The sequence below is a fragment of the Kitasatospora sp. NPDC058492 genome (genome assembly GCF_042720685.1).
In the GTDB taxonomy this organism is placed as follows: domain Bacteria; phylum Actinomycetota; class Actinomycetes; order Streptomycetales; family Streptomycetaceae; genus Kitasatospora.
This window is the reverse complement of sequence record NZ_JBHXMU010000053.1, coordinates 1-57,671: the sequence shown is the minus strand read 5'-3', so window position 1 is coordinate 57,671 and position 57,671 is coordinate 1. Positions and strand designations below refer to the sequence as shown.

11 protein-coding genes and 2 pseudogenes (1 of these 13 running past the window's edge) are annotated in these 57,671 nt (G+C 74.3%); 5 read left to right on the top strand and 8 right to left on the bottom strand.

Annotated features, from left to right (window positions below; genetic code table 11):
- From ACFWPI_RS29200 to ACFWPI_RS29185, 4 genes are all read right to left on the bottom strand, one after another.
- Positions 1 to 17,014, bottom strand: the 5' portion of a protein-coding gene (locus tag ACFWPI_RS29200) for a non-ribosomal peptide synthase/polyketide synthase (RefSeq protein ID WP_380377008.1). 3,122 nt of this gene lie to the left of the window's left edge; the window shows 17,014 of its 20,136 coding nt (coding positions 1–17,014); its start codon is at positions 17,012 to 17,014; its stop codon lies beyond the left edge, outside the window.
- A gap of 23 nt (positions 17,015 to 17,037) precedes the next feature.
- Positions 17,038 to 35,913 carry a non-ribosomal peptide synthase/polyketide synthase gene (locus ACFWPI_RS29195; protein WP_380377011.1) on the bottom strand — a complete coding sequence of 6,292 codons (18,876 nt, stop codon included), beginning with the start codon at positions 35,911 to 35,913 and terminating at the stop codon, positions 17,038 to 17,040.
- Between the two features lie 169 nt (positions 35,914 to 36,082).
- Positions 36,083 to 37,441: a serine hydrolase domain-containing protein gene (locus tag ACFWPI_RS29190; RefSeq protein ID WP_380377013.1), complete on the bottom strand. Its 1,359-nt coding sequence runs from the start codon at positions 37,439 to 37,441 to the stop codon at positions 36,083 to 36,085.
- 1,023 nt (positions 37,442 to 38,464) lie between these two features.
- On the bottom strand, positions 38,465 to 39,067 hold the full coding sequence (locus ACFWPI_RS29185) for a hypothetical protein (RefSeq protein ID WP_380377015.1): 603 nt from the start codon (positions 39,065 to 39,067) through the stop codon (positions 38,465 to 38,467).
- Positions 39,068 to 39,350: 283 nt separating this feature from the next.
- On the opposite strand from ACFWPI_RS29185, the gene ACFWPI_RS29180 reads away from it, so the two are divergent.
- Positions 39,351 to 41,483: an alkyl/aryl-sulfatase gene (locus ACFWPI_RS29180; RefSeq protein ID WP_380377017.1), complete on the top strand. Its 2,133-nt coding sequence runs from the start codon at positions 39,351 to 39,353 to the stop codon at positions 41,481 to 41,483.
- Between the two features lie 369 nt (positions 41,484 to 41,852).
- Here ACFWPI_RS29180 and ACFWPI_RS29175 read toward each other — a convergent pair whose 3' ends face one another.
- A complete protein-coding gene (locus ACFWPI_RS29175) occupies positions 41,853 to 42,155 on the bottom strand; it encodes an immunity 53 family protein (RefSeq protein ID WP_380380080.1) in 303 nt (100 codons plus the stop codon).
- Positions 42,156 to 42,159: 4 nt separating this feature from the next.
- Positions 42,160 to 43,020: a polymorphic toxin-type HINT domain-containing protein gene (locus ACFWPI_RS29170; RefSeq protein WP_380380078.1), complete on the bottom strand. Its 861-nt coding sequence runs from the start codon at positions 43,018 to 43,020 to the stop codon at positions 42,160 to 42,162.
- Positions 43,021 to 43,055: 35 nt separating this feature from the next.
- On the opposite strand from ACFWPI_RS29170, the gene ACFWPI_RS29165 reads away from it, so the two are divergent.
- Both ACFWPI_RS29165 and ACFWPI_RS29160 read left to right on the top strand, forming a co-directional pair.
- Positions 43,056 to 43,466, top strand: a complete 411-nt coding sequence (locus ACFWPI_RS29165) for a replication initiator (protein WP_380380076.1) — start codon at positions 43,056 to 43,058, stop codon at positions 43,464 to 43,466.
- Positions 43,412 to 44,541 (top strand): annotated as a pseudogene (locus ACFWPI_RS29160) (tyrosine-type recombinase/integrase); the annotation flags it as partial. The gene ACFWPI_RS29165 and the pseudogene ACFWPI_RS29160, both read left to right, overlap by 55 nt.
- 171 nt (positions 44,542 to 44,712) lie before the next feature.
- On the opposite strand, the gene ACFWPI_RS29155 reads toward ACFWPI_RS29160, so the two are convergent.
- Positions 44,713 to 45,105, bottom strand: coding sequence for a hypothetical protein (locus ACFWPI_RS29155; RefSeq protein ID WP_380380074.1), 393 nt, complete (start codon positions 45,103 to 45,105; stop codon positions 44,713 to 44,715).
- The gene (locus ACFWPI_RS29150; RefSeq protein WP_380380072.1) at positions 45,105 to 52,031 is read right to left on the bottom strand and encodes a polymorphic toxin-type HINT domain-containing protein; all 6,927 of its coding nucleotides are present in this window, start codon (positions 52,029 to 52,031) and stop codon (positions 45,105 to 45,107) included. Before ACFWPI_RS29150 ends, ACFWPI_RS29155 begins: the two co-directional genes overlap by 1 nt.
- A gap of 713 nt (positions 52,032 to 52,744) precedes the next feature.
- On the opposite strand from ACFWPI_RS29150, the gene ACFWPI_RS29145 reads away from it, so the two are divergent.
- Together ACFWPI_RS29145 and ACFWPI_RS29140 are read left to right on the top strand one after the other, a co-directional pair.
- The gene (locus ACFWPI_RS29145; RefSeq protein WP_380380070.1) at positions 52,745 to 57,184 is read left to right on the top strand and encodes a LamG-like jellyroll fold domain-containing protein; all 4,440 of its coding nucleotides are present in this window, start codon (positions 52,745 to 52,747) and stop codon (positions 57,182 to 57,184) included.
- A 300-nt stretch (positions 57,185 to 57,484) separates the two neighbouring features.
- Positions 57,485 to 57,574 (top strand): annotated as a pseudogene (locus ACFWPI_RS29140) (GNAT family N-acetyltransferase); the annotation flags it as partial.
- Between the last annotated feature and the right edge of the window lie 97 nt (positions 57,575 to 57,671).

Sequence of the window (57,671 nt, the reverse complement as noted above, 5' to 3'; positions counted from 1 at the left end):
GCGCCACCGCGTCGGGGTTGCGGGCGGCCTGGCGCTCGAAGAGTTCGGCCAGGGTCGCCTCGGGGACGGGCCGGAAGGTGCCGCGCGCCCGGTCGAGTTCGGCGGCCAGCTGGTCGCCGCCGGCCAGCGGCAGCGCGCCGATGGCGCAATCCGGGTCCTCGGCGACGGCGGTCAGCAGGGTGGCGAGCTGGCCGGCCATCCGCTCGGCCGTGGCCGGGTCGAACAGGTCGGTGTTGTAGGTGATCAGGCCGTGCAGCGCGCCGGAGTCGGCCTCCGCGAACTCCAGCGCGAGGTCGAAGGCCGCCTGCGTGGTGTCGGTCTCGACGTCGGTCACGTGCAGGCCCGGGAGGTCGAGGTCGGCGGCCGGGGTGTTCTGGAGGACGACCAGGGCCTGGAAGAGCGGGCTGCGGCTGGTGTCGCGCACCGGCTGCACCTCGTCGACCACGCGCTCGAAGGGCACGTCCTGGTGGGCGAAGGCGTCCCGGACGGTCTGCCGGACCTCTCCGAGGAAGTCGCCGAAGGGCTGCCCGGGTTCCACCCGCGAGCGCAGCACCAGGGTGTTGACGAAGAAGCCGACGAGGCGCTGGGTCTCCGCCTGCTCGCGGCCGGAGGTGACGGTGCCGACGGCGATGTCCTGGTCGCCGCCGAGCCGGGCGAGGTAGGCCTGCGCGGCGGCGACCAGGGTGGTGAACAGGGTGGCGCCGCGCTCCCGGCCGACCCGGGCCAGTCGGCGGGCCGTGTCGGCGGGCAGTTCCAGGCGGGCGGTGGCCCCGTTGGTGGTGCGCACGGCGGGCCGGGGCCGGTCGGTGGGCAGGCGCAGCGTCGAGACGTCGGCCAACTGCTCCTTCCAGTAGGCGAGTTGGTCGGCCCCGGCGGCGCCGACCGTGCGCTGCCAGTGCGCGTAGTCGGCGTACTGCACCGGCAGCGGCGCCAACCGGTCTTCCTCGGAGCCGAGTTCGGCGCGGTAGAGGTGGGCCAGATCGGTGAGCAGGACGGCGGTCGACCAGCCGTCGGTGACGATGTGGTGCAGGGTCAGGGCCAGCACGTGGTCGCCCTCGCCCAGCCGCACCAGGGCGGTGCGCAGCAGCGGTCCGCGGCGCAGGTCGAAGGGGCGGGCCCGCTCGGCGGCGAGCAGGCCGCGCAGGGCCTCCGCCCGCGGCTGCGACGGCAGGCCGGACAGGTCGTGCAGCGGCAGCGGCACGTCCTGCGGCGGGTGGACGAGCTGGACGCCGTGGCCGTCGACGCTGTCGAAGGTGGTGCGCAGCGACTCGTGCCGGGCCGCGAGGGCGCGCAGGGCCGCGCCGAGGGCGTCGGTGTCCAGGGCGCCGCGCAGGCGCAGCGCGAGCGCGGTGACGTACTCGGCGCCGCCGGGCGCGAACTCCTCCAGGAACCACAGGCGTTGCTGGGCGTACGACATCGGCGCGGCGCCGTCGCGGGCGACCGGGAGGACGGGCGGGCGCCCCTGGCCGCCCGGGCGGCCCTGCTCCTCGGTGAGCAGGCGGGCCAGGCCGGCCGGTGTGGGGTGGTCGAAGACGGCGCGGGGGGTGAGGTCGGCGCCGAAGGCCTCGGCCAGGCGGGCGGCGAGCCGGATGCTGAGGATGGAGTCGCCGCCCAGCTCGAAGAAGCCGTCCTCCACGCCGGGCGGCCGGATGCCCAGGACGTCGCCGAAGACCTCGGCGGTGCGGCGTTCGGCCTCGGTGCGCGGCTCGGTCCGCGCGCGGCGTCCGCTCCCGTGCTCCTCGTCCGGCGCCGGGAGGGCCGCCCGGTCGACCTTGCCGTTGCGGCTCAGCGGGAGGGCGGCGAGTGGGACGAAGGCGGCGGGGACGAGGTAGTCGGGCAGCGCGCGGGCGGCGAAGGCCCGCAGTTCCTCGGGTTCGTCGCCCGCCGGGCCGACCAGGTAGGCCACCAGGCGCCGGGCGCCGGGCCGGTCCTCGCGGGTGACCACGGCGACGTCGGTGACCTGGGGGTGGCGGGCGAGCGCGGCCTCCACCTCGCCGGGTTCGACCCGGAAGCCGCGGATCTTCACCTGGTCGTCCGCGCGGCCCAGGAACTCGACGGTGCCGTCCGGGCGCCGCCTGGCCAGGTCACCGGTGCGGTACATCCGGGCGCCGGGCGGTCCGGAGGGGTCGGCGAGGAAGCGGGCCGCGGTCTCGCCGGGCCGGCCCAGGTAGCCGCGGGCCACGCCCTCGCCGGCCACGTACAGCTCGCCCGCGCAGCCCGGCGGGACGGGCCGCAGGCGCCGGTCGAGGACGTGCACGCGGCGGTCGTCCAGGGGGTGGCCGATCGGCAGGGTGTCGGGCACCGCCGCCGCCTCCGCGACGGCGTGGGCGGTGGCGAAGGTCGTGGTCTCGGTGGGCCCGTAGCCGTCCACCACGGTCAGCCCGGGGCAGGCCGCCAGGACGCGGCGCACCGCGGCGGCGGGCACCACGTCCCCGCCGGTCCACAGCGTGCGCAGGCCCGCGAAGCAGTCCGGCGCGTCCTGGGCGAGCAGCCGGAAGAGCCCGGCGGTGAGCCACAGCGCCGTCGGCCCGTCCGGTCCGGCGAGCCGCCGCAACAGGGCGGCGTCCACCGGCCCGGCGGGGGCGACGAGCACGCAGCCGCCGCCCAGCAGCGGCGCCCAGACCTCGAAGGTGGCGGCGTCGAAGGCGACCGGCGAGTGCAGCAGCACCCGGGCGCAGCGGCCGTCGGCGAAGCGGCTGTCGGTGGCGAGCGAGGCCACGTCGCGGTGCCGTACCGCCACCGCCTTGGGCACCCCGGTGGAGCCCGAGGTGAACATCACGTACGCCAGCCGGTCGGGGTCGGCGGGCGGCAGGGCCGCCGCCACCGGCCCGGCCGCGCCGGTGCGCGCGGCGGCGACCTGCTCGGCGGCTACCTGCTCGGCGGTGAGCCGCAGGGCGGCGCCGACCTGGTCGAGCAGCGCGCGGCGGCGCTCCTCGGGGGACCGGAGGTCGACGGGCAGGTAGGCGCCGCCCGCCTTGAGGACGGCCAGCTGGGCGACGACGAGTTCGGCGGAGCGGTCCATCAGCAGTGCCACCCGGCCTTCGGGGGCCAGGCCGTCGGCCAGCAGCCGGGCCGCCAGGCGGTCGGACCAGTCGTCGAGCTGGCGGTAGGTCAGTTCGCGGTCGCCGTCGCGCACGGCGGGCGCGCCGGGGGTGCGCCTGGCCTGCTCGGCGAAGACCTGGAGCGGGCTGCGCGGCGCCGCCGGGCGGGCGGTGCCGTGCCAGGAGGCCAGCTGCTCCCGGTCGGCGGGGGTGAGCCGGTCCAGCTCGGCGAGGTCGCCGTCGAGGCCGTCGGCGAGGGCGGTGAGCAGCAGGACCAGGCGGTCGGCCGCGCCGTGGGCCGTCCGGTGGTCGAAGAGCGCGGGGTCGTAGGCCAGGTCGAAGCCGAGCCGCTCGGCCAGGTGGGCGCGCAGGCACCAGGGGAAGGTGGTGGCGTCGTCGGCGCGCACCTCGACCACCCGCACCCCGGTCCGGTCGGCGGCCGACTCGTCGACGGGGTAGTTCTCGAAGACCGCCATGCTGTCGAACAGCGGCTCCCCGGCGGGCAGGTCGCTCAGGGCCTGGACGCGCGGCAGGGCCAGGTGGTCGAAGCGGCGGCCGTCGCTCTGGCGTTCCTGGAGTTCCCGCAGCCAGGGCAGCACGCCGCCCGAGGGGATCGGGACCCTGGTCGGCACGGTGTTGATGAACAGGCCGATCATCGACTCGACGCCGGGCAGTTCGGCCGGGCGCCCGGACGCGGTGGTGCCGAAGACCACGTCGTCGCCGCCGCTGTAGCGGGCCAGCAGCAGCGCCCAGGCGCCCTCCACCACGGTGTTGACGGTCAGTCCGGCAGCGGCGGCGTTCTCGCGCAGCCGGCGGGAGAGCGTCTCGTCCAGTTCGCGGTGGGCGGCGGCGCTGGAGCGGGCGCGGTGGGCCCGGGTCGGCGGGCGGTCGTACGGCAGCGGGGTCCGGCCGGTGAATCCGGCCAGCAGGCCGCGCCAGTGGGCCTCGGCCGCCTCCTCGTCCTGGTCGTGCAGCCAGCCCAGGAAGTCGGCGAACGGCCGTCGGACCGGCCGGGGCGCCTGCGGGCCGCCGGTCAGCGCGGCGTACTCCTCGCACACCTCGGTGAGCAGCTGCCCGGTGCTCCAGCCGTCCAGGATCAGGTGGTGGGTGGACCACAACAGCAGGACCTCGTCGCCGGGCAGCGCGGCCAGGGTCAGCCGGGTGAGCGGCGCGGTGGCGAGGTCCATCCCGGCGGCGCGCTCCTCGGCGAGCAGCCGCTCCGTCCGGTCGGCGCGCTGCCCGGGCGTCAGGTCGCGCCAGTCGAGGTGGCGGACGGGCAGTGCGGCGTGCCGGGCGACCACCTGGACGGGGTGCGGCAAACCGCGCCAGTGAACGCTGGAACGCAGTGCCGGGGTGCGGTCGGCGACCTGCTGCCAGGCCTCGGCGAAGGCCCGCGGGTCGGCGACGCCGGCCAGGCGCACCGCGATCCGGTCGACGTAGGCGCCGTCGGCGTCGACGAGCCCGTGGAAGAGCATGCCGGACTGCAGCGGCGTCAGCGGCAGCACGTCGTCGGTCTCGCGCCCGTCGCCGACGAGCTGGTCCAGCCGGTCCTGGTCGAGGCCGGCGAGCGGGAAGTCCGACGGGGTGCGGCCGCCGGCGTCCGGGCGGGCGCAGTGCGCGGCCAGCTCGTGCAGCGCGGCGCCCATCTCCTCGGCGAGCCCGCGGACGGTCGCCTCGTCGTAGACGGCGGCGGGGTAGGTCCACGCCAGTTCGAGGCGGCCGTCCTGGACCGCGCCCGTGATGTCCAGCAGGTAGGGGCGGGGCTCGTCGGGGTCGGTGTCGCGACCGGCCGGGGGCAGCGCGCCGCGGACCAGGCCTTCGGCGCCGCCGCGGGTGTCCCACTGGCCGTGGTAGTTGAAGCCGATCTGCGGCGCCGCCGTGCCGGTCAGCGGGCCGCCGGGCCGCAGGTGGCGCAGCGCGCCGTGGCTGAGTCCGCGCAGCGGGACGGCGCGCAGCTGCTCCTTGACCGAGCGCAGGGTGTCGTGCCACCCGGCGTCGGGGTCGACGCGCAGGGCGAGCGGGAACTCGGCGGTGAACCAGCCCACCGTCCGGGAGAGGTCCAGGTCCTCGAAGAGGTCCTCGCGGCCGTGCCCCTCCACCCCGACCAGCACGGTGTCCCGGCCGCACCAGCGGGCCAGGGTGCGGCCCAGGGCGCTGAGCAGGACGTCGTTGACCTGGGTGCGGTAGACCTCGGGGACGCGGCGCAGCAGCGCCTCGGTGGTCCGCTCGTCCAGCGTCACCTGGACGGTGGCGGCGGTGGCGTGGGTGTTGGAGACGGGGGTGTTGGGGGCGGGGGCGTTGGGGGCGTCGGTGTCAGGGGCGGGGCGGCCGGCGGGCAGGTCGGCCGGGGCCGCGCCGGTGCGCGTCCAGTGGCCGAGGTCGCCGTCCAGGGCGCCGGCGCGGGTGTGCCGCTCCAGCCGGGTGGCCCAGCGGCCGTAGGACGTGCCGGTCGGCGGCAGGGCGACGGGGGCTCCGGCGCGGGCCGTGCGGTACGCCGCTTCGAGGTCGGCCAGCAGGATGCGCCAGGAGACGCCGTCCACGGCCAGGTGGTGGACGGTGAGGACGAGTTGGCCCGGCTGCCGGGGGCCGGGGTCGAAGAACAGGGCGCGCAGCACCCGGCCCTCGACGGGGTCGAGGGAGCGCTGGGCCTCGTCGGTGGCGCGCTGGACCTGCGCCTCCACGTCATGGCCGGTGAGGTCCGGGTGGCTGACGTCGTGCCGGGTGAAGACGCCGTCCGCCCCCTGGGGAAGCACCTCCTGGCGCCAGCCGGCCTCGGTGCGGTGGAAGCGGGTGCGCAGGGCAGCGTGGTGCTCCACCAGGGCCAGCACCGCCCGGCGCAGGGCCGCCGGATCGGTGCCGGGGGCCAGTTCCAGGCGCTGGGTCATGGTGAAGCGCAGGGCGCCGCCGGGGCGGCGGCCGTCGAGGTACCAGTGCTGGATCGGGGTGAGCGGCGCCTCGCCGGGCTCGGCTTCGCCGACTATCTGATGCTCTGCCAAATCTCCTGCGCACAGCGTGAGTTCGGCGATGTTCTGGTGTCGGAAGACGTCCTTGGTGGTGAGGGCGAGCCCGGCGGCGCGGGCGCGGGAGACGATCTGGATGCTGAGGATGGAGTCGCCGCCGAGCGCGAAGAAGTTGTCCCGGGTGCCGACGCGCTCCACGCCCAGCACCTCGGCCCAGATCGCGGCGAGCCGTTCCTCGGCACCGGGCCGCGGCGCGACGTACGGGGTGGTGCGGTCGGGCTGGGCGGGCGGCGCGGGCAGCGCGCGCCGGTCGGTCTTGCCGCCGGTGGTCCGCGGTATTCGGGCCAGCGGGACGAACGCGGCGGGCACCAGGTGGTCGGGCAGCGTCCGCCGCAGCCAGGTCCGCAGTTCCTCGGCGGTCGGCACGCGGCGGCCGGCGGGCACCGGGTAGCCGACGAGCACCGTACGGCCGGCGTGCTCGCGTGCGGCGACCGCGCAGTCGGCGACGTCCGGGTGGGCGAGCAGGGCGGCCTCCACCTCCCCGGGCTCGATCCGGAACCCGCGGACCTTGACCTGTTCGTCGGCGCGGCCCCGGAACTCCAGTTGCCCGTTCGCGTCCCAGCGGGCCAGGTCGCCGGTGCGGTACATCCGGGCCCCGGGCGGGCCGTAGGGGTCGGCGAGGAAGCGGGCGGCCGTCAGTCCGGGCCGGTTCAGGTAGCCGCGGGCGACCTGGTCCCCCGCCAGGTACAGCTCCCCCGGCATGCCGGGCGGCACCGGCCGCAGGGCGCCGTCGAGCAGGTAGGCGCCCAGGTTGCGGCCGGGGCGGCCGATGACGGGGCGCTCGGGGTGGTCCGCGCACCGGGCGTAGGCGGCGTCGACGGTGCACTCGGTGGGCCCGTACATGTTGTAGGCGGTGACGCCGAGGTCCGCGTGCGCCGCGCACAGCTCCCGCCAGGTGGCGGCGGGGACGGCCTCGCCGCCGACCAGCAGCAGGCGCGGGTGGTGCGGGCCGGGGGCGAGCAGTCCGGCGGCGGTGAGTTCGCGCAGGAAGGAGGGGGTGACGTTGACCAGGTCCAGGCGGCGGTCGACGACCTGGGCGCAGAACGCCTGCGGGTCCAGCCGGACGTCCTCGTCGATCAGGTGGAGCTCCTGGCCCAGTGCGAGCAGCAGCGGGCCCTCCCAGCTGGTGTCGAAGGAGAAGGAGGCGCTGAGCGCGGCCCGCAGCCGCGTCCCGTCGGCGGTGTGCGGCGCGACCAGGCCTTCCTGGTGGTCCCGGCAGAGGTTGACCAGCTGGCGGTGTTCGACGACGACGCCCTTGGGGCGGCCGGTCGAGCCGGAGGTGTGGACGAGGTAGGCGGCGTGCTGCGGCAGCAGGGGGGCGGTCCGCTCGGCGTCGGTCAGGTCGTGGGCGGGCAGCGCCGCCCACGGCACCTCGCGCAGGGCCTGCCCGGTCAGCACCACCCGGGGCCGGGTGTCGTCGAGGAGGAGGGCGGCCCGCTCCTCGGGCAGGTCCGGGTCGACGAAGAGCAGGGCTGCGCCCGCCTTGAGCACCGCGAACAGCGCCACCAGCAGGTCCGAGGTGCGCGGCAGCCGGACCGCGACCACCTGTTCCGGGCCGGCGCCGAGGGCGGCGAGGTGGCGGGCGAGCCGGTTGGCCCGCGCGTTGAGGGCGGCGAAGTCGAGGGTGGCGTCCCCGGCGACCAGGGCGGTGGCGTCCGGGGTGCGGGCGGCCTGCGCCTCGAACAGGGCGGGGAAGGTGGTGTCCGGCGCGGGCAGCGGCGCGCCCCGCCCCTGCCGCAGCACCCGGCGCCGTTCGTCGGCCGTCATCAGCGGCAGCGCCCCGACGGCCGTGTCCGGCGCCTCGGCCACGGCCTCCAGCAGGGTGCCCAGCCGGCCGGCGAGCTGCTCGGCGGTCCGCGCGTCGAACAGCCCGGTGTTGTACTCCAGGTAGCCGGTCAGGCCGCCGTCGCGCTCGACGAAGTCGAAGGAGAGGTCGAAGGTGGCGCCGTGGACGGGCGGGGTGACCGGCTCCACCGTCAGGCCCGGCAGGTTCGGCACCTCGGCGCCGAGGTTGTGCAGGGCCACCATGACCTGGAAGAGCGGCGTGCGGCTGGTGTCGCGCTCCGGCTGGAGGGCGTCCACCAGCCGCTCGAAGGGCACCTCCTGGTGGGCGAGCGCCTCCAGGACGGTGCCGTGGGCGGCGGCCAGCAGTTCGCGGAACGACAGCTCCGGACGGACGGCGCCGCGCAGCACCAGGGTGTTGACGAACATGCCGACCACATCGTGGAGTTCGCCCTGCTCGCGGCCCGAGGTGACGGTGCCGACCGCGATGTCCTGCTGCCCGGACCAGCGGGCGAGCAGGACCTGGCAGGCCGCCAGGAGCGTGGTGTAGAGGGTGCCGTCGACCTCCCGGCCCCGTTCGCGCAGCCGCGCGGTCAGCCCGGCGGGCAGGGTGAAGGCGACCAGCGCGCCGTCCCGGGTGCGCACGGCCGGGCGCGGCCGGTCGGTGGGCAGCTCCAGCGGGGTCAGGCCGTCCAAGGCCCGGCGCCAGTGGGCGAGGTCCGCCTCGGCGAGGTCGGTGCGCGCGCGCTGCCAGGACGCGTAGTCGGTGTAGCGCACGGGCAGCGCGGGCAGCCGTGGCGGGCGCCCCTCGCGGGCCGCCGCGTACAGCTCGCCCAGGTCACGGCCCAGGACGCCCATCGACCAGCCGTCGGTGGCGATGTGGTGCACGGCCAGCGCGAGCACGTGCTCGTCCGCGGCCGTCCGGACCAGCCGGGCCCGCAGCAGGGGCCCGGCGGCCAGGTCGAACGGGGTGGCGGCGATCCGCTCCAGCAGCGCGTCCAGGGCCGCCGGGGGCGCCCCGGCGAGGTCCTCGCACGGCAGCTCGACCGGCTGCGGCGGGCGCACCACCTGCCGGGCGCGGCCGTCCCGCTCGGCGAAGGTGGTCCGCAGCGCCTCGTGCCGGGCGACCAGGGCGTCCAGGGCGGTGCCCAGCGCGGCCCGGTCGAGCGCTCCGCGCAGGCGCAGCACGGACAGCGAGGTGTACTCGGTGCTGCCCGGCTCGAACCGGTCGAGGAACCAGAGCCGCTGCTGGGCGTACGACAGCGGCGGCTCGGCCGCCGGGTCCGCGGCCGGGATGACGGTTCGTCCAGGGGACGCCCCGCCCGGCTCGCCGAGCGAGCCGAGGGAGCCGAGGGAGCCGGGCGAGCCGAGGGCCTCGGCCAGGTCCGCCAGCACCGGGTGGGTGAACAGCAGCCGGGGCGAGAGCTCCGCCGACCCGAAGGCCGCGCGCAGCCGGGCGGTGACCCGGACGGCGAGGATGGAGTCGCCGCCCAGGGCGAAGAAGTCGTCCTCGGCGCCGATCTCCCCGGTGTCCAGGACCTCCGTCCAGGCCGCGGCGACCAGCCGCTCGGCACGGGTGCGGGGCGCGGTGCGCTGCCGGCCGGCGGCGAAGCCCGCCGGGCCGGGCACGGGCAGCGCGCGCCGGTCGAGCTTGCCGTTGGGGGTGAGCGGCAGGGCCGCCAGCGGGACGTACGCGGCGGGCACCAGGTAGGCGGGCAGCAGCCGTTCGAGGTGGGCGCGCAGGTCGGCGGCGGCCGGGGGGTGGGCCGCGCCCGGACCGGCGACGACGTGGGCGACCAGCCGGCGGGTGCCGGAGGCGTCCTGGTACACGCCCACGGTGGCGGCGCCCACGCCCGGGTGGGTCTGGAGGGCGGCCTCGATCTCGCCGGGTTCGATCCGGTAGCCGCGGATCTTGACCTGCTGGTCGGCGCGGCCCAGGTAGCGCAGGGTGCCGTCGGCCTGTCGGCCGGCCCGGTCGCCGGTGCGGTACATCCGGGTGCCCGGGGCGCCGAAGGGGTCGGCGAGGAAGCGGGTGGCGGTCAGGCCGGGCCGGTTGAGGTAGCCGCGGGCCAGGCCCTCCCCCGCCACGTACAGCTCGCCCACGGCGCCCGGGGGCACCGGGGCCAGGTCGGCGTCGAGGACGTACAGCCGCAGGTCCGGGAGGCCGGTGCCGATCGGTGCGGGGCCGCCGGCGGCGGCGGTCGCGCGCTCCAGCGGGGCGTGGGTGACGTGCACGGTCGTCTCGGTGATGCCGTACATGTTCACCAGGCGCGGCGCGTCCTGCGGGTGGCGGTCGTACCAGTCGGCGAGGCGGCCGGCGTCCAGGGCCTCGCCGCCGAAGACCACCGTGCGCAGCGCCAGCCGGCGGGAGAGCTCGGGGTGTTCGGCGTCGGCGCGGGCCAGCGGGTGGAAGGCGGACGGGGTCTGGTTGAGGACGGTGACGCCTTCGTCCACGAGCAACCGCAGGAAGTCCTCCGGGGAGCGGGCGGTGTCCTCGGGCACGACGACGAGCCGGCCGCCGTGCAGCAGCGGGCCCCACAGCTCCCAGACCGAGAAGTCGAAGGTGTAGGAGTGGAACAGCGTCCAGACGTCCTCGGCGCCGAAGCCGAACACGCCGCTGGTCTGCTCGAACAGCCGCACCACGTTGGCGTGCGGCACCACGACGCCCTTGGGGCAGCCGGTGGAGCCGGAGGTGAAGATGGCGTAGGCGGGGCTGTCGGGCAGCGGGCGGTGCCGGGCGGCGAGCGGGGCGGCCGGGCCCCGGGCCAGGTCGGCGCGCAGTTGCGGGTCGGCGAGGGAGAGGACGGGCACCCCGTGCTCGAAGCTCTCGGGCGGCCCGCCGGGTCCGTGGGTCACCAGGGCCACCGGGGCGGCGTCGCCCAGCAGTTGGGCGCGGCGCTCGGCGGGCAGGCCCGGGTCGAGCGGCAGGTAGGCCGCGCCCGTCTTGAGGACGGCGAGGACGGCCACGACCAGGTCGGCCGTACGGGGCAGCGCGAGGGCCACGAACCGCTCGGGCCCGGCGCCGAGTCCGGCCAGCCGGTGGGCGAGGCGGCCGGCCCGCGCGTCCAGGGCGGCGTAGTCGAGGTGCTCGTCGCCGCAGGTGACGGCCTCGGCGTGCGGGGTGCGGGCGGCCTGCGCCTCGAAGAGGTCGACCAGGGTCCGGTCGGGGCGGCCGTGCGCGGTGCCGTCCCAGTCGGTCAGTTGCCGCCGCTCCTGCGCGGTCGTCCACTCCAGGGCGCGCAGCGGCCGGTCCAGTCCGGCGGCCAGGTCGGTGAGCAGCAGGCAGAGCCGGTCGGCGAGGGTGCGGACCGTCGCGGCGTCGAACAGCTCCGGGTCGTAGGCGAGGTCGAAGCCGAAGTGCCCGCCCTGGTAGGCGCGCAGGACGAGCGGGTAGTTGGTGGCGTCCCGGGAGGTGACCTCCACCAGGCGCACTCCGCTGCCGGCCGTGCGGGCGTCGTCGAAGGGGTAGTTCTCGAAGGCGACGATGCTGTCGAACAGCGTGCCGCCGGACGGTACGCCACTGAAGGCGGTGAGTTCGGCGAGGGACACGGCGGCGTGGCGCCGGGCCTCGGCCTGGGCCTCCTGGAGCTCGCGCAGCCAGTCGGCGGCGGTGCGGCCGCCGTCGACCAGGACCCTGGTGGGCAGGGTGTTGATGAACATGCCGATCATCGACTCGACACCGGGCAGTTCGTCGGGGCGTCCGGAGACGGTCGTCCCGAACAGCACGTCCGGCTCGCCGCTGTACCGGGAGAGCAGCAGGGCCCAGGCGCCCTGCACCACGGTGCCGAGGGTGAGCCCGGCCTGCCGGGCGGTGCGGGCCAGCCGCTCGGAGGCCTCCGGCGACAGGCCGGCGGTGTGCGCGAGCGCCGAGCGGGCCCGGTGGGCCTCGCGCCGGGCGCGGTCGGCGGGCAGCGGGGTGGCGGTGGCGAAGCCGTCCAGGACGCCCCGCCAGTGCGCGCGGGCGGCCGCGGCGTCCTGACCGGCCAGCCAGTGCACGTAGTCGGCGAAGGGCCGACGCACCGCCGGTGCCGGCACGCCCCCGGTGGTGAGGGCCGCGTACTCCTCGAACACGTCGGTGAGCACCTGGGCCAGGCTCCAGCCGTCCAGGATCAGGTGGTGGGAGGTCCACAGCAGGTGCAGGCGGGCCTCGGGCAGCCGGACCAGGGTGAGCCGGGTGAGCGGCGCCGTGGCGAGGTCCAGCCCGTGGGCGAGGTCGTCCGCGCGCAGCCGGGCCAGCCGGTCGGCGCGCTCGGCCGGGTCGACCGCCCGCAGGTCCAGGTGGGTCACCGGCAGCCGGACGCCGCGGCGCACGACCTGGAGGGGGGCGGGGACGCCCTCCCACACCACCGAGGTGCGCAGCGCGGGCGTGCGGTCGGCGACCCGCTGCCAGGCCAGGGCGAAGGCGTACGGGTCGCCCACGCCCTCCAGCAGCAGGCCGGCCTGGTCCACGTAGACGTCGTCGGGGCCGCCGACCAGGCGGTGGAAGAGCATGCCCTCCTGGAGCGGGGTGAGCGGCAGCAGGTCCTCGACGTCCCGCCCGGCGCCGGCGATCCGGTCCACCCCGGCCTGGTCCAGTCCGGCCAGCGGGTAGTCGGAGGGGGTGCGGCCGCCGGCGTCGGGGCGGGCGCAGTGCTCGACGATGCCGGTCAGTGCCGAGGCCGTGGCCTGCGCCAGCGCGCGGACGGTGGCCGTCTCGTGCGCCTGGTCGCTGTAGTGCCAGGTGAGCTCCAGCTCGCCGTCGGCGACGACGGCGGAGACGTCGAGCAGGTGGTCCAGGGGTTCGTCGGCGGCGAGCTCCCGGCCCGGTGCCTGGCCGGCGGGCGCGAAGTCGCCGGTCCCGGGGGCGGTCCACTGGCCGTGGTAGGTGAAGCAGACCTGCGGCAGCGGACGGCCCTTCAGGGCGCCGGCGGCGGGCGGGCCGAGCCGGGCCAGGGCCTCGTAGCTGAGGCCCCGGCGGGGTACGGCGCGCAGCCGCTCCTTGACCTGCTTGAGGGTGGCGGCCCAGTCGGGGGCGCCGGCCGGGCCGGCCGGGGCGAGGGTGACGGGGTACTGGGTGGTGAACCAGCCGACGGTCCGGGAGAGGTCGACGCCGTCGAGGAGCTCCTCGCGGCCGTGGCCCTCCAGGGCGATGGTCACCCGCTCGGTGCCCGTCCAGTCGGCGAGGGCCCGGCCCAGCGCGCTGAGCAGCACGTCGTTGACCTGGGTCCGGTAGGCCTCGGGGACGCTGCGCAGCAGGGCCTCGGTGGTGGCGCGGTCGAGGCGGGTGCGCAGGGTGCGCAGGGTGCCGGCCGTGGGCGTGCCGGGGTGGTCGACGGGCAGCGGGGCGGCCGGGGCCCTGGTCTCGGCGCTCCAGTAGGGCAGGTCGTCGTCGAGGCCTCCGGCCCGGACCAGTTCGGCGAGGTGGTGGGCCCAGTCGGTGAACGGGGTGGGCTCGGGCTCCAGGTGCGGGGCGTCCCCGGCCGCCGCCTGCCGGTAGGCCTGTTCCAGGTCGGCGAGCAGCACCCGCCAGGAGACGCCGTCGACGGCCAGGTGGTGGGCGGTCAGGACGAGTTGGGGCCGGGCGTCGCCGCAGGGCCGGAACAGGACGGCGCGCAGCAGGGTGCCGGTGGCCGGGTCCAGGGCGGCGCGGGCGGCGTCGGCGGCCTCGGCCCGGGCTGCTTCAGGGCCGGTGTCGGCGCCGGGGGCGGGCGGGTCGAGTCTGGTCAGCAGCCCGGTGCCCGGGTCCGCGACCGGCTCCTGGCGCCAGGTGCCCCCGGCGCGGGTGAAGCGGGTGCGCAGCGCCGGGTGGGCGGCCAGGACCGCCCGCAGCGCCTGGTCCAGGGCCGGCTCGTCGAGGTCGCGCGGCAGGTCGAGCAGCATCGACATGGTGAAGTGGCGCAGCGGGCCGTGGGCGGCGAAGAACCACTCCTGGACCGGGGTGAGCGGGGCCGGCCCGTCCGCGCGGCGCGGCCGGGGGGCCGGGGCGGCGGCCGGGCGGGCGGCGGCGACCAGGTCGGCGACGGTCTGGTGGCGGAAGACGTCCTGGGAGCCGATCCGCAGGCCGGCGGCGCGGGCCCGGGAGACGGCCTGGATGCTCAGGATCGAGTCGCCGCCGAGCTCGAAGAAGTTGTCGGTGACGCCGACCCGCGCCACGCCCAGCACCTCGGCCCAGATCCCGGCGAGGGTCTCCTCCTCGGGGGTGCGCGGGGCGACGAACTCCCCTTCCCGTCCTTCGCCTTCGGGGTCGGGGGCAGGCAGTGCGCGGCGGTCCAGCTTCCCGCTGGTGGTGAGCGGCAGGGTGTCGAGCGCGGTGAACGAGGACGGCACCAGGTGGTCCGGCAGCACCCGCCGCAGGGCGGCGCGCAGGTCGGCGGACGGGCGGGCCGCGCCGTCGGCGAAGACCAGGTAGGCCGCCAGCCGGGTGTGGCCGCGCGCGTCGGGCACGGCGGCGACGGCGGCCGCGGCGACCTGCGGCAGGTCGAGCAGCGCCGCCTCGATCTCGCCGGGTTCGATCCGGTGGCCGCGCACCTTGACCTGGTCGTCGGCGCGCCCGAGGTACTCCAGGCTTCCGTCGGCCGTCCAGCGGGCCAGGTCGCCGGTGCGGTACATCCGGGCGCCGGGCGGCCCGTACGGGTCGGCGGTGAAGCGGGCGGCGGTCAGCCCCGGGCGGCCGGCGTAGCCGCGGGCGACCTGGGCGCCGGCGAGGTGGAGTTCGCCGCTCACCCCGGGCGGCACCGGCTGGAGCCGGTCGTCGAGGACGTAGGCGCGCAGGTTGGGCAGCGGGCGGCCCACCAAGGGCCGGTCACCGCCCGCGATGCGGCAGGCGAGCGCGTCGACGGTGCACTCGGTGGGGCCGTAGTAGTTGTAGGCGGCGACGTCCGGGTGCCCGGCGAGTTCGCGCCAGAGCCGGGGCCCGACGGCCTCGCCGCCGAGCATCAGCACCCGGGGGCGGTGGCGCGGGTCGTCGAGCAGCCCGGCGGGCAGCAGTTGGCGCAGGTAGGAGGGCGTCAGGTCGAGGAAGTCGACGCGGTGGCGCACGACGTACTCGACCAGGGCGGCCGGGTCCATCCGGGTCGTCTCGTCGACCAGGTGCAGCGGGTGGCCGTCGGCCATCAGCAGCACGCCCTCCAGGGAGGTGTCGAAGGAGAACGAGGCGGTCAGCGCCACGCGCAGCGGCCCGCCGCCCGCGTCGGCGACGAAGCCGGCCCGGTGGGCGGCGAGCAGGTTGACCACCGCGCGGTGCGGGACGGCGACGCCCTTGGGGCGGCCGGTGGAGCCGGAGGTGTAGAGCACGTACGCGGTGTTGGCGGGGTGCAGCGGGGCGGTCCGGTCGGCGTCGCCGGGGTCGGTGTCCGGGCCGGTGTCGGGCAGCTCCCGGAGCGCCTGCTCGTCCAGGACCAGGGCGGGGCGGGCGTCGTCGAGCAGGTAACGCTGGCGCTCGGCCGGCAGGGCCGGGTCCAGGGGCAGGTAGCCGGCGCCGGCCTTCCAGACGGCGAGGATCGCCACGATCATGTCGGCGGTGCGCGGCAGCCGCAGCGCGACCAGCCGTTCGGGGCCGGCGCCGCGGGCGATGAGCTGGTGGGCGAGCCGGTTGGCGCGGGTGTTGAGGGTCGCGTAGTCGAGCCGCTCGGCTCCGGCGACCAGGGCCGGGGCGTGCGGGGTCAGGGCGGCCCTGCGCTCGAACAGCTCGGGGTAGCCGGTGTCCTCGACGGGCAGCGCGGTGGCGTTCCAGTCCCGGGTGACCTGCCGGGTCTCCCGGGGCGAGAGCAGCGGCAGGGTGCCGAGCGGGCGGTCGGGTTCGGCGGCGGCGCCGGCCAGCAGCAGCAGGAGCTGGTCGGCCATCCGGCGGGCGGTGGGCGCGTCGAAGAGGTCGGCGCGGTACTCCAGCAGGCCGGTGAGCGCCTCGCCGCCCGGGACGAACTCGACGCTGAGGTCGAAGGTGGCGGCCTGCCGGGGCACGGCGACCGGGGCGGCTGCCGGCCCGTGCGGGGTGGTGGCCTCGGGCGGCGCGGGGTGCAGCAGGACCAGCACGTCGAACAGCGGGTTGCGGCCCGCCTGGCGGGGCGCGCCGACCGCCTCGACGAGCCGTTCGAAGGGCGTGTCGCCGTGCGCGAGCGCGTCGTTGCCGGTCTCGGTGGCGGCCGCGAGCAGGTCGCGGAAGGATCCGGCGGGCTCGACCCGGGTGCGCAGGACGACGGTGTTGACGAAGCAGCCGACGGCCCGTTCCAGCTCGGTGCGGGAGCGCCCGGGCGTCAGGGAGCCGACGGTGACGTCCTGCTGGCCGGACCAGCGGGCCAGCAGCGCCTGGGTGGCGGCGACCAGGGCGGTGTGCAGGGTGCCGTGCCGCTCGGCCGCGAGCTCGCGCAGCCGGGCGGTGAGCGGCGCGGGCACGGTGAAGGCGTGGACGGCGCCGGGGCCGGCCTCCTCGCCGCGCCGCGGGTGGTCCAGCGGCAGCTCCGGCGGCACCGCACCGGCCAGTTTCGCCTTCCAGTGGGCCAGTTGGCCTTCCAGCCGGGCGCCGGAGAGCTGTTCGCGCTGCCACACCGCGAAGTCCGGGTACTGGACGGCCACCGGGGGCAGGTCCGGGGCGGCGCCGCGGGCCAGGGCCTCGTAGCCGGTGCACAGCTCGTCCAGGACGACGCCCATCGACCAGCCGTCGGTGACGATGTGGTGCGCCGTCACTTGCAGGACGTGCGAGCGGTCCGACTCGCGCACCAGCAGGGCGCGCAGCAGCGGCCCCTGCCGGAGGTCGAAGGGGCGGGAGTACTCCTGGAGCAGGATCGCGTCGAGGCTCTCCCCGTCGGCCGGCTCCCGGACGGGCAGCGGCACCGGACCGGCCGGCCGCACGGTCTGCACCGGGCGGCCGTCGGCCTCGTCGAAGGTGGTCCGCAGCCCCTCGTGGCGGGCCACGACGGCGGCCAGCGCCCCGGCGAGCGCCGCGCGGTCCAGCGGGCCGGTGAACCGTACGGCGACCGCGCTGTTGTAGCGGGGGTCGCCGGGGCGCAGCCGGTCCAGGAACCACAGGCGCTGCTGGACGAAGGAGGGCGGCAGCGGTCGGCTGCGGTCGGCGTGCGGGATGGACCGGTCGGCGGCGGCCCGGGCGCCGCCGGAGCGCCCGGCCAGCCGCAGGCGCAGCGCTTCGCGCAGGTCGGCGGGCAGGGCCTCGGCGCGGTCTCGCTTCGAAGGCGTCATGGTCGTCGGATCCTCACCGTTCGTCATCGTTCGTCATCGTCGGGGCCGCCGGACGCGGCGTCCTCGAGTTCGCTCAGCACCTGGTCCTCCACCAGTTCCGCCAGGGCGGCCACGGTGCGGGAGACCAGGACGTCGCGGGGGGTGAGCGTGACGCCGAAGGCATCGTTGGCGCGGGAGGCGATCAGCAGGGCCCGCATGGAGTCGCCGCCCAGTTGGAAGAAGTCGTCCGTCACGCCCACGGCCGTCCGCAGGGTCTCGGCCCAGATCTCGGCCACGGCCTCCTCGGTGGGCGTGCGGGGCGCCAGCCGGTCGGGCCGCTGCTCCTCCTCGGGTGCGGGGGCGGGCAGCGCGGCGCGGTCGGTCTTGCCGCTCGCGGTGAGCGGGAAGCGGTCGAGGACGGCGAAGGCCGAGGGGACGAGGTGGCCGGGCAGGGAGCGGGCGGCCAGGGCGCGCAGTTCGGCGCCGGTCGGCGGTTCGGCGCCGGGGGCCGCGAGCAGGTGGGCGACCAGGCGGGGCAGCCCGGGCTCGTCCTCCCGCACCGTCACCACGGCGTCCAGCACGGCCGGGTGGCGCACCAGGACGGCCTCGACCTCGCCCGCCTCGATGCGGTGGCCGCGCAGCTTGAGCTGGTGGTCGGTGCGGCCCAGGTAGTGCAGTTCGCCCCGGTGGTCGCGGCGCACCAGGTCGCCGGTGCGGTACATCCGGGTGCCGGGCGGCCCGTACGGGTCGGCGGTGAAGCGGGCGGCGGTCAGGCCCGGCCGGCCGAGGTAGCCGCGGGCCAGGGCCGTTCCGCTCAGCCACAGTTCGCCGGTGACGCCGTCGGGCACCGGCCGCAGGCGGGCGTCCAGGACGTAGGCGCCGGTGCCGGGCAGCGGGCGGCCGATCGGCGGCGCGGCGCCGTCCGGGGCCAGCGGTGCGGACCAGGCGGCGACCACGGTGGCCTCGGTGGGGCCGTAGGAGTTGACCATGCGGTGGTGCGGGGCCCAGCGGGCCACCAGGTCGGCGCCGCACGCGTCGGCGCCGACCACCAGGGTCCTGAGCGCGGGCAGCGTGCCGGGGGTGTCGGCGGGCAGGGTGGCGAGGGCGGCCGGCGGCAGCAGGGTGTGGGTGATCGCCTCCGTCCGGAGCACCTCGGCCAGTTGGGCGCCGAGCAGCGGCCCGGGTGCGGGCACCACCAGCCGGGCGCCGTGCGGCAGGGACATGCACAGTTCGAGCACGGAGGCGTCGAAGCTGGGGGTGGCGAAGGCCAGTACCCGGTCCCCCGGGGCGACTTGGTAGTGCTCGGCCTCGGCGGCGGCGAAGGCGGCCAGCCCGCGGTGGGTGAGGACGACGCCCTTCGGGGTGCCGGTGGAGCCGGAGGTGTAGATGACGTAGGCGGGGTCGTCCAGGTCGAGCGGGCGGAGCCGGTCGGGGTCGGCGGGGCGGTGGTCGGGGGCGCCGTCCGGCGGGGCGGCCAGCAGCGCCGCGACCTCCTTGGCGTCCAGGGTGAGCGCGGGCGCCGCGTCGCGCAGCATGAACTCGACGCGCTCGTCGGGGTAGTGGGGGTCGACCGGCAGGAACGCGGCACCGGTCTTCGCCACCGCCAGCTGGGCGAGCACCATGTCCGCCGAGCGCGGCAGCAGGAGGGCGACCACCTCGCCGGGGCCGGCGCCGCGCGCGATGAGCCGGTGCGCCAGGCGGTTGGCGTGCGCCTCGGCCTCGGCGAAGGTCAGCTCCAGTCCGGGGGCGCTCAGCGCCGGGGCGTGCGGCCGGCGGTCCACGGCGGCCTCGACCAGGGCGGGCAGGGCCGCCGGGGGCACCGGGCCGCCCGCCGGGCGGGCCGGGCCGCGCAGCAGCCGCTCGCGTTCCCCGGGCGGCAGCAGGTCGAGGTCGTCCAGGCGGGCGGTGCCGTCCGAGCCGGCCAGCGCGGCGAGGGTGTGCAGCAGTTGGGCGGCCAGTTTCTCGGCGGTGTCCCGGTCGATGTACCGGGGGTCGTGGCCGAGTTCGACGGCGAGCCGGTCGCCGGGCGAGACGACCACGGTGAGCGGGTAGTTGGTGGCCTCCCTGGCGTCCAGTTCGCGGATCAGCAGGCCGTGGGCGCCGGCCGTCGCGTCCCCGACCGGGTAGTTCTCGAAGACCACCAGGCTGTCGAACAGCGCCGTCCCGGGCGCCAGCCCGCTCAGGCCGTGCATCGCGGCCAGCGGCAGGTGGTCGAAGCGGCGGTCCTCGGCCTGCTCCTCCTGGAGCGCGCGCAGCCAGGCGGCACAGGGCTGGGCGCCGTCGACGGTGACGCGGGCGGGCAGGGTGGTGATGAACAGGCCGACGATGGCGTCGGAGCCGGCCAGGTCGGCCGGGCGCCCGGAGACGGTGGTGCCGAAGCACACCCGCTGCTCCCCGCTCCACCGCGACAGCAGCAGCGCCCAGGCGCCCTGCACCAGGGTGTTGAGGGTGAGCCGGTGCCGGCGGGCGAACTCCTGGAGCCGCTCCGTCTCGGCCTCGGCCAGGCGGTGCGAGAGCCAGGCGCCGGAGCGGGCCGTGTCGCCCTGGGCGGGCCTGCGGTCGTAGGGCAGCGCGGTGGTGGTGAGGTCCGCCAGGACGCCGCGCCAGTGCTCCGCGGCGGCGGCGGTGTCGCGGGCGGCGAGCCAGCCGACGTAGTCCGCGAAGGGCCGGCGCTCGGGCAGGCCCGGCCGGTCGCCGCGGGCGAGCGCGGCGTGGGCGGCCAGGACGTCGGACAGGACGTGGAAGACGCTCCACCCGTCGAGCAGCACGTGGTGGAAGGTCCACACCACGCGCGCCGCGTCCGGGCCGAGCCGGATCAGGTCGAGCCGCAGCAGCGGGGCCCGGTCCAGGGCCAGCGGGCGGGCCCGCTGGTCGGCGAGCAGCCGCTCCAGGCGGGCTTCGCGCTCGGCTTCCGGCAGTGCGCTCCAGTCGTGTTCGGTGACCGGCAGCGTCGCCTCCCGGTGGACCACCTGGAGGGGTACGGGCACGTCGCGCAGGACGACGGCGGTGCGCAGCACGGGGGTGCGGTCGACGACGTGCTGCCAGGCGGCGGCCAGCGGCCGCAGGTCGCGGGCGCCGTCCAGCACGAAGGTGATCTGCTCGACGTACAGGCCGTGTTCGGCCTCGTCCAGGCCGTGCAGCACCATGCCGGTCTGGGTGGGGGTGAGCGGCTGGATCTCCGTCACGTCCCGTCCGGTGCCGGCCAGTCGGTCGACGGCGGCCTGGTCCAGGTTGGCCAGCGGGTAGTCGGCGGGGGTGCGGCCGCCCGCGCCGGGTTGGGCGCAGTGGCGGACGATCTCCCGCAGCTCGTCCAGCAGTTCGGCGGCGAGCCGGGCGACGGTGGCGCGGTGGTGCACCGCGCGGGAGTACGACCAGGTGAACGCCAGTTTCCCGTCGCTCACCCGGCCGAGCACGTCCAGCAGGTGCGGACGGTCCGCGGCGCGGTCCATGCCGCCGGTGAGCGGGCCGGCCGGGGCGTGCAGCAGGCCGCCGGGGGCGGGGGTCCAGTCCTGCCGGCCCAGGTAGTTGAAGCCGATCTGCGGCAGGTCGGGCAGCCTGGGGTCGGCGGCGGGCCGCAGGTGGCGCAGGGCGCCGTAGCCGAGCCCGCCGCGCGGTACGGCGCGCAGGTTCTCCTTGACGGTCTTCAGGGCGGTGCCGGTGTCGGCGTCCCGGGGCACGTCCAGGGCCACCGGGTACAGCGTGGTGAACCAGCCGACGGTCCGGGAGAGGTCGACCCCGTCGAACAGTTCCTCGCGGCCGTGGCCCTCCAGGGCGACCGTGACCCGGTCCCGGCCGGTCCAGCGGGCCAGCACCCGGCCCAGGGCGCAGAGCAGGACGTCGTTGACCCGGGTGCGGTAGACCTCCGGGACGTCCTGGAGCAGCCGGCGGGTGTCCTCGGCGTCGAGGGCGAGGTCCAGCGACTCCTCGGTGGCGGCCGTGTTGGCGCCGTCCAGGTCGGTCGGCAGGGCGGTCGCGGCGCCGTCGTCCAGCCCGTACCAGTGGGCGTGCTCGTCGTCGAAGCCGCCGGCCGCGGTGTGCTCGGCGAGCCGTTCGGCCCAGGCCCGGAAGGAGGTGCTCTTGGGGCCGAGGTCGGGCCGCCCACCCGCCCGCAGCGCGCGGTGGGCGGTGTCCAGGTCCTCCAGGAGGACGCGCCAGGACACCGCGTCGACCACCAGGTGGTGCGCGGCCAGCAGCAGGACGGGGCGCCGCTCGCCGTCGAAGCGGCACAGCGCGGCCCGCAGCAGCGGCCCTTCGGCCAGGTCGAAGCCTGCGGCCAGGCGCTCGCCCAGCTCGCGCAGCGTCGCCTCGCGCTCCAGCGCCGGGGCGGCGGGCAGTTGATGCGTGCGCAGCTCCGGCAGGTCGCCGGGCGCGGTGCCGTGCTGGCGCCACCGCCCGTCGCCGAGCGGCTGGAACCGCAGGCGCAGCGCGTCGTGGTGGTCCAGGACGGCGGCGAGCGCGGCCCGCAGCAGGGGCTCCTCGGTGTCGGGGGCGAGGGTGAAGGAGACCGACTGGGTGAACTGGGCGGTGTCCCCGCCGAGGGTGTCCAGCAGCCAGTGCTGGACGGGGGTGAGCGGGGCGTCGCCGACCACGGCGCCCTGTTCGGCGGCGACCGCCGGGCTCGGCGACTCCTCGGCGGCGAGGGCGAGTTCGGCCAGGGTCTGGTGGGCGAACAGGTGCCGGGGGGTGAGCGCGAGGCCGGCCCGGCGGGCCGCGGAGACGATCTGGATGCCCAGGATCGAGTCGCCGCCGAGCGCGAAGTAGTTGTCGTCCGCGCCCACGTCGGGCACGCCGAGCACCTCGCGCCAGATCGCGGCGAGGGTGCGTTCGGTCGCGGTGCGCGGCGGTCGCTCACCGCGTGCGGCCGGGGCGGCCCACACCGGGGCGGGCAGCGCACGGCGGTCGAGTTTGCCGGTGGCGCCGAGCGGCAGCCGCTCCAGCGGCACCACCAGCGCGGGCACCAGGTGGTCGGGGAGGGTGCTCCCGAGGAAGGCGCGCCACTCGACGGGGTCGGGCAGTGCGCCGTCACGGGCTACCGCGTAGCCCACCAGGCGCCGGTGGCCGTCGTGGTCGACGACCCGGGCGGCGGCGGCCGACACCTGCGGGTGGCGGGCCAGGGCGGCCTCGACCTCGCCGAGTTCGATCCGGAAGCCGCGCACCTTGACCTGGTCGTCCGCGCGGCCGAGGTAGCCGAGGTCGCCGTCGGCCGTCCAGCGCACCAGGTCCCCGGTGCGGTACATCCGGCGCCCGGGCGGGCCGAAGGGGTCGGGCAGGAACCGGGCGGCGGTCAGGCCCGGGCGGCGCAGGTAGCCGCGGGCGACGCCGGTGCCGGCCAGGTACAGCTCCCCCGGCGCGCCGACGGGCACCGGGCGCAGCCGGTCGTCCAGGACGTAGGCCCGGGCGCCGCCGACCGGGCGGCCGATCGGCGGGTCGCGGTCGGGGTCGGCGGGGTCGCAGGCGAAGGCGGTGGCGTAGACGGTGGCCTCGGTGGGGCCGTAGATGTTCAGCACCCGGCAGCCGGGGACGGCCTCGCGCAGCCGGCGCACGGTGCGGGCGGGCAGGGCCTCGCCGGCCAGGACGACGGTGTCCGCGCCGAGGTGCACGGCGTCCTCCGCGAGGAGGCCGCCCAGGGCGGAGGGCACCGCGCTGAGCAGGCCGGCCCGCCACGGCCCGGGGCGCTCGGCCAGGGCCAGCAGGTCCCGGACGAGCTCCACGCAGCCGCCGGCGAGCAGGGGCGAGAAGATCTCGAACACCGACACGTCGAAGTTGAGCGAGGTGGCGGCCACCACGTGGGCCAGGCCGTGGTCGGCGAACTCGGCGGCGGCCCAGTCGGTCAGGGCCAGGACCGAGGCGTGGGCGACCACGACGCCCTTGGGGCGGCCGGTCGAGCCGGAGGTGTGGATGACGTACGCGGGGTGCTGCGGCAGCAGGGCGCCGAGCCGTTCGTCGTCGCGCACGGCGTCGGGGCGGGCGGCGGCGAGCCGTTCGGCGCACCCCGGGTCGTCGAGCACGATCCGGGTGAACGGGCCCGCCGGCAGCCGCCCTCCGGTCTCCGTGTCGGTGACCACGGCGTCGGGCCGGACGTCCGCGAAGAGGAACGCGATCCGCTCGGCCGGGTACCCGGGGTCGACCGGCAGGTAGGCGGCGCCGCTCTTGAGCACCGCCAGCAGCGCCACGGCCAGGTCGGCGGTGCGGGGCAGCGCGAGCGCGACGAACCGCTCGGGCCCGGCGCCGGCCGCGATCAGCAGCCGGGCCAGCCGGTTGGCCCGTTCGTCGAGCTCCCGGTAGGTCAGCTGCACGTCGCCGCAGCGGACGGCCGGGGCGTCGGGCGTGCGGGCGGCCTGCCGGGCGAAGGCCTCGGGCACGGTGTCCTGCGGTGCCTCGACCACCGCCCCGCCGAAGCGGTCGACGAGTTCGCGTCCTCGCAGCGGGTCGAGCAGCGGCAGCTGCGCCGCCGGCCGGTCGAGGCCGGCCGCCATCGCCGTCAGCAGGGTGTGCAGGCCCGCCCCGAGCGCCTCGACGGTCGCGGTGTCGAAGACGGCCGGGTCGTGGTCGAGGCTGACCGCGATGGCGTCGCCGGGGGCGACCACCACGCCGAGCGGGTAGTTGGTCGGCTCCAGGACGTGCTCGGTCTCGACGCCCAGGCCGTGCCGGGTCAGCGCCTGCGCGTCGAACGGGTAGTTCTCGAAGACCACGATGCTGTCGAACAGGGCCGTTCCGCCCGGCAGTTCGCTCCAGTTCTGGAGCTGCGCCAGGGAGACGGCGTCGTACCGGCGGGCCTCCGACTGGGCGTCCTGGAGCTCCCGCAGCCACTCCAGCAGCGAGCGGCCGGCGTCGATCCGCACCCGGGTGGGCAGGGCGTTGATGAACAGCCCCACCATCGAGGTGACGCCCGGGAGTTCGGCGGGCCGGCCGGAGACGATCGTGCCGAAGACCACGTCGTCCCCGCCGCCGTAGCGGGAGAGCAGCAGCGCCCAGGCGCCCTGGAGCACGGTGTTGACGGTCAGCCCGGCCTGCCGGGCGGTGGTCCGCAGCCGCTCCGACAGGTCGTTGTCGAGGGTCACCCGCACCGATGCCGAGGAGGAGGCGCGGTGCGCCTCGGCCGGGCGCCGGTCGCGGGGCAGTTCGGTGGGGGCGGGGAACCCGGCCAGGGTGTCGCGCCAGTACCGCTCGACCCGCGCCGGGTCCTGCCCGGACAGCCAGCGCAGGTAGTCGGCGAAGGGGGCGCGCACGACCGGGTTCGGCCGGCGCCCGGCGGCCAGGGCGGCGTAGCGCTCGCACACCTCGTCGAAGACCTGGGCCGCGCTCCACCCGTCGAGCAGGACGTGGTGGAAGGTCCACACCACCCGCACCCGGGTCGGCGACAGCCGGACCAGGGTCAGCCGCATCAGCGGCGCGGCGGCCAGGTCGAGGCCGGCCGCGCGGTCCTCGGCGAGCAGCCGGGCGGTGTCCCGCTCGATCCGGTCGGCCGGGCGGCCCGTCCAGTCGTGGTGGGTCACCGGGACGGCGGCCCGGTGCTGGACGACCTGGAGCGGCTCGGCGGTGTCCTGCCAGGCGAGCCGGGTGCGCAGCACCGCGTTGGCGTCCACGGTCTGCTGCCAGGCGGCGGCCAGGGCGTGCGGGTCGGTGACGCCGGAGAGGACCAGCTGGACCTGGTTGACGTAGGTGTGGGCGTCCGGGTCCAGCAGGCTGTGGAAGAGCATGCCCGCCTGCATCGCCGTCAGCGGGTACACGTCCGCGACGGAGCGGCCGTCCCCGGCGATCCGGTCCACCGCCGCCTGGTCCAGCCGGGCCAGCGGGAAGTCGGCGGGGGTGCGGCCGCCGGCGCCGGGCTCGGCGCAGTGCGCGACGAGGTCCTCCAGGGCGCGCAGCATGGCGTCCGCGAGCGCGGTGACGGTCCGTTCGTGGTGCCGGCCGGCGCTGTAGTACCAGCCGATCTCCAGCCGGTCGTCCTCGACCCGGGCGACGACGTCCAGCAGGTGCGGGCGCTCGGCGCCGGGCGCCTCCGCGCCGCCGAGGCCGCCGGGGACGGCGCGCACCAGGGCGGCGCCGTCGGCGGACCAGTCGAAGCGGCCCAGGTAGTTGAAGCTGATCCCGGGGGCCGGGGCGTCGGCGAGCTGCTCGTCCCGGGCGAGGTGGCGCAGCGCGCCGTAGCCGAGGCCGCGCTCCGGCACCGCCCGCAGCTGCTCCTTGACGGCCTTCAGCGCGGTGCCCCAGTCCCCGTCCGGGACGTCGAGGGCGACGGGGAAGAGCGAGGTGAACCAGCCGACCGTGCGGGACAGGTCGACGTCCTCGAACAGCTGGTCCTCGCGGCCGTGCCCCTCCAGGCCGATCGCGACGGTGCGCCGCCCGGTCCACTCGGCGAGCACCCGGCCCAGGGCGGTGAGCAGGACGTCGTCGATCCGGGTGCGGTAGACCCCGGGGACCTTGCGCAGCAGGCTCCCGGTGCGCTCGCGGTCCAGCCGGACGGTGACGGCGCGCAGGTCGGCGGCGGTGTTGCCGCCGTCGCCGTCCACCGGCAGCGCGGCCGCGCAGTGCCGGGCGGCCGCCGCCCAGTGGGCGCGCCGGCCCGCGAAGCCGCCGGCCGCGGTGTGCTCGCGCAGGCGGCGGGTCCACTCCCGCACGGAGGTGGTGCGGGCGGGCAGGCGCAGCGGCCGGCCCTCCACGGCCTGCCGGTAGGCGGTCTCCAGGTCCTCCAGCAGGATCCGCCAGGAGACGCCGTCGACGACCAGGTGGTGGACGACCAGCAGCAGCCGGGCGGGCCGGGTGCCGTCGGTGGTGAACAGGCGGGCGGTGAGCAGCGGGAGGGTGTCCAGCCGGAACGCGGCGTGCGCGGCCTCGGTGGCCCGCGCCTCGGCGGCCTCGGCCGCCGCCCGGTCCAGGGCGCCGAGGTCGACGACCTCCAGCAGCTCGGGCACGGCGGCGTCCGCGGGGGCGCAGTGCTGCTGCCAGGCGCCGTCCGCCCCGGTGGTGAAGCGGGAGCGCAGGGCGTCGTGGTGGGCCCACAGGGCGGTCAGGGCGCGGCGCAGGGCCTGCGGGTCGACCTCGCCGGGCGCCTCCACCACGACGGACTGGTCGAAGGCCGCGGCGTACGGCGGGTGCGGGTCGAGGAACCAGTGCTGGATGGGCGTCAGGCCCACCTCGCCGCTGACCGGTTCGGTCCCGGCGACGGTGGCTGCGGTGCCGGCGGCAGCGGCCAGCGCGGCGACGGTGGGGTGCCGGAACAGGTCGCGGGGGGACAGCGCGAGACCGGCGGCGCGGGCGCGGGAGACGACCTGGATGCTCAGGATCGAGTCGCCGCCGAGCAGGAAGAAGTCGTCGTCGACCCCGACCCGCTCCACGCCGAGCAGTTCCGCCCAGATCGCGGTGAGGACGCGTTCGGTGTCGGTGCTCGGGGCGCGGTGGGCGCGGTCGCCCGCCGCCGACCAGTCGGGGGCGGGCAGCCTCCGGCGGTCCACCTTGCCGTTGGCGGTCAGCGGCAGTTCGGCGACCGTGACGAAGGCCGCGGGCAGCATGTAGTCGGGCAGGTCGGCCGCCAGGTGGGCGCGCAGCGCCGTGGCGGAGGGCGGCTCGGCGCCGCCGGCCGGCACCAGGTGGGCGGCCAGCCGCCTGCGCCCCGCGTCCTCGTGGAGCGAGACGACGGCCTCGGCGACGGCCGGGTGGGCGGTGAGCCGCGCCTCGATCTCGGCGGGTTCGATGCGGAAGCCGCGGATCTTGATCTGGTCGTCCGCGCGGCCCACGAAGTGCAGTTCGCCGTCCTCACTCCACCGGGCGGTGTCGCCGGTGCGGTACATCCGGCCGCCGGGCGGCCCGAAGGGATCGGCGAGGTAGCGGGCGGCGGTCTCGCCGGGCCGGCCCGCGTAGCCGCGCGCGACGCCGGCGCCGGCGATGTACAACTCGCCGGTGATGCCGGGCGGTTGCGGCTGGAGGGCGCCGTCCAGCACGTACACCCGGGTGTCGTCCAGCGGGCGTCCGATCGGCAGCACGGCGGGCAGCCGGTCACCGGGGCGGAAGGCCCGGCGGGTCGCGAACGTGGTGGTCTCGGTCGGGCCGTAGCCGTCGACCACGGTGAGGTCGGGGCAGGCCTCCAGGACGCGGCGCACGACCGCGCCGGGCACCGCCTCACCGCCGGTCCACACCTCCCGGGCGCCGCACAGGCAGCCCGGGTCCTCCTGGGCGAGGAGCCGGAACAGGCCGGCGGTCAGCCACAGGCACTGCACGCCCTGCTCGGTGACGGCGCGGCGGACGGCGGCGGCGTCCAGGTCCTCCGGCGGGGCCAGCACGGCGGTGCCGCCGCGCAGCAGCGGCACCCACAGCTCGTAGGTGGCGGCGTCGAAGGCGTGCGGGGAGTGCACGAGCACCCGGTCGTGGCCGGTGAAGGCGCGGTCCAGGGCGAGCGCGGCGACGTCGCGCCGGCGCACCGCGACGCCCTTGGGGGTGCCGGTGGAGCCCGAGGTGAACATCAGGTACTGGACGTTGTCGGGGTGGAGCGCCGGTGCCGTGGCCGGGGCGGCCGGGCCCGGCCGGGCCGCGAAGGTCTGCCCGTCGACGCGAAGCACTTGCCCGTCCGGCCGCAGTTCGCGGGCCATCCGGTCCCCGTGCGCGTCGGTGAGCAGCAGGTCCGCGCCGGCCTCGGCCAGCATCAGGTGCAGCCGCTCGCGCGGCGCCCTGCCGTCCAGCGGCACGTAGACCCCGCCGGTCCGGACCAGCGCCAGCTGGGCGACGACCAGGTCGACGGAGCGGTCCATGAGCACGCCGACCGGGCGTTCGGCGCCGACGCCGAGCGCGGCCAGCCGGCCGGCCAGGGCGGCGGCGCGGACGTCGAGGTCGCGGTAGCCGAGGCGCTCGTGGCCCGCCTCCACGGCGACGGCGTCCGGGCGGCGGCGCACCTGCTCGGCGAACAGGTCCGCGATGTCGCGCTCGGTCCGTCCGACGGCGGTGGCGTTCCAGTCGACGAGGATCCGTCGGCGCTCCCCGGCGGTCAGCAGCGGCACGCGCGCGGGCGGGCCCCCGGCGCTCCCGGGCAGTCCCGTCAGGACAGCCGTGAGCTGCCCGGCCATCCGCCGGACGGTGGCCTCGTCGAACAGCCGCGGGTCGTAGCACAGCCGCAGGGCCAGCTCCGGCCCCGGGTAGGCCAGCAGGGCGAGCGGGTAGTTGGTGGTCTCGATGCCGTCCAGGTCGCGCAGGCGCAGGCCGTGCACGGCGGCCGCATCGTCCTCGACCGGGTAGTTCTCGAAGACGACGATGCTGTCGAACAGGGCGGTCTGCTCGGGGAGGACGGTGGCGGCCCGCAGGCGGGTGAGCGGGACGAAGCCGTGGCGCCGGTCCTCGCCCTGCTCCCGTTGCAGCGTGCGGAGCCAGTCGAGCAGGGTGCCGTCGGCGGGCACGGCCGTCCGGGTGGGCAGGGTGGTGATGAACAGGCCGGTCATCGTCTCGACGCCGGGCAGCTCGGGCGGCCGCCCGGACGAGGTGGTGCCGAACACCACCTCGTCCCGGTTGGCCTGACGGCCCAGCAGGATCGCCCAGGCGCCCTGGACCAGGGTGTTCAGGGTCAGGCCGGAGCTGCGCGCGAGGCCTTCCAGCGCCCGGGTCGCGGCGGCGGGCAGGGTGAACGGCACGGCCCGGGTGGATTCCGCGCGGTGGCTCTGGCGCGGCTCGCGGTCGTACGGCAGCGGCGTCGGCTCGGCCAGCCCGGCCAGGCGCCCGCGCCAGTGCCGCTCGGCCTCCGCCGGGTCGCGCTCGCGCAGCCAGGCCACGAAGTCGCGGTAGGGCCGGCGCTCCGGCACCGTGCCGTACGGGACGGTGCCGAAGGACTCGGTGCCGGATGGCAGGGTGCCGGACGGGACGGTGCCGGATGGCACAGTGCCGGACGGGACTTCTCCCGCCTCCGGCCCGGAGCGGGCCAGCGCGGCATGCACGGCGAACACGTCGGACAGCACCTGGAAGAGGCTCCAGCCGTCCAGGACGAGGTGGTGGAAGGACCACAGCACGCGCACCCGGGTGTCGGAGAGGCGGATGAGCAGCAGCCGCTGGAGCGGGGCCCGGGCCAGGTCCAGCCCTCGGGCCCGGTCGCGGTCCAGGAGCTCGGCCAGCCGGCCCCCGCACTCGGGCTCGGACAGCTCGCGCCAGTCCAGGTGGGTGACCGGCACGGCCGCCCGCCGCCGCACCACCAGCAGCGGCTCGGGCACCTCCTGCCAGCGGACGTGGGCGCGCAGCACCGGGGTGCGGTCGGTGACCCACTGCCAGGCGGCGGCGAGCCGCCCCGGGTCGGGCACGCCGTCCAGGACGAAGTCCAGCTGCTGGAAGTAGGCGCCGCTGTCCTCCTCGGCGAGGCCGTGGAAGAGCATCCCGGACTGGGTCGGCGTCAGCGGGAGGACGTCCTCCACCGCGCCCGGGTCGTCGCCGGTGATCAGGTCCACGGCCGCCTGGTCGAGCCGGGCCAGCGGGAAGTCGGACGGGGTGCGCCCGGCGGCGCCCGGGCGGGCCGCGTACCGCGCGAGGTCGGCCAGCTCGGCGGCGAAGTGCCGGGCCAGGGCCTCGACGGTGTCGCGCCGGTGCACGGCACCGGAGTAGAACCAGCTGAACTCCAGCGCGTCGCCGTCGAGTCGGCCGACCACCTCCAGGGCGTGCGGGCGCTCGACGTGCGGGTCGGCGTCCAGTTCCAGGGGCCGGAAGGTGCCGCGGTAGAGCCCGGCCGCGTCCTGCGGGAAGGACATCCGGCCGAGGTAGTTGAAGCTGATCCGCGCGGCCGGGGCGTCGGGGGCCGTGCCTGGGCGCCCCAGGTGGCGCAGGGCGTCGAAACCGAGGCCCCGTCGGGGGACGGCGCGCAGCTGCTCCTTGACCCGCTTGAGGACGCCGTCCCAGTCGGCCCTGGCGGGCACGGCCAGCGCGACGGGGTGCCGGGTGGTGAACCAGCCGACCGTGCGGCTCAGGTCGAGGTCGGCGAACAGTTCCTCGCGCCCGTGCCCCTCGACGTCCACCACGACCCGCTCCAGCCCGCTCGCCCCGCACAGGGCCCGGCCGAGGGCGCTCAGCAGCACGTCGTTGGCCTGGGTGCGGTAGGTGTCGGGCAGGGTGCGCAGGAGGGCGGCGGTGTCGGCGGCGTCGAGGCGCACGGTGACGGAGCGGGCCGAGGCGTGGGTGTCGGCCCCCGCGAGGTCGGCCGGGAACGGGTCCGCCGGGGCGTCACCGTCCTGCCCGGGGACGGCCCGCGCCCAGTACTCCGTCTCGTCCTCGAAGCCGCCCGCCGCGGCGTACGCGCCGAGCCGCTCGCCCCACTGCCGCAGCGGCGAGGACTTCGCCGGCAGGGCCGCCGCCCCGTCCCGGCCGTCGCGGCGGGCGCGGTAGGCCGTGTCGAGGTCCTCCGCCAGCACCCGCCAGGAGACCCCGTCGACGACCAGGTGGTGGACGGCCAGGTGCAGGACCGGCGGCTGCCCCGCACCGCGCTCGTGCAGCACGGCGCGCAGCAGCGGGCCGTCGCCGCCGCCCAGGTCGAAGGGGCCGAAGTGCGGGGTGTCGCCGTCCGGGCCGGTGTGCCGGCCCAGGCGGATCCGGGGCGCCCGGTCGTCGATCCGCCAGCGCACGCCGGGGCCGGTACCGGGCTCGCCGTCGCGGGGCTCTGCGGTGCGGGGCTCTCCGACCTCGGGCTCTGCGGCGTCGGGCTCACCGGCCTCGGCCGTGAAGGCCGAGCGCAGCGCGTCGTGGTGGGCGACCACGTCGTTCAGGGCGTCCTCCAGCGCCGCCCTGTCCACGTCGGCGCCCAGCAGGAGGGAGAGCGCCTGGTTGAAGTGCCCGGCGCGCCCGGCGGCCCGGTCGAGCCACCAGCGCTGGATCGGGGTCAGGACGCCCGCCCCGGTGGCGGCCACCCGGGCGGTCACGGCCGGCCGTTCGGCGTCGTCCGCGCACCGGGCCAGCGCGGCGACCGTCTGGTGCCGGTAGAGGTCCCCGGAGGTCACCGCCAGCCCCACCTGCCGGGAGCGGGCCACCACCTGGATGCCGAGGATGGAGTCGCCGCCGAGGTCGAAGAAGTTGTCGTCCGCGCCGACCCGTTCCAGCCGCAGCACCTCCGCCCAGATGGTGGCGAGCGCCTGTTCGGCGGGGGTGCGGGGGGCGACGTGGCGTACGGCGGGCACGGCCGGCCCCGGGTCGGGCAGCCGGCTCCGGTCGAGCTTGCCGTTGGGGTTGAGCGGCAGCGCGGGCAGCGGCACGACGGCCGAGGGCACCAGGTAGTCGGGCAGGGCCAGGCCGAGCGCCCGGCGCACGGCCTCGGGCTCCACCCGGCCGCCCGGGACGGGGACCACGTAGCCGACCAGGCGCCGGTTTCCCTCGCCGTCGGCGACGGTGGCGGCCGCCTCCGCCACGCCCTCGCAGCGCCGCAGCGCCTCCTCCACCTCGCCCAGTTCGATCCGGAAGCCGCGCACCTTGACCTGCTGGTCGATCCGGCCGAGGTACTCCAGCTCGCCGTCGGCGTTCCACCGCACCCGGTCGCCGGTGCGGTACATCCGCTCCCCCGGCGCGCCGTACGGGTCGGCGACGAACCGGGCGGCGGTCAGCCCGGGGCGGCCCAGGTAGCCGCGCGCCAGGCCGCCGCCCCCGAGGTACAACTCGCCGACCACGCCCGGCGGTTGCGGGCGCAGCCCGGGGTCGAGGACGTACGTCCGGGTCAGCGCGAGCGGCCTGCCGATCGGCGGCGCCTGCTCCGGCAGCCGGTCACCGGCGAACCAGGCGGTGGCGTAGACGGTGGCCTCGGTGGGGCCGTAGATGTTGGCGATCGCGCTGCCGGGCAGGGCGCGCCGCAGGTCGCCCACCGCCTGGGCGGAGAGGGCCTCGCCGGCCAGCACGACGGTGCCCGCGTCGACCGGGGCGGCGCCCCCGGCGAGCAGTCGGGAGATCACCGAGGGCACGCCGCTGACCAGGCCGACACGGCGCGGGGCCGGCTCCTCGGCGAGGGCGGCGAGGTCGGCGACCACCTCGACGCTGCCGCCCGCCAGCAGCGGGCAGAGCAGCTCGAAGACCGACACGTCGAAGTTGAGCGAGGTGGCGGCGAGCACGTGGTCCAGCCCGCCGGGCCCGAACCGCTCGGCCGCCCAGCGGGCGAGGGCGACGACGCTGCGGTGGGTGATCACGACGCCCTTGGGCCGGCCGGTCGACCCCGAGGTGTAGATGACGTAGGCGGGGTGCTCCGGCAGCAGCGGCCGGAGGCGGTCGGCGTCCGTGAGATCGGCGTCCGCCGAATCAGCGCCCGCCGGGTCGGGGGCGAGGCCGGCGCCGTCCTCCAGCAGCAGGACGGGCCACCCCTCGGGCAGCGCGGCCGCCGTCTCCCGGGTGGCGAGGACCAGCGCGGGCCCGGCGTCCGCCAGCATGAAGCGGATCCGCTCGGCCGGGTAGCCCGGGTCCACCGGCAGGTACGCCGCACCCGACTTGAGCACCGCCCACAGCACCGACGGCAGGTCGGCGGAGCGCGGCAGGCACAGCGCGACCAGCCGCTCGGGGCCCGCGCCCCGGGCGACCAGCAGCCGGGCGAGGCGGTTGGCCCGCCGGTTGACCTCCGCGTAGTCCCGCCGCACCGGGCCGCAGCCGACGGCGGTCCGCCCGGGCGCGCGGGCCGTCTGCGCCTCGAACAGCACGGGCAGCACGGGCAGCACGGTGTCCGGGAGGTCGCGGGCGCCGTGCGCGGGCGGGTTCCAGGAGTCGAGCAGCGTGCGCTGCTCCTCCTCGGAGAGCATGGGCAGTTCGGCGAGGATGCGCTGCGGGCCGTCCGCCATGCCCGCCAGCAGGCGGTGCAGGTGGCGCGCCATCCGGGCCACCGTCCGGGCGTCGAACAGGTCCGTGTTGTACTCCACCGTCAGCGCGCAGCCGTCGGTGCCCTCCGGGGTGAACTCCAGCACCAGGTCGAACCGGGCGGCCGGGCGGGGCAGCGGGTGGTCCTCGAAGCGCAGGCCTCCGGCGGGCGGCGGGGTGGTGGGGCTCTGCTGAACGACCATGACCTGGACCAGCGGGGTGCGGCTCGGGTCCCGGGGCGGGGCCAGTTCCTCGACCACCCGGTCGAAGGGCACCGCCGCGTGGGCGAAGGCGTCCAGCAGGGTGGTGCGCACGCTCTCCACGAACCGGTCGACGGTGGCCCGCTCGTCCACGTCGCCGCGCAGCACCACGGTGTTGACGAAGAAGCCGGTCACCTCCTCCAGCTCCCGCCGGTCGCGCCCGGTGGTGACGGTGCCGAACGCCACGTCCCGCTGGCCGGAGTAGCGCGAGAACAGCAGCGCGGACGCCCCCGCGAACAGGGTGAACAGCGTCGTGCCGCGGCCCGCGGCGAGGTGCCGCAGCCGGGCCACCAGTTCGGCCGGGAGGCGGTGGCGGTGCGCCGCGCCGTTCGTCGTGCGCTGGGCGGGCCGGGGCCGGTCGGTGGGCAGTTGCAGGGGTTGCAGCTCCGCCAGGTTCCGCCTCCAGTAGGCGAGGTCCGGCGCGTCCTCCGCCCCGGCGCCCTCGGTCCGCCGGCGCTGCTCCCAGCGCGCGAAGTCGGGGTACTGGAGGGCGGGGGCGGCGAGCGCGTCCGGTTCGCCGGAGACCTCCGCCCGGTAGAGCGCGGCCAGTTCGCGGGTGAGGACGCCCACCGACCAGCCGTCGGTGATGATGTGGTGCTGCGCCAGCAGCAGCAGGTGCTCGTCGGCGGCGAGGCGGACCAGCAGTGCCCGGGCGAGCGGGCCGTCCGTCAGGTCGTAGGGCCGGTTCAGCTCCTCGGTCAGCAGCCGTTCGGCCGCCTCGGCGCGCTCCCCGGCCGGCCGGTCGCCGACGTCCGCGGTGCGCAGCGGCAGGGTGCCCGCCGCCGCGACGCGCTGCACGAGCTGCCCGTCGACGGTGGCGAAGGTGGTGCGCAGCGAGTCGTGACGGGCGGCGAGCCGGCCGAGGGCCCGGCGCAGGGCCTCCGGGTCCGTCGTTCCGTGCAGCCGCAGGGCGACGCCGGTGTTGTACTCCGTCCCCCCGACGGTGAGGTCGTCGAGGAACCACAGGCGGCGCTGGGCGCTGGACAGCGGCAGCGGCTCCTCGCGCGGGGCGGGCGGGATCGGCTCCGGCGGCGCGGCGGTGTGCCGCTCGTCCACCAGCGGGGCCAGGGCGGCGACCGTCCGCGCGGTGAAGACGTCCCGGAGTGTGAGCCGGACGCCCAGCCGCTCGGCGACCCGGGCCAAGGTCCGGGCGGCGAGGATCGAGTCGCCGCCCAGGTCGAAGAAGTCGTCCGTCGCGCCCACCGCGTCGACGCCGAGGACCTCGGCCCAGATGGCGGCCAGGGCGCGTTCGCGCTCGGTGCTCGGGGCGACGGATCCGGCCGCCCCGGGGCGGGCGGGCGCGGGCAGCGCCTGCTGGTCGATCTTGTGCTGCGGGGTGAGCGGCAGCGCGGCCAGGACGACGACGGCGGACGGCACCAGGTGGGCCGGCAGGGCGGCGGCCAGTGCCGCGCGCAGCTCCGCCGGATCCGGGGCGTGCTCGTGGTCGGCGGGCGTGGCGTAGCCGACCAGGCGTTCGCGGCCCGGTTCGTCCTCCCGGACCACGACGACGGCCTGGTCGACGGCGGGGTGCGCCCGCAGGGCGGCCTCGATCTCCCCCGGTTCGATCCGGAAGCCGCGGATCTTCACCTGCCGGTCGAGCCGGCCGAGGAACTCCAGCTCCCCGTCGGCCGTCCACCGGGCCCGGTCGCCGGTGCGGTAGAGCCGGGCGCCGGGCGGGCCGAAGGGGTCGGCGACGAAGCGCCCGGCGGTCAGGCCGGGGCGGCCCAGGTAGCCGCGGGCCACGCCCTCGCCGCCGACGTACAACTCGCCGTCGGTGCCTGGCTGTTGGGTCCGCATGGCCGCGTCGAGCACGTACGCCCGGGTGTGCGGCAGCGCGCCGCCGATGGGGGGTGCGCCGCTGCCGGCGGCCAGCGGGCCGGTCCAGGTGGCGACGATGGTCGCCTCGGTCGGGCCGTAGGAGTTGATCATGCGCCGGCCGGGCGCCCAGCGGTCGACCAGGTCGGCGGGGCAGGCCTCGGCTCCGACGATCAGCGTGCGCAGGTGGCGCCCCGCGCCGCCGGGCACGGTGGCCAGGGCGGCCGGCGGGATGAGGGCGTGGGTGATGCGGTGCTCGTCGAGCACGGCGGCGAGTTCCTCGCCCAGCCAGGGGCCGTGCGGGGGGATCACCAACGTGGCGCCGGCCAGGACGGAGATGAACAGTTCGAGGACGGAGGCGTCGAAGCTGGGCGAGGAGAACTGCAGCACCCGGTCGCCGGGGCGCACCGCGTAGTGCGCGCGGGCCGCCTCCGCGAAGCCGCCGATCCCCCGGTGGGTGACGACCACCCCCTTGGGCGTCCCGGTGGAACCCGAGGTGTAGATCACGTACGCCGCGTGGTCGGTCCCGCTCGGGCCCGGCAGCGCGGTACCGGTCGGGCCCGCCAGGCCGGTGTCGGGCGTGTCTGCGGCGCCGGCCGGGTCCGTCTCCAGCAGCGCGCGGACCCGGGCCGGATCGTCCAGGACGACGGCGGGGGCGGCGTCGGCGAGCATCAGCGCCCGTCTCCCGGCGGGGTAGGCCGGATCCACGGGCAGGAAGGCGGCGCCCGTCCGGGCGACCGCCAGCTCCGCCGCGACCAGTTCCATGGAGCGCGGCAGGACCAGCGCCACCGTCCGGTCCGTCCCTGCGCCGCGCCGTGCGAGGTCGCGGGCCAGGCGCTCGACCCGGTCGGCCAGTTCCCGGTACGTCCAGCTGCGCCGGCCGTCGGTCACCGCAGGCGCGTGCGGCGCGCGGTCCACCTGGGCGGCGAACAGCGCGTCGAGCGTCCGGTGCGCCGGCGGCGGGGCGGCATCGCTCCCCGGGGCGGCACCGGTCCCCGGGGCGCCAGGGGTGTCGCCGGCCTGCGGCGGAGCGGACGAACGCACGGGCTGGGCAGGCCGGTCGGTCATGGCGGAAGGTCCTTCCGGACGGGGAGGAGGCGATGCGGGCGCCGGGGCAGGCGGGGGCCGGCCCTCGGGCCCGGGAACGGGGGCCGGGGGAACGGAACGAGCCGGGGGTGAGCCCGGTGGAGCGGCGCCGGCGGGAGGGCCGCAGGCGGCCAGGACGAGGCCGGGCGCCTCAGGCGGGGTCGGCGCGACGCGCCGTGCGCCCGGACACCTGCACCCGGTCGATCACGCCCGTGGCGGGATCGCGGTGGAAGCGCCCGCCCGGCTCGGGGCGGCCGGTGTCGGGGGCGAGCAGGTCGTAGGAGAGGTCGGCGAAACAGCGCAGGGGCAGCGGCAGGTCGCCGTCCACGGAGAGCGTGGACGATCCGTCGCCCGCGGGCTCGACGCGGTACCGGATCGAACCGTTGCGGTAGGTGCCCGCGCACTCGGGCAGGGGGGCGGGCTCGCCCGCGCCCACGGGCGCGATCGCGGCGGGCACCCGGACACCCGCCAGCTCGGCCAGATCGGCCGCGAGCTCGCGCCAGAGCGCGGTGGCGGTGCCGGAGTTGCCCGCGAAGGCGACCACCACGCCGCTGTCCGGGTCGGCCCGCAGGTGGCAGGAGGTCCCCATGGCGTTGCCGTCGTGGCCGCACCACAACCGGCCGTCCTGCTGGTAGAGGGCGAGCCCCGGGCCCCAGCCGTCCGCGAGCGCACCCGGCCGGGCGCCGGGCTGCGGGCGGCGCATCTCCTCGGCGACGGCGGGGGGCAGGGCCTTGGCCCGGCCGACCAGGGCGCCGCCGAGCGCGGCGAGGTCCGCGGCGCTCGCCAGCAGGGCGCCGGCCGGGGCCTCCAGCGGGGCCAGGTTCTGCCGGACCGGCCGGGCCCGGCCGGTCGCGGCGTTGAGCGCGTGCCCGGCGGCGACCGGGCGTGCGGGTGCGCTCGCGTCGACGAACACGGGCACGGTGCCGAGCGGTTCGAGCAGCAGGGCGGCCACGGCCTCGTGCCAGGGCATCCCGGTCACCGTCTCCACCAGGCGCCCGGCGGCGACGTAGCCGGCGTTGGAGTAGGAGAAGTCCGTCCCGGGCGGGAAGAGCGCGTCCCCGGCCGTGCACACGGACGACAGGTAGTGCGCCGCGGTGGTCCGGGCGGCGGCGTCGGAGTCCGGCCCGGTGGGCAGTCCGCCGGTGTGGCTGAGGAGTTGGCGAATCGTTACTGCTGGCATCCGGCGGAGCTCGGGCAGGTGATCGGCGACCCGGTCGTCGAGGTCGAGGTCGCCGTCGTCGGCGAGGAGCATCACCAGGGCGGCCGTGTAGGGCTTGGTGAGCGACCCCACCGGCACCACGGTGTCCCCGGTGAAGGGCGCACCGGTGGCGGCGTCGGCCACACCGGTGTGCAGGGCCACGACCTCCGAGCCGGTGTCCAGCACCACCTGGGCGCCGGGCACCCGGTGGGTGCGCGCGAGCGTGTCGAGCCGGTGCTGCAGTTCGCGGCGTGAGCGGCGTAAGAGGAACGGCGCGCGCTCGCGGACGGGCGCGGAACTGGGGTACGGCATGGGCGGACGCTCCCGTTGACTGGTTCTCAGATGCGGGCGCGGCAAGCGTCCGCGGATGAATTCCTGATTACTGTGGAGCACGCCGTGAAATTTCCTGCCACCTGCGCTCCTCGACTCAAGACTCGCGGGAACAACGGGAATCGACGGAAGCCCTGCCGATGACGGCCGGCTGGGTGTGAACGGGAATCCCCGACCGCTCCCGGCAGGGCGCCGCACCCGCCCGAGGGGAACCGTTCCCGGCCGCTTCGGCGCTCCCCGACCGGACGGTGCGAATGCGACCCGAATTCCACGCCGCCCCGGAACGGCGAACGGGGGAACGGCGGGCGGGAACGGTGCGCGGCGAACGGCCGACCGCCGAATGCCCTCACCCCGCAGGCGGGGCCGGACAGGAATCCCGAACGCTCCAGTCGGCCGCTCCGACGGCCCTGACCTGCGCGATCGTTGCGCCCGGCATGCCTATCCCCCCTGCGATCCCTCCCCGCAGCCACCGTGCGGAACCTGCCACAACCGTCGCGAGGACCGGGCAATACCTTGACGGCCCGAACGCTCGGAACGACGAACGCGGAACAGTCTTCACGGCGGGTCACCCGCTCGCAACCCCTGGCGATTGAACGGAAAGCAACTCTCCCCGGAATCGGAACCGCAAAATCGCTGGTGTGACTCCCGGCCACGCCCGGAACGCCTGATGACGGGTGTGAATTCTTTGGCCGAAACTGTGACACCCCGATCCCCCTGGCCACCCGGCCGGGTTTCCGCGGGGAATAGCCGAGTGATTCCCCTGACGCCTGGGGCGGTTGTGCAGGAATGCGACGGAATAGATCAGGTGCGTTGTGAGTGAATCAATGAGGGCTCTGATGCGCGTGTGCCCCGATGCGCTTGTGCCGTGGTGCGCGTGTGCCCTGTTTCACGCATGCTCTGGTTCACATCGGCCGCCCCGGGGCGCGGGGCGGCCGAGCGGATCCGCCACGCGCCGGAACGCGGGCGGACTCAGGACTCAGGACATCCGTCAGCTCAGAACGCCCGTCAGCCCCGCCAGGAGCTGCCGGTAGAGGGCCTGGTCGCCGTGCCACTGGTGGACGTCACCGCGCGCGACGGAGCGGACGGACCCGGCCCGTCCGACCCGGCCCCCGAACCGCTGGTCCGGACGGTCGGCGCCGACGAGGTGGTCGACGTCTCGCGCACCGGCGCGGCCGAAGTCCGCGGGGCCGACGCCCCGGACGCCGCCGCCGGCCGGCCCGTCGAGGTGCGCGGCGCGGTGGCGCGGCCCTGCGCGGCCACGTCCACGGGCGCGCCGTCGCCCGGTTCGACGCGCTCGATCCGCAGCACCAGGTTCCGGTCGCTGCGGTCACCGCCCCCGTCCCGGTTGCGGCTGTGCACCAGCTGCGTCAGCACGCCCCGGACCTCCTGCCAGCGCCCCTGCACCGCGCGGATGTTGGGGCACCACTCGCCCTCGCGCCGGTGCTCCAGGTCGAGCTCCCAGCGCTCGGCGTCCACCAGGTGGCTCGCCCCGACCGTCCCGGGAATCTCGACCGGACGGCCACCGCGCACCGTCACCACCGCCCGCTGCGGCCACTGCCCCTCCACCGCCGTCACCGTGATCCGGCTCCGCCCCTGGTACCAGGCCATCGCTGTCCTCCTCCATCCGTCCTCGTGCCGGCCGCCGACCGCCGACCGGCCTCGGCCGGTATCACGGCCGGCACCCCCTCCCGGGTTCGAACGGCGGGCACGACAGTGCACGTCAGGGGGCGTGGGAGCCCGAGGGCAGCACGCCCATCGAACATTTTGCCGACAGGTTCAGGTCAAGGCGATGGCTAGATCACCCCCTTGTCTGTAGTCGTATACACACATAGCGTGACTGCCCTGCCGCGGTGCGGCGGTTCGCTCACCTACCCATGGAGGTGGCTTCGCCATGTCCGGAACGTCCTCGTACACCGAGCCCATCGAGCCCACGCCCGCCACCGCCGAAGCGAACCGGAAGGCCGCCGAGGCGGCCAGGATCGCCGACGAGAAGGACGGCCGGGACTTCGCCGACGCCAGCCGGTTCATGATCGCCCCGCCGGACGTGCCCGTCATCATGTCCCGCAAGAACCCGTCGGAGGTGGTCTGGGACTTCACCGCGTACGAGTTCCTCCAGCCGGACCTGCGCACCGAGATGCCCACGGTCAACGGCAGCCTGCACCGGCAGGGCGAACTCACCGCCATCGCCGGGCTGTTCCAGGTCACCAGCTGTCCCGCGTACCGGATCTACCAGGTACGCGGCTACGACCTGTCGAACATGACGATCATCGAGAGCGACGCGGGCCTGGTCGTCATCGACCCGCTGGCCTGCTACGAGACCGCGCAGGCCGCGCTCAGGCTGTTCCGGGACAGGACCGAACTCACCCGGGAGCAGCGGCCCGTCCGGGGCATCGTCTACACCCACTGCCACGTCGACCACTTCGGCGGCTCCCGGGGCCTGTTCGCCGAGCAGGGCGACCCGCTGGAGCCGGGCGTCCCCGTGGTCGCGCCGGAGGGCTTCCTGGAGCACGCGATCAGCGAGAACGTCTACGCGGGCCCCGCGATGGCGCGGCGCGCGCAGTACATGTACGCGGCGCAGCTCGACAAGGGCCCGGCGGGGCAGGCCGGTTCGGGCCTGGGCACGACCATCTCCACCGGCGAGGTGACGCTCGTCCCGCCGACCGACTACATCGGCGGGCCCGCCCACCCCGCGGTCCCCGAGGACCAGTGGAGCAACGCCTACGTCATCCCCTGGCGGCCGGGGCTGTACCAGTTCGACCTGGCCGGCGTGCAGATGCTGTTCCAGCTCACCCCGGGCACCGAGGCCCCGGCGGAGATGAACATCTACTTCCCGGCCGCCCGCACCCTGTGCATCGCGGAGAACGCCACGCACACCATGCACAACATCCTGAGCCTGCGGGGCGCCCAGGTCCGGGACGCGCACGCGTGGTCGAAGTACCTGACCGAGGCGATCCAGACCTTCGGCAAGGAGACCGACGTCCTGTTCGCCTCGCACCACTGGCCGATGTGGAGCGAGGAGAGCGAGGGCAGCGCGCCGGGCAATGCCCGCATCCTCGAATTCCTCAACACCCAGCGCGACATGTACGGCTACCTCAACGACCAGGCGCTGCGGCTGATCAACGCCGGCCGCACCGGTATAGAGATCGCCGAGGAGCTGGAGACCCTCCCGCCGGGCCTGGACGACCACTGGTACAACCAGGGCTACTACGGCTCGCTGAGCCACAACTTCAAGGCGGTCTACCAGCGGTACATGGGCTGGTACGACGGCAACCCGGCCCACCTGTGGCAGCTCCCGCCCGTCAAGGCCGGCGCGGCGTACGTCGAGGCGATGGGCGGCGCCGAGGCCGTCGTCACGGCGGCCCAGCGGGCCTACGACACCGACACCACGGACGGCTTCCGCTGGGCCGCCGAACTCCTCGACCACGTCATCTTCGGCGCCGCCGCCGACTCGGGCAGCCCGCTCGCCGAGCCGCAGGTCACCCGGGCCAAGGAGCTCCAGGCCAAGGTCTTCACCCAGCTCGGCTACGGCAGCGCCAACGGGACCTGGCGCAACGCCTACCTGACCGGCGCCCGGGAGGTCGTCGACGGCCCGCAGCCGCTGATCACCAGCCAGACCTCCGCCGACCTGATCCGCAGCACCACCCTGGACCAGTACTTCTCCGCCCTCGCCCGCAGCGTGGACGGGCCGACGGCCGCCGAGCGGAACCGCCTCCCGATCACCCTGAACTGGGTGTTCACCGACACCGGCGACACCTGCACCACCACCCTGCGCAACGGCGTGCTGGTGTTCGTGGCCGGCGGCGACCGCCTCGTCGACGTGCCGGACGCCACCATCACGCTCAGCCGCCAAACCCTCGACGACCTCGCCCAGACCCCCGGCTTCCGACACAACTTCGACCAGGCCGTCCAGGACCAGCGCATCACCCTCGCGGGCGCGAACGCCCAACAGGCGGCCGACGCCGTCTTCGAAACCCTGACCCTCCCCGACCCGAAGTTCCCCATCGTCACCCCACCCACCCGGTAAACCTTGCAAAACAGCGCCCCCCTTGCCCGGCACTCACGTGCCGGGCAAGGGGGGCGCCTTCGATCTTCCGAATCGATCCGAACACCCTGCTACGGGTTGTTCGGCGACCACGGATCGAGCCTGAATCAGAATGGGTGCAGCGAAGGAGCGCCGCCTGATGCGCGCGGGCAGCTATCCGTAGTAGTCAAACGCGACACCGCTCCGTGCATTTCACGACATCGCGGTGATTCCCCTCCGCGCCCGTCCCAGCCCCCACCATCCGACTTGGCAAATTGGCGCGGTCCCACCACCCGTTTGGGTGGTGGGACCGCGCACGTCCGGGGCGGTGTCGACGGACAACCTGCGTTTGCTGGCCGTCCGCGGGACTAGCTACGTTCCCTCGGTGCGATCCTCAACAAATTCCTTGAACCGGAGAATCGCGCTCTCCAGCGAGAAGGGATCACATGATGCCTCGAATTTTTCGCCATCGGAGCAGGACCAGATCCATCGGCCGCCCGGAGCCTCCTGCTTGGTCTTCCTCAGTTGACGCCCTTCAATTTCAGTATCGATCAGGTCAATCTCGATCGTCCAGCCAGGATTATCGAGCGTTTCAATCCGAACGCCGAACTCATGCTCCCAGTCTTCGTTGCACTGGGACTCGTACCAGGACTGAAGGAATTCCAGAGCATTCATACGATCACGGACATCCCATCGGCTTCTCCCAGTCCTCCAACGGGCGGGCCGAGCCATCGGCCTCATTGATGTGCGGAGTGGGGACCACTGTCCCGTCCGCGTTTGTGTGCCCTGGCCCAAACCTATCGAATCGCTTGATCAAGTCAAACGACCTGCTATCCCGCGGGTTAACGTTGGGGCCCCATTCGGCATACTTCTTGATCTCACCAGTGTCGCCTGCCCTCATGAATTTCGAATGCGGGTAGGCGTTTCCATCATCATCGATCGCGTTGAAATCGGGCCTCTGCCGCGGCGGTCGGGCATTATGAACCAAGATCGGTGTGGTGCCTGCCAGCACATAGTACGTGTGGAGATCGGCGAGGCTGAGGTTGCGGGCTTCCTGCGGATCGGTCTCGTAGTTGCGGACGGCCTGGACGGTGAGGAACGTACCGTCGGCCGCGCGGACCTGGTCACCGACCTGGAGGTCGGAGGCGCCGGTCCAGCGCCGGGTGGTCTCGTCCCAGAAGGGGTGGTGCTGGGTTGAGGTGAGGGTCGCAGCCAGCTTCGCGTCAGCGGCCAGGGCGAGGTCGGTGAACTGCCGGTCGTCGGGGGTGACGATGGTGGCGGCGACGGCCTCGGCCTCACGCAGAGGGCTGCCCGCGCAGTGCTGCGGTTCTCGTTCGCCAAGGTCGCCGAGGGCCAGAAGCGCTGCCCGGTCCACTTCCACGCTGTCCCCGCCGACCTGCGCCACCGTACCCCTGCTCGGCGACGCCATCCGGGCCACCACCGCCCGCGTCTGCGTCACCGTCGTGTCCAACTCGGTCGGGGAACGCGAACTCACCTGGGGCGAACAGATCGACGTCCGCGAGATCACCACCTTCGACACCGACGCCGAACTCACCGATCAGGCCGTCGCCGTACGTGGCGAAGTACGCCACCAAGTTCGCCGACGCCTCCGGCACCCTGGATCATGCGCCGTTCTGCCGCCCCTGCCAGGGACGCGGAATGGCCCAGTCCACACAGACCGGCGTGCCCGTGGAATGCCGGACCCGCGCGGCTACCGGCCAGTCCCGCCAGTTGCCCCGGCCGGCCGTCGAACGCCACGTGCGGCAGATGATCCGCACCTGCTGGGACCTGGGCCAACGCCCGGAGTTCGCCGACCTCAAGCTCTGGAAGTGGGCGCACATGCTCGGCTTCCGAGGCCACTTCTCCACCAAGTCCCGCTGCTACTCGTCGGCGGCCACTGCACTTACCACGGCTCGGGCTACAGCACCAGCATCGCCACCAGCAACCTCGGCGTCCCCGCCCCGACTGCGCAGGGCAGCGTCGTAGTGTTCCTCGCCTACTGGCTGGAGAACGTCGCCGTCCACCATCTCCGGGAGAACACCCACACCCGCTACACCGCCTGCGCCAACCGGTACCTCATCCCCGGCCTGGGCAAGAAGAAGCTCACCAAACTCGCCGCCAAGGACATCCGCACTTGGCTGAACGAACTCCGCACCGTCTGCCAATGCTGCGCGCGCGGCATCGACGCCGGCCGCAAGCCCGACGCGGTGGCCGACCGCTGCCCCCGCTGCTGCGCAGTCGGGAGGTGCTGCCGCATGCGACTCTCCCCGCTGACGCTCGCCTACATCCACTCCGTACTGAAGTCGGCACTGGAGCACGCGGTGCGCGAGGCAGGGATCCCCCGCAACGTCGCCCGCAACGTCCGCACCGGCACACCCCGACCCCGGCGCTTTGAACCACTCACCGCCGACGAAGCCGCCAGTTCCTCTCGACCACGCGCGGACACCGGCTGCACGCACTGTTCGAACTCGCCCTCCACACCGGACTCCACAAGGGCGAACTCCTCGGCCTGCGCTGGGAAGACCTCGACCTCGCAGGCGGCACCGCCAACATCCGCCGGACCCTCCAGCGCACCCGCACCGGCGGCCTGACCACGCTCCCGACAAAGACCATCGGCTCGGAGCGCCGCATCGCCCTGCCTGCGCTCTCTTCGGACCCATCGTGAGCAGCAGGCTCAGGAGCGGGTGAAGGCCGGCAGCGGCTGGATGGACAGCGGCCACGTCTTCACCCGGCCCGACGGCCACCCGATCGAACCCGCCACCCTCACCCGCCACTTCAAGGCTCTCCTTCACTACACCCACCTGCGGGCGATCCGATTCCACGACCTCCGGCACTCGGCCGCGACCCTCCTCTTGGAACAGGGCGTCGAACTCGTCGTCATCAAGGAACTCCTTGGACACGCCACATCGGCGTCACCGCCACGGTCTACGCCCACGTCCGCCTCCGCCTTCAGCGGCAAGCCATCGACCTCCTCGGCCGCGCCCTTCGCTACCCCGCCGACACCGCTGGCCAGCCCGACGACGGTGACGACCCGCCGCTTTGTGCAGCATCCGTCCGCTGACGTTGCCGTCAACTACTGCCGTCAGACGTCGCAGAGGAACCGTGAGGCCCTCCGGAACCAAGAATCCGGAGGGCCTCACAAGGTATTCGAGATCTTCCTTTAGAATCGCCCGCCGAGCCGCCTTAGCGGCCGCTGACGCACCTCAAGGATCTCTTCATTGGTCAGACTCTTCTACTCGATATCATCTCCGATGACAATCTGCACCTTTGATGCAAAATCGCGGTTATCAACCAGTGCAGAGACCCTGGTCGAGCCGAGAGAACCGCGGAACGCCATCCGCACATGCTCGTTGGGATCGTGAATCACCAACCACCCGGACGGCGATTCAATTTTCTCAGCGAATAGGCGGATCGGCAGGAGATGATGAGGGCGACTCTTCCACACCTCGCATTCAATCCAACCCTCCGAGGCAGGCAGCACGCCGAAGATAACCGAGCTGCCCGACTTATACCAGTTCGAGGAGCCTGGATCCCAGTCAGAGACGTCATCGTCCCCCTGCATATCACGTACTAGAAGGCATCCGTGATCCACCCTCACCCGAAATGACAGCACCGAATCACTCATCAGAATCCCTTCGAAACTTCTCGCACTAGGGTTGACACCACTCCCCCTTGTATCCGGGCACACTTTATGCAGTGCGGATATGCAGTTTGCGGCGTGCCGGGAGAGACTGCCGTCGTTGGCGGCTGGTGATCTGGAATCCAACTACCAGAGGGAGTCCCAGATGTTGTAGCGGTGCAGGTGTGGCAGCCATGAGCATTTCCCGCCTCATCAATCAAATCCCGAACCCCTGGGGCATCGATATCGCCATCGACCAGCGCCACTCCCTCCTTAGCATGGGGACCAGCACCTAGAGTGAGGTCACATTTCTGACCTGGAGTTGCATTGTGAACGAGCACTGGCGTGGTCCCCGCCAGCACATAGTACGTGTGGAGTTCGGCGACGCTGAGGTTGCGGGCTTCCTGCGGGTCGGTCTCGTAGTTGCGGATGGACTGGACGGTGAGGAAGGTGCCGTCGGCCGCGCGGACCCGCTCGCCGACGTGGAGGTCGGAGGCGTCGGTCCAGCGCTGGGTGGTCTCGTCCCAGAAGGGGTGGTGCTGGGTTGAGGTGAGGGTCGCAGCCAGCTTCGCGTCGGCGGCGAGGGTGAGGTCGGTGAACTGCTGGTCGTCGGGGGTGACGATGGTGGCGGCGACGGCCTCGGGCTTGGTGCTGTCGGTCTGTGGGTCGGTCGACAGGACTTCGTCGCCCTGTTTCACGTCCTTGATGGGTTTGCTGCTGCCGTCTGCGAGCAGGACAGGCGTGTCGGGTTTGAAGCTGTTCTTTCCGCCGATCATGCAGCTGCCGGCGATCTGCTCGGCCTCGCGGGCGGCCTTGGACTCCGTGCGCCAGGCCTTGAAGCCGTCGTAGAGCTCGTTGGCGAGGCGCTTGATCGTCTTGGCGAGCTCGTAGGCCTTGCCCCAATGGAACGCGTACTTCTTGGCGAGCTTGGCGAGCGGACCGCCGCCGATCAGGCTGGTGGCGACGTTGAGCACGGTCTCGCCGCAGGCGCCGAGGTCGCCCTTGGTGACGCAGTCGAAGGCGTCCGTGATGCCGAGTTCGTCGGCGGCGATCTTGGCCAGCTGCTTGCCGGCGCCCATCACCTTCTGCTTGGCCTGGTTCTCCTTGTGGTGCGCCGCTTCGACCTTCTGCTTCGCGGCTTCGGCCCGCTGTGCGCTCTCTTCCGCCTGGTCGACCGCCGGGACGGAGACGACGTTCGGGGAGACGGGTTTAGCGCTCGGGATGGCCCAGCCCATGGCCGAGGCGACCGCAGTGGCGACCGCGATGATGAGCGGCTTGATGAAGTCGACGATGGAGAACAGACCGCTGGGGTCCGCACGGTTGACGGGATCGTTGTCGCCGTACGCGTAGCCGTTCCACTGCTGGGGATCGGCCCGGTCGAGGATGGGATCGAGGCTCAGGAACCGCCCGGTGGTCGGTTGGTACTGCCGGGCCCCGAGGTTCGTGAGTCCAGTGACGTCGTCCTTGGTACCGCCGACGAAACCCTTGTCTCCGGCCCAGGTACTCGGCTGGGTGCCCCGGGGGTTGCCGAACGGGTCATTGGGCCGTCGGGTCTCGGTCAGAGTTGCCGAGTCGATGCCCAGGACGCCGGTGCCGTGGTGGTCGGCGATCTGGTAGGTCAGCCTGCCGCCGCCCTGGCGGACCAGGGTGGTGCCGCCGGGTATGTCGTAGTAGCGGGCGCCGGCGAGTTGCTTGGTGGTGGTGCTGGTGTCGACGGTGAGCTCGTCGGCCCCCATGTTGATGGTGGTCTTGCCGGGGTTGCGGCGGATGAGCTGGTTGCCCTCGGCGTCGTACAGGTAGGTGGTGGTGCCGCCGTCGGTCTTGGCCAGCGACTCCAGCCGGTCCTCACCGTTCCAGGTGAGCTTGGCAGTGCCGTTGGTGTCGGTGATGGCGGTGGTGCGCCCGGCCGCGTCGTACTGGGTGGTGCTGGTGGTGGGCGCGTTGTTGCCCGTCCTGCTGGTGGAGCTCAGCAGGGCGTGCGGCCCGCCGGTGCCGCCACCGCTGTTGGGCGCGCTGGTCGGGGCGTTGCGGGTGCCGGTGGACGGGAAGGTCTGGGTGACCGTGGTGTCCTTGGCAGTGTCGCCGCCGGCGTCGTGCACGACGAGCTGGGTGCGGTTGCCCGTCAGGTCGTACTGGTAGCTCTGCCAGTAGGGCGCGAAGCCGCCGACGGTGGTGCGGGTGGGCGCCTGGGCGCCGCTGGTGGGCGTGGAGTTGGTGCAGGCCCCCTGGCCGCCCACCGCCGGGTCGGGCGCCTGGTCGAGGCGTCCGGTGTCGGACCACGCGGTGCTCAGCCGACCGAGGTGGTCGTAGCTGAAGCACTGCAGGTCGGTGGCGCTCGGTGTGTTGTCGGGGATGGCCCGGATCGCGGTGATGCGGCCGACCTGGTTGTAGGCGTAGGTGGTGTTCTGGACGGTGCCGGTGGTCGAGGTCTGCTTGTCGACGTACTGGTTGAGGGTGCGGCCGGTCGGCTCGTCGTAGGTGGCGGTGGTGACGACCTGGGTGCCCCACGGGTTCATCGTGGAGCGGATGTTGCGGCCGTAGGCGTCGTAGTCCGACTGGAGGTCGTACATCTTGCCGCCGTACGCCCCGAACTTCGAGAGCAGACCGTAGACCTCGTAGGTGTACACGATGGTCTCGGAGTAGACGTCGCCGACGGTCGGGCGGGTCTCCTCGGTCTTGGCCCCGGTGATCGGGTCGTACTTGGCGCTGGTGGTGTAGGTGACCGGGCTGGTCTGTCCGACCTCGCTGCCGGGGATCGTCAGGGTGGTCTTGGTCGGCCGGTAGCCGATGTCCATGGACACGACCGCGTTGGTGTACGCGGCACCCTTCGCCCCGCCCACGTAGCGGGTGGAGCTGTCCTGCTGCCCCTTCGCGACGGTGTCGTACGCGTAGCCGGTCAGCTGGTTCTCCGGGCTGACCGTGCCCTGGTACGTACCGGTCCTGCGACCGAGCAGGTCGTAGGCGGTGGCGATGGTCTGGCCGCCGGCGTTGGTGCTGGAGGCCACGCGCCCCGCGGCGTTGTACGTGGTGGAGCTGTTGCCCGCGTCCGGGTCGCTGGCGCCGGTCTGGCGGCCGCGCTGGTCGTAGGTGTAGGACCAGGTGTTGCCGGCGGCGTCGGTGCGGGAGGCTTCCTGGCCCCCCGGGTTGAAGGCGTAGCTGGTGACGTCCGCGTCGGCGCTGTTGCCGGTGGCGACGGGCGTCCGGTACTGCCACAGCTGGGTCGTGCGGCCGCGGGCGTCGTTGACCGTGGTGGTCGGGGTGGCGCCGGCGGGCGGGGTGACGTCGGTGCGGTCCGCGCCCGGGTAGGACGTGGTGGTGGCGTTCTGCGCGACACCGTAGGCGCGGAACTGGACGCTGGTGGTACGGCCCTGGCCGTCGAAGACGCTGTAGGTCTGGTTCGGGACCTTGGCGTCCTCGGGCTCGAACCGCGTGGTCGCGGGGCCGGCCTGGTCGTTGTAGTAGGTGTTGTTGACGCGGTTGGCGCGGCCCTGGGAGTCGTAGTAGGTGTCGGTGATCATCCGGCCGTGGTAGGCGGAGATCGCCGGGTCGGCCTGGGTCTGCACCACGCGGGCGAGCCCGTCCATGATCTGGACGGACTGGGCGTAGCTGCTGTTGGCGCGCAGGCGGCCGGAGGTGACGCTGCTGGGAGCACCGTTGCCGACCGCGTAGCTGTAGGTGTAGTTCGCCTTGTCGCTGGTCGTCCGGCCCGCGAGCCAGACGGCGGTGAGGCGGCCCAGGGCGTCGTAGGCCTGGGTGACGGTGCGCCCGTTGGCGTCGGTGCCGGTGATCGGCAGGGCCCGGGCGGGGTTGAGGGTCGCGGTGGAGATCCGGCCGGAGGCCGCGTCGGGAGCCCCGACAGGGGCCGGCGAGGTGATCGTCGTCCCGTTGGGCAGCTCGCCGGGGTTGGCGGAGTTGTAGACCGTGGTGGTGGCCGCGCCGCCCGGGTGGGCGGAGTCGGTGGTGGTGGGGTCGGTCACGGTGACCGGGCGCCCGTAGGTGTCGTAGGTGCTGAGGCCGGTGGTGGTCCACTGGGCCTTGCCGGAGTCGTCGAACTTCTCCAGGACCTGGATGCTGCTCGCTTCGCCCTTGGCGCCGGCGCTGCCGAAGGCGGCACCGTCGAAGACGGTCCGCGAACCCGTGAGGGTGTTGGCGGCCGTGGGGGCGGCGGTGCAGGCGTTCGGGCCGGAGACCGAGATGGCCTCCGAGACCAGCACGGTCATGATCGGGTCGGTGCCCGTGGCGTACGTGGTGCGGGCGCAGACGTCCGGGGTGCCCTCGGCCTGGTTGAGCACGGTGACGGGCCGGTTGGCGTGCGCCGGGTCGGTGGTGGTGGTGTCGGTGGTGGTGCGCCAGGTGCCGTCGGTCTTACGGGCCTTGGCGGTGACGACGCTGCTGGTGGAGGTGTAGCGGGCGACGAGGTCGGGCAGGCCGTCACCGCGCACGTGGGTCGCGGTGGTGGCCGGTCCGGAGCTGGTGCTGACGCTGAAGGCGACCGGTTCGGTCGCACCCGCCTGGGCGTAGGTGTCCGATTCCAGGACCTGGCCGGAGAGCCAGTCGCTGTCGGTGACCGGTCCACTCATCGGGCCGGCGACCGTCCGGGAGCGCTTGGCGCCGGAGGCGGTGAGGTCACCGTCCATGCCCTGGTGGTAGGTGGTCGACTTCTGGCCCTGGACGCCGTCCTTGCCGGTTCCGATCACGGTCGTCACCGTGGCGAAGCCCCGGAAGTCGTCCCAGGTGCGGTCCTTCGCCTCGACGAACCGGCCGTCGTTGCGGTGCCAGGCGGCGTCGCCGTAGGTGTACGTGGTGGTCTGCGGGAGCGCGCCCTTGACGAGGTCGGAGCGCGGGTCGACGGTGATCGTCTTGACCGGGTAGCGCAGGAACCAGTCGTCCACCGGGTTGCTGTCGGCGGTGGAGTTGGGCTGGTACCACTTGACGTTGAAGCAGCCGAGCTTGTTGTCGTCCGCCGACGTCGGCATCACCCCGGCGGTGCGGGAGCAGGACGCCTGGTAGTAGTCGACGTTGATGGCGCCGCCGGTCTCGGTGGTCACCGAGGCGATGCGCGGCCGGTTGTAGGCGGGGCGGGAGGGGCCCGCGCCGTCCACCCGGTTGGGTAGCAGGACGTCGGCGAAGGTGACGGCCGGGAGGGTGAACGGCTTCTGGCCGTTGAACTCGTCCTTGGCGGTGCGCTGGACGGAGGCCAGCCACGGGACCGCGGTGTTCTCGGTGCTGTTCTGGACCAGCTTCAGGACGTGGTTGAGCGCGTAGGAGTCGACGTCGCGGTAGCCGTTGCCGGAGCGGATCCGGGTGGTGATGGTGTTCAGCCACTTCGTGGTGAAGTAGCTGGGCCCGTAGTTGGCGCACACGTCGTTCTGCGCGCACTGCTTGTCCAGCGGGACGTCGGGCCAGTTCGCCGCGTTGGCGGCGGTGCGCTGGGCCGGGTCGCAGGCCGCGGCGCCGGTGACGCAGCGCTCGCCGGAGTCGAAGTCGATCCGGGCGGCGGGCTGGTAGCCACCGTTGGCGTTCAGCTGGTCGGACAGCAGCTGCCCGTAGCCGATCGAGGCCACGACGCCACCGCGGGTGTAGGCGGTGTTGGTGCCCTTGCCCCGGTTCTGGCCGCCGCCGCGCGCGTAGTAGTTGGTCTCGGGCGTGTAGCTGTAGGTGGTCAGATTGCCGTAGACGTCCACCTCCGAGTCGAGGTTCCAGCGCCAGGCGGTCTGGCACCAGGAGTCCTTGCCCTTGCCCGCGTCGTAGCAGGGGTCGCCGCTGTTGGGCGAGTACACCGGAACGGTCCAGGCGGAGTTGGTGTCCGGGCCGATCGTGGTGGGCTTGCCGGTGGCGGAGGGAAGGTGGTTCAAGCCGAAGTAGTAGGCGGCACCGGCGGCGTCGGTCAGCTTGATGTACGAGCCGTTCCAGGTGCCGTTGGTGGCGCCGGTCAGGAACTCGATCCTGCTGCCGTCATCGGTCTTGAGCCGCCAGGTGCACCTGGACCACTCGTCCGGGCCGGCCGTCTTCGGGCACGAGGCGTCGTCGGGCACCAGTTCGCCGGAGTGGCCGGCCAGGGACAGGGTGAGGTTGGCCTCGCCCCAGCACTGGTCGCCGGAACCGGTGATGCCGTCCTTCGCGCACGGGCGGAAGGAGCGCTCGACGAAGCCCGGGCTGTAGTCCCAGCCGTCGCCGATCCAGGAGGCCTGGGAGTTCGTCGAGGAGGTCTTGCCGTCCACCGCGGTCGAGCTGTATCCCAGGGCGACATTCGGCGCGCCGCCACCGATGCTCGGGGGCGCCTGCACGGGATAGCTGTAGCTGAACGCGCCCGAGGCCTCGCCGGCCGTCCAGGACTGGCTGGGTGCCAGGTTGGTGGCGCTGTAGGTGCCGGCCCCGCCGGTGGCGGGCGCGTCGGCGGCGAGCACGGTCGGTGCGGCCGCGCCGGCGGTGAGCCCGGTGCGGAACACGGCCTGCGTCACGCCTGCCTTCGGGGCGGCCGCGGCCGTGGAGGCCGGGCCGGCAACGGCGGCTGGCAGATCGACGTCGGCGACCAGCTTCCCGGTCTGGGCGTCGTAGTGCGACTCGACGGGCTTGCGCTCCAGGCAGCCCTCAGCCTGGGGGGTGGTCAGGGAGCAGGCCGGCAGGGTGTAGAGGCGGGCGCGCTGGGACCAGTCGCCGCCGAGCCCGGCTCCGAAGGCGGAGGCGTCCAGGCTGACCCGCAGCTTGGACGCGTTCGACGGGTCGGTCGGCGTGAGCGCCACCAGGTTGGTGCGCGATCCCGCGGACGCGGCGGTCTTCGCGTCGGTGACCTCGACGTGCACCGAGGACTTGGCGCCGGGCTCGACGGGCGCGTCCTTCTGTGTAGCCGCCCGGCCGTCGGCGGCCACGGGCGCCAGCCACACCGGGAGGGCGCCTGCCTTGGTGGAGGCGCCGGCGGAGGGCTCGATCACGGTCTGGCCGGCCTCGTCCAGCCGGGCCGCCCGACTGCCGGCCGACGGTGCAGCCGCCAGCTCGACAGTGGACGCACCATGAGGGGGGACCGCCGGGGATTTTGGCGGCACCCAGTCAGGAGTCGCAATTCGTACCGGAACCTGAGATCCGGGCTTCGCGTCCTGCCCGGGAACGGATGGCGTGGAGGGAAGTTGAGTGGTCGTCGGGGACCAGATCCTGTTCTCGTCCGAACCGACGGCGAATGCGGGAACCCCAGCCGCCGGCACGACGAGTCCCGCCATCATAGCCAGTGCGCTGAGCAGTGCTGTTCTGGGTTTTCTCGCCCGCTGGGCGGTTCTTCCCCTGGTTGATCGAGCACGACGGGTGGACGCCACCACTGCCCCCTACGGGAATTGACCATGCCTCTGGGCATGGAACAGCCGAAATTAACGTCGGCGACACTACGAACTCGTTCACATCACCGTCGAGCCCAAGATCAATTTTTTGTAAGTGGCATACATCACGTTGACCGACAAATCGCCAGCCAGCCCCGCTAAAGGGACATACCGCCCTGTTAATGATTTGACGAACCTTCACTTCCTGGGCGAAATTCCGCATGTCCTGTGCGCATTGCCCGATCCCGGCGGTGTCCGCACCAACCATCACTTCCGGGGGAGGCCCCGTCATGCCCGAACGCCCACCAAGAGAACACTCGAGAACCCGGGGGCGAGCCGTGTCTCGGCTGCGCTTCGCCGCCGCCGCAACCGGATTCGTCCTCGCCCTGTCCTCCGCCATGCCCGCCTTCGCCGGCACCACGCCGAGCGGGACCGACAGCAAGACCCTGACCGAGCTCATGGCGGCCGCAGATGCCACACACGCCAAGGACCGCCCGAAGGACCGGCCGGCGGATGACACCGCGTTCGCCCAGGCCAAGGCGACCGGCAAGAGCGTCCTGATCGACCGTCTGACCACCGAGTTCACCGAGACCTACGCCACCCCGGACGGCCGGCTGCAGGAGTCGCGCCACCCGCAGCAGCAGCGGATGAAGGCCGACGGCCAATGGCGCCCGCTGGACGCCACCCTGACCGCGCGACCGGGCGGCGGCTTCGCCCCCAAGGCCACCCCGTCCGGTGTGGTCCTGTCCGGCGGCGGTGACGGGCCGCTGGCCACCATGACCAGCACGGACGGGAAGAGGCTGGCGCTGACCGCACCGTTCCCGCTGCCCGCACCCCAGGTCCAGGGCGACAGCCTGCTCTACCCGGCGGTCCTCGGAGCCGACACCGATCTGAAGGTCACGGTCGGAAAGGCCGGCAGCGTCAGCACGGTACTGATCGTCAAGACCGCCAAGGCAGCGGCGGACCCGGCGCTGAAGAACCTCCACTTCGGCACCGTCACGGACGGGGTCACCATCACGTCCGACGAGAACCACGACCTGACGGCCTCCGCCGCCGACGGTCCCCGCTGGCACGCACCCGCGCCCCGGATGTGGGACAGTACCCCCGCCGCCGGCGCGCCGACGGCCTCCGCCGACGCCACCCGGACGAGCACTCCGGGTGTCAAGGCCGCGAGCTTCCGCGCTGCGGCCGCGGCCATGCCCGCAGCCGACACGACGCACTCGCCGTCACCGGCCCCCAGCGCCTCCTCCGGCGCGGGCGGCCGCGAGGTGGTCCCCTCGGTGAGCACCCCGGAGAGCCCCGGCGCCGGCGCGAAGGTCGCGACGATGCCGGTGGCCACCACGTCCTCTGGCATCGACGTCACCCCGGACCAGGACATCCTTGCCACGGGCACCGCGCCGTACTTCATCGACCCGGCCTGGATCCCCTGGGTCAACGGCAGTTACGGCTCCACCTTCGTCCAGTCCGCGCACCCCGGCGCTACGCACTACAACGTCAACGGCCCGGCGGACAGCGACCACCTGGGCGTCGGCAAGTGCGGCAGCTACCCGAGCGCGCCCAGCTGCAACCCGGCCGACATCGAGCGGGCCTACTTCCAGATCGACACCCGCGGTCTGAACGGCGCGGCGATCAACTCCGCGCGGCTGGACTTCGCCGAGTACATCTCCGCCGACTGGGACTGCAACAAGACCTACGGCGTCGACCTCTACCTCGTCGACCGCCCCATCAACACGGGCACGAACTGGAGCAACCGGCCCCAGCCGGTCGGCGGCCCGATCGAGACCGCCCAGGTCGCCGGTTCCGGCCGCGGCGCCTGCCATGACAACGTCCCGGTGACGTTCTGGAACGCCGGCCCGACCGTGGCGCAGTGGGTCAACGAGCCCTGGCTGACCTTCGGACTCCAGGCCTCCGACGAGAACAACGCCTACGCGTTCAAGCGCTTCGACTACGGCGCCACGCTCACCGTCACCTACGACCGCACCCCCAACACCCCGACAAATCCGTACACCTACCCGGTCCCCCACACCGTCGACCCCGCCCGCCAGACCCAGGGCTGCAACGGCGACAACTGGGGCTGGCTCGGTGCCGGTTCGGACCTCAACGGCGCCGTCACCCTCAACGCCACCGTCAGCAGCCCCGTCCAGGGGCAGCTCTACTCCTGGTCCCACATCTGGGACTACACCGTCTCCGGCGTTCCCGATGTCGACAGCGGCTACTCACCCCTCGTCAACAATGGTGGCAACGCTGCCTTCACCGTCAACCCGAACGTCATCAAGGACGGTCACCTCTACGGCTACGGCATCATGGCCAGCGACCAGTTGGTCGGTCTCTCCGGTTCCACCCCCACCTGCCGCTTCGGTGTCGACCTGACTCCTCCGCAGGTCTCTGTTCCCGGCGTCTACGACCAGCTCTCCGACGGCGCACTGGCCACCCAGTTCCCGCCCTCCGGCAACGGGCAGACCACCAAGATCCGCACCTGGCAGACCGGGTACGTCCCCGTCACCCTCACCGATCCCACCCCCAACGGCGGCGTCGCCTCCGGGGTGAAGTGCCTTCGCTGGAGCTGGGACCCGCAGCTTGCCGGCGCCGGCTGGCAGTGCGGCGGCGCCATGCCCACCGGCGGCATTCCGGTCATGGCCGGCCGCTGGGGCACCAACGTCCTGTTCATCCAGGCCCAGGACGACGCAGGTAACGTCTCCCCCGTCTCCCAGTACGCCTTCTACGTGCCGTGGAACCCCGACGGCCCGCCGCCGGTCTTCGGCGACATCACCGGAGACGGCGCTCCCGACATCGTCACCTACGACGGGGTCGGCAACCTCCGCGCGTACAACGTGCCCGGCAACTCCCTCGCCAAGAGTCCCACCGCGGCTCTGGCGGCGCTGCCGGCCGACTCCCCCACCGGCAGCTGGACCAACGGCGTCCAGTTCACCCACCGCGGTACCCTGACCGGCGGCAAGAACGTCGACGACCTCATCGTCCACCCGGCGGGCGACAAGGACATCTACCTCTACGGCAACCCCGGAAACACCGGCTACTCCGGCCGCTTCGACAGCAAGGCCGTGCTCACCAAGCCCAACTGCAGCGACGCGGACAGCCCGCCGCCGCAGTGCGCGCCGGGAGTGTACGCCGCCGACTGGTCCACCACTCTGCAGGTCGCCTCGCTCGGTGACCCCGCGCACAGCGACCTCGACACCAAGCTGCAGTTCAAGAACCAGACCGGCCTGCTGACGGTCGAGAGCAACGGCAGCGACGCCGGCCTGTGGTTCTACCCGGCCACCGGCGCCCAGACGCTCGGCGCCCCCGTGCAACTGGCGGCCTCCGGCTGGAAGGACATCGACCTTCTCACCCCGGGTGACTGGGCGGGCCAGGGACACCCCGGCCTGTGGACCCGCAACCGCGCCACCGGCGATCTGCGCGCCTACACCTTCACCACCGGCACCTACGCCCCGACCCACAACGGCGAGCCCGTCCGGGACGACTTCGGCAACCCGATCAGCGTGCCCACGGTGACCGCGATCTCCGCCGCCGTCCCGATCGGGAACGTCTCCGCCACGACGTGGCCCGTCCTGGGTTCCGACGGCGACCTGACCGGCAACGGCGCCCCCACCCTCTGGGGCCGCAACGCCGACGGGCAGATCCAGATCTGGTGGGGACACCGCAGCGGCGACCCCACCAATCCCACCTTCACCTGGGACGCCGGTCCCCAGAACGCCGCCAGTGCCGCCGCCGCCCCGAGCTGGTGGGCCATGGACGGCAGGACCGAGAAGGTCGTCGACAGCAGCATCAACAACCCGCTGAGTCCCAGCGGCGCCCCCACCCGCACCGCCGACCACAACAACGTCGCCGGCGCGGCCACTGCCCTCAACGGCAGCAGCTACTACAAGACCAAGCAGAGCCCCGGCATCGACACCACCCGCAGCTACAGCGTCGCGGCCTGGGCGAAGATCAACAACACCAACGGCTTCCGGACCATCGTCTCCCAGACCGGGAACCAGCGGAGCCCGTTCTACCTCCAGTACTCCTCCTCCTTCGGCCGCTGGTCGTTCACCCTCGCCGGTGAGGACCGCTACCCGCCGGCCAAGTACTACACGGTGAACGACACCGCAGCGCCCCAGGTCGGCGTCTGGACCCACCTCGTCGGCACCTACAACGCCGACACCCAGGCGATCACCCTCTACGTCAACGGGCAGGCCGTCGGCACCACCAAGGTCGACGCCGACTGGCACGGCTGGACGGCCGACGGCCCGATCACCATCGGCGCCGAGACCACGCACCAGCTCCCCGACGCCGCCGGACTCGACGGCGCGGTCAGCGACGTGCGGCTCTACCCGTATGCCGTCACCGACCAGCAGGCCAACAACCTCGCCACCGGTAACGCCAGCGTCCACGTCCAGAGCGCCTACGCCTACGGCAAGTGCGTCGACGACTGGGGTGGCGGCTCAGCTGGTGCGACGATCGCCATCTACGACTGCTGGAACGGAGCGAACCAGCACTTCACCTTCACTCCCGACGACACCATGACCATCAACGGCAAGTGCGTCGGCACTCAGGACAACGCCTCCGGTAACGGGGCCAAGGTCGTCCTGCGCGACTGCAACCCCGCCGAGGGCGGCCAGCAGTGGCTGCGGCGCTACGACGGCAGCCTCTTCAACCCGCAGTCCGGCCGCTGCCTGGAACTCCCCGGCTGGACCACCACCAACGGCACCCAGCTCGACATCTGGGACTGCCACGGCGGGGCCAACCAGCGGTGGACCTACACCGCACAGCTGACTGGCTGACGGTCAACCGGCACCACCACGCGAAGGCCGTTGGCTCCCCCATGGGGGAGCCAACGGCCTTCGCCGTACCCGGACGGCCGCCAAGCGGGCCCGGGCCGATTCGCAGGGCGGGGCCTACCGGCGCAGGGCCTACAGGGACCACAGGGCCCGACACCGAGACCTTGTAACCCCTCCTCCTGAAGCCCCTGTTCGACGCCCACGGCCCCGGCCGCGCCGCCACTGAGGCCGGCCAGCCACACCCGCCCGTACGGCACGATGACCGCCCCCACGTCACTGTCCGCCACACCTGCGGCCTCGGCTACGTCTGCGTGGACCCGCAACGAGGGCCACCGCTTCTACGAGAAGCTCGGCTTCGTCCCGTCGCACGTCGGATTCAAGCTCCAGCTCTGAGGCCTTGAAGTCCCAAAGCCCCGGAAATGCAGAGAACCCCCATCCGGTTTCCCGGATGGGGGTTCTCTGTGAATGATTGTTCGGCGGCGTCCTACTC

Coding starts and splice junctions, on each gene's coding strand:
- ACFWPI_RS29195 (WP_380377011.1), bottom strand. CDS start 35,913: ATGACCGACCGGCCTGCCCAGCCCGTGCGTTCGTCCGCTCCGCCGCAG.
- ACFWPI_RS29190 (WP_380377013.1), bottom strand. CDS start 37,441: ATGCCGTACCCCAGTTCCGCGCCCGTCCGCGAGCGCGCGCCGTTCCTC.
- ACFWPI_RS29185 (WP_380377015.1), bottom strand. CDS start 39,067: ATGGCCTGGTACCAGGGGCGGAGCCGGATCACGGTGACGGCGGTGGAG.
- ACFWPI_RS29180 (WP_380377017.1), top strand. CDS start 39,351: ATGTCCGGAACGTCCTCGTACACCGAGCCCATCGAGCCCACGCCCGCC.
- ACFWPI_RS29175 (WP_380380080.1), bottom strand. CDS start 42,155: ATGAATGCTCTGGAATTCCTTCAGTCCTGGTACGAGTCCCAGTGCAAC.
- ACFWPI_RS29155 (WP_380380074.1), bottom strand. CDS start 45,105: ATGAGTGATTCGGTGCTGTCATTTCGGGTGAGGGTGGATCACGGATGC.